Here is a 46501-nt window from a genome sequence, read left to right as displayed (position 1 = left end):
GATCAGATTATCGATATATATATAAAAAACGCTGGGCTATTGAAGAAGTGCATCGCCAAATGAAGCAGAGCATGAGATGGGAAAGCATGCGTTTAGGCAGCTATCAAGGCATGAAAAATCTCAATGCCTTTATGGCTCTGGCCTTGTACTTCATATACAAATGCAAAGACTATGTCCACATCCTGGCTATCGGCTTCCCTAAACTATTGAAATATGTAAAGAAAGACTGGACTAAGCCCAAAGAGTTCATCTATTATCGCATAACCGATGTCTTGAATATCTGCATCAATCAAATCATCCAATATAAACGAAGACCCAGTATTGAAGAACGACGAGACCAATGGCAAATCAAAATTAGGCTCAATTAAAAAAATGGGGGAATGCCAGATCAAGGCTTATATATCGATTATCTTTGTCTTCAGTTCTTCCTGAATGCTTCGAATATTGGCTGCAAGATTTGGTATAATGGGGATTCCCTTTTCCCTTACTTCCAGCTCTTTCTCATACTCTTTTTCACCTGCAACCCAGATGCGATCATGTCCTGGGAGTTTGCGTGATTCTTGTAGCTGTACGCAGATATCGCTGCAGATCTGTTTGAAATCTTCCACTTCAGTGAAGAAATCGATATTGATGGCCATAAAGAAATGTCCCAACCGATAGGGAACTGCCTTTCCTTCTGCGTCTCTGCCCCATAATCCATTTAAGTAGCTTCCGTTTTGCAGTGCAGCACATAATATTTCCACCATCGTGCCCAGACCGTAGCCCTTGTGACTTCCGGTTACTTCTTCAGTTCCGCCTAAGGGAAGCATGCATGCAGTCTGTTCCACCAGGTCTAGTAAGAGCTTTTTAGTATCAGTTTGGGGCTCTCCTTGAAGGTTAATCGCCCAATAGGGTGGAGTATCTCTTTCTTCGCGGGCATATTGTTCGATTTTCCCCCGCTGTGAAATCGATGTAGCGGCGTCGTAGATGAAGGGATAAGGCAGATTTGTAGGGGCTCCGAAACAGATCGGATTTGTTCCCAACAGTGGTTGAACCCCGTGAGTGGGGCAAATGGAAGGCCGGGCATTTGTAAAGGTAAGGCCGATCATGTCTTGCTTTGTGGCCATATCAGCATAGTATCCGCAGATTCCGTAATGGGTACTGTTGCGTACTGCTACGCTTCCAATCCCATAGAGTTGTGCTTTTTCAATGGCTTTCTGCATAGCTCTATGTGCTATTACATGCCCCATTCCATGATTACCATCCCATACTGCTGTGGCGTATTTATCCCGGATCACCTCGATTTGAGTAACAGGGTTTTGGATGCCTTGCTTAATGCGGTCATAATACATCTTAAACCGTCCGATTCCGTGAGATTCAATACCCCGCAGGTCGCTAGCGATCAACACATCGGCACATATACGGGCGTCTGTGGTAGGTACTCCGATCTTGGTGAAAACTTGAACTATAAAGTCGTGCATAGTTTCTACAGATAAATACATCATTATAATTCTCCTGTTTTAATTGCTACAGCGTTTAGAGGTGGAAAGCCGTTGAAACAGATAGCAGAATAACTTCTTGTGTATGCTCCGGTAGTAAAGATATACACTCTGTCTCCGGCTTGAGTAGTATCCGGCATGTGATATTTGTAGTTCTCATACAAAATATCCATGCTATCGCAAGTAGGTCCGGCCAGAATGATCTCATCCGCCATACCCTCACGTTCAAAATAGATGGGGAATTTGATGGATTCATCGATGGTTTCAATCAAGCCACCAAACTTTCCGATATCCAGATACACCCATTGATACATGTTGTTTTTGGACTTTCGGGTGATGTTGATCACTTCAGAGGTGATGATGCCCGCATCGGCTACCAGGGAACGTCCAGGTTCCAAAATGATCCTGGGCATATTCTCACCAAAATCTTCTGTGAGGAAACGCATGATTTCCTCTGTGTAATCTGCAAGAGTAAAAGCAGGATCCACATAACTGGCTGGAAATCCACCGCCCAAATTGATCATTTCCAATTCCACCCCATGTTCCGCTACGGCGTCAAACAAATATTTACAGCGAGCTATGGCGTCGTCCCACTGACCAATATCGCGCTGTTGAGAACCTACATGAAAAGAGAGGCCATAGGGCTTCAATCCCAGTTCATCAGCCTGCAGGATAAGGTTATACAAGATGTCGGCATGTGCACCGAATTTACGGGAGAGCGGCCAGTCCGCTCCGGTGCCCTCGGTCAAAATCCTGAAAAACACTCTGGCATCAGGTGCTACTTCTGCAATATTGATCAAATCAGATTCGCTATCTGTGGCAAAGAGCCGCACACCTTTTTCGTAGAAATACGCCAAATCGGTTTTTTTCTTGATGGTATTGCCGTAGCTTAGTTTGTCCGGAGACACTCCCATATTCAGCATCATATCCAATTCATAGCGAGAGGCAATGTCAAAGCATGAATGCCGATCTTTCAGGAGTTGTAATATCTCTATCATGGGATTAGCTTTCACCGCAAAGTAGATGTCTGCGATGGGGAAATTCTTGTGAAGTTCATCGTATCTTTGGGCAACGATGTCCAAATCTACGATCAGAGTAGGAGTGGGCAGCTTTTGGGAAAAATTCCGGATTTTCGCAAATCTCCCAGGGTCAATGAATCGTTCTACATCGAACTGATAAGGCTCTTTATACATGGCATAGTCCTCAGCACACAATAATTAGATCAATTTATTTCGCTGGCATAATCATGTCAATTGAATATCTGCTCAAAAATGGAGATAAAAAACGCCGCCCTGAGATTGGGACGGCGAGTAATTCGTATATAGTGTTATTCACCAATATAATATACTGTGATGATACCTATGCTGCTGGTTCCACCCGAAGCGGGGAAGTTCAGGGATAGGACATCCGACACATAATTAGCTTCATTTTCCCATATGCTTGCTTTCATCCGGGTTAAGGTCGTGTTTGGCGGGCCTACAATGCTGAAGTATCCATCGGCGTCGGTTTCTGCGCTGAAGTGTCCGCCTTCGCCTCCAGTTTCATCTACAGTATTGAAATACACCCATTTATCCCCCAGATATTCGCCATCGTCGCTCTGTATCCGTCCAGTCAGTATTCCTCCAGGAACCATGGTTATCTCACCAAAATCCCACACATTACCGGGTTGGGGAACTACAAAGGGAATTGCTGCCGAATACAAATATCCTCTCATACTCAAACTGAATATTATGTCGAAGCTGGTAGTATTATCATAATGCGAAGCATTTACACTAAAACTTCCATCTTCTTCAATAGTCAGCCAAGCGCTGAATCCCATGTCTCCATGGGGGATATTCAATTGAAATACTTGTCCCCAGCCAGAAACAGGCTCGCCTTCGGAATCCACCATTTTACCCATTATCATAAAGCTGCGGTCTTGAATCACAAGGTCATCCACAGCAGCGCTTTGGCCTCCATCAGGAGTTGCTATTTCTCCCGTCATGGAGCTGGCAGATGTTCCAGAAAAAGCTTGAAGCTTCACAGTGGAATTTGCCTTTACTACTATGCTGAAATCACCGTTTTCGTCAGTGTAAGTATTTGTGTATCCTGCATAAACTACACCTGTCGCAACTACCTGGGCTCCAGCTATAGGGTCATCTCTGTCTGCCGCAGTTACCTTACCCGTGAGTGTCGCTTGATCGTCGACAACCACGGGATGGTCGAAATTCCAATAGGAGAAGTGGCTCACGTTACCCACGTAGTAACTACCCACTTTGGAGGCTAAACCTTCTTCCATCCAGTTCCCGGTCTCTTCATCATAATACCAAAGAGGCATTGTGTCAGGAGCATTTTCCAGTAGAGAATATGGAATTGGTGCGATCAACTCTGCTTCTTTACCTTCTGCCAATTGCAATTCCTGGCTAGGGTCACTGGCATTTCTGAAGGACGCAGAGACAAAGCCGTAGGATTCGAACATCGTGGTGCTACCATCGGTCTGAATCCCCGAAAAATTGCCCGGAAACGTGTCCAAGCATTCTGGATCGGTGGGATCAAAGTAGCGGACATCTGCCCTTACTGTTCCCGTATAGGCCTGGCCATCTGTTGTCATAAATGCAGCTGCCGGGATGTTTAGGGCAATTGTAGCATCGATATTGATCTCATCGGTACCGGAATATGTGCCTTCGTAAACCTGAAACAGTGTGGCAGACACATAGCTGGTCCTTCCTTCACTTATGTCCACCACTTTCTGAGTGGAAGCTCTGCCCTCCATCGCGAAATTGACCAACACCTTATCTGATGCATCGATACCACTGAGAGTGAATCTACCATTACTATCGGTAGTGTCGGAAATATCTCCCACAGAAACCGTCGCACCCTCCAGCACAGCTCTACCGGGGGAGTAAACGGTACCTGCCACAACACCGAAATCCATGCTTGGGATTGTGGGTTTTTTCTTGTTGTCTTTGTCGCAGGCAGAGACAAAGAGCATAAATACAATAATTAATGAAAACAGGAGTCGAAGCAACGTCATTCTTCTGCTCATCACTTGTTTTTCCTTTTTTTTGGGTTTTTGATACATCTGATATCAATATCTCTGCATATTATACAACATAAGATACAATGTACTACACAGATGTCAAATAGAATATGCGTAAAAAAAAAGGAATTCAGTAGGTTAACCGATATAAATGATATTTTGAAGAGCTGCGTGTACAGTAACTATCTTCTCTCTGTGCTCCATCCGGTTTTGAAGTACATATAATCGAGTGATCATCGAGTGACGACAGCTTTATAACGCCTTTATATCTACTTCGGCACTCAATGAGATTCAGGGTATGGTTCGCAAGAGCAGTCCGAAGTGAATGCAGTATTGCCTTGTTGGCAGTTGTCAGAATTGTGCCACGTAACAATCCGGGAATCCCTTTATACTTGACTTTTTTCGTGGTCAACGCTCATTTGTTCTCGTGAAAAAGATCATTCACATCGATATGGATGCCTATTTTGCCGCCATAGAGATACGTGAAAATCCATCTCTGAAAGGTAAATGCGTGATTGTGGGCGGTTCGCCTCACAGCAGGGGAGTTGTGTCCACTTGTTCCTACGAAGCGCGGAAATATGATGTTCATAGCGGGATGTCTTCGTTTCAGGCCTGGAAACTGTGTCCTCAGGCAGTGTTTGTGCATAGCCATTTCAAGCTTTATGGCGAGATTTCAAAACAGATTCGCGAGGTATTCCATTCCTGGACGGACATGGTGGAGCCGATGAGCCTAGATGAAGCTTATCTGGATGTTACTCAGAATAAAATGGGCGAAGCTGATCCGGTAAAGATTGCGCGCATGATCAAGGATGAAGTGAAGAAGCAAACCCGTCTCAGTTGCAGTGCTGGAGTTTCTTTCAACAAGTTTTTAGCCAAGATCGGCTCGGATCTGAACAAGCCCGATGGATTGGCGATCATCACCCCAGAAAATGCCCAGGATATCCTATTTGCGTTACCCATCGGCAAATTCCATGGGATCGGGAAAGTGACGGCTGCCCGTATGCGGAAAATGGGGATCAATACTGGAAAAGACCTGTATGATCGCAGTCTTAGGGATCTTGTCAAACACTTTGGTAAGGCCGGTCATTTCTACTACAATGTGGTGAGGGGCATCGATGACCGCGATGTAGTAACCTATTGGGAACCAAAGTCCATCAGTTGTGAGAACACCTATTATGAAGATATCGGCAATTTGGATGAACTGCTCATCAAAATCCGGGCTCTGGCAGATAAACTCTCCAGCAGAATGTGCTATAAGAATATCCAGGGCACTAGTCTTACCTTAAAGATTAAGTATGCAAATTTCGAACTGATAACCCGGAGCAGCACTTTGCCGGAACCGAGCAACGATAAGGAGATAATCTATAGCTTTGCAGAACAGTTACTGATAGCAAATTGGGACGCTTCCCGAAAAGTACGGCTATTAGGCTTGGGAGTGGGCAAGCTGGATTGTGAAAATGATTACGATCAATTGGAACTGGATTTATCTGGTTCCAAGGCAGGACAAAATGGCGATTAACTAAATCCGCAGCCACCTGCTTAAATGCTCTTTTAGCTCTAAAACGCTTTGAGCATGGTTGATTCTTTCTCTTATCTCCTTGCTTCCGGGTGCGGCTTTGATATAGTGACACAATTGCGAGCGCATTTCGCGAACCACCAGGTGTTCTTCCTTGTAAGCAAGGGCATTGTCAATATGGCGCAGGGCAGTATCCAGTAGCTTGTCCTTTGTGATGGGACTATACTCGCCGTAGCGCAGGTATTCCTTGATCTGAGCAAAGAGCCATGGGCGTCCCAAAGCACCGCGGCCGATCATGATGGCATCGCAATGGGTATCCTCTATCATCTGTTTGGCACTCTCAGGGCTGTCTATGTCGCCATTCCCGATTAGCGGAATGCTAAGGGCTTGTTTTAAATTTTTGATATGTTCCCAGTTACTCAGACCGGAAAACATCTGTTTGCTTGTACGCGGGTGAAGGCAGAGGATATCGGCTCCGCTTTCCTGCATTAAAAGACCAAAATCCATGTAATTGATGTTGCTGGAATCCCATCCGCTACGAAACTTGACGCTAAGGGGGAGCTGTCCCTGAGTGACGGACTTAACAGCTTTCACAATCTCTGATGCCTGAGTGGGGGCTTGCATCAGAGCCGAACCCGCTCCTCTCTTTACTACTTTCTTTACCGGGCAGCCCATATTTATATCGATGAAATCCGGCTTATAGGGCAGTAAGGCTTCGGCTGCTCGTGCCATCACCAAAGGATTCGAGCCAAATATCTGTACACCGTAAGGGCGTTCTTTATCTGAAAACAGCACAAAAGCAAGGGTTCTCTTCTGGTCGCGAATCAAACCGTCTGCACTCACCATCTCGCTAAGCAGATAGTCAGCCTGCCAGTCTTTACAGAGCTCGCGAAAGGCACGGTCTGTGTAGCCTGCTAGGGGAGCCAGATATAGGGGAGTGTCAGCCAAGATGGTATTTGCTCTTGATGGCTGCAATGTTTACGTCATCTATCTGGGAAGAGTGCATCCTGTCCTTGGCAAATTCCAGATATAGCCCGCTATCCAAAAAGAAATCCACCAGGTCAGCATCCAAATGGCCGTCCTTCACCATGAAGGCCATGATGGTGAGGGATTCGGAAAGGGTTTTGGCTTTTTTGTAGGGTCTGTCTGCAGAAGTGAGCGCTTCAAAGATATCTGCAATGGCAATCATACGAGATTGTAGGGGCAGTTTCAAAGCCTCCAGGCCTTGGGGATAGCCTTTTCCGTTCAAAGCTTCATGGTGAGTAGCCGCATAGTATGCAACATTGCTATACTTCTTTGGGAAGCTTAGTTGGGACAACATATCCCAGGTAACTGATACATGTGCACGCATGATCTGGATTTCTTCGGAATTCAGAGTACCGCGGCGGATGCTGAGGTTTTTCTTATCGGTTTCATCCAGGAGATAATAATGTTCACCTTCGTATTCAAAGTTGATTTCAGCAAGGGCTTCCATGCGTGCTATTACAGGATCGGGCACAAACTCGCCCCCGATATTCAGCTTGCGGATAAACTCGATTGCCTCATCGATGTAACTAATGGGATCTTGCTCCACGCAGCCCAGTTTATCTTGCACAAAGCAGGCAAAGTCTTGCTTGCTAAGCTTCAGTTCGAGGTATTTGATAAGAGTTCTGAGATGGAAGGCACGAGCTTGAACCAAGGCAAAGCCATCCATAATCCGTTCCAGCTTGCAACTCTTATCCATCACAAATTCTGGGGTGATGATCTTGCCGATGTCGTGCATCCAGCCTGCCATCGAGATCTCTTTCAGTTGGTCTTCGCTGAAATGGATTTGGGCAAAAGGACCGCTGTCTGCGATATTTATCTTTTCGGCAATCATGTCTGTGAGTAAGGCAACGCGAGTGATGTGATCGGAGCTGTACTTACTCTTCTTCTCAATAGCTCCTGCGATAGAGCGCATAAATTGCATCAAGAGGTCTTCCAAACTGGCGATTAGTTTGCGATTGGAAAGCGCAATAGCTGCCTGGGACGATAGGGAGGAGAGCATGGTCTTGTGTTCTGGGCTGAAGCTGATGATCTCATTCTCGTCATCCAGGGGGTTAATGAATTGAATTACTCCGAGCACGGTGTCTTCATGGTCTTTCAACGGAATGGTAAGCATAGCTTTGCAGCGGTAATTGTTCCTTTTATCGCTCATCAAGGTTCCGCTGATGTCGTATTCCGTTGCCTGATACACATCATCGAAACAAAGGCTATGTTTATTGTGATATACTGCTGAAACTATGTGAGAAATCACTTTGTTGCCATCGGCGTCATAAAGGGGAACCGGATTCCAGCGAATGGGATCGTTTGAGCCTCCTTGACGCATATTCAGCGTTGCATTATACACCAGCTCAAACTCCAAAAAGCGCGCGTCTTCGCTTACCTTGTAGATGGTGGCAGCGTCCGCTCTGGTAAAGGCAATACCTTCATCCAGAATCATCTCAAAGATCTTGTCCAGATCGGTCTCGCTGGAAAGAGACTGGCCAATTCGCGTGAGCTGCTGAATGTGCCTGATCTGGTCTTCAGCCATGTCTGTGATTATTTGTACTACCAGATTCAGAGTCTTGTTTACTTGTTTATTTGAACTGAATGTGTAATCCATATCTACCTCAAATGCGTTCGAAAAGCATAAAATAGGGGTGGTACCCATGCTTACGCTGTTCTTCTTCAAACCAGGTAACAATATGCTCGTCCAGATTGGGATGCAATTGGATGGGATCGTCCTGCAAAGAGGTGTAGTGAGGATTTTGCAAGAACTCCTCCACAATCCAGGATGCATATTCACTGTGGTCAGTTGATATCTGTACCTGCGCTCCGGGGATCAATATATGAGCCATGGCGTTCAGTAGGTCTTGCTGGATCAGGCGTCGCCGGTGATGTCTGCGTTTGGGCCAGGGATCAGGATGCTGGATAAAGATGCCGCTAATGCTGGAGGCTTTAAAAAGCTGAGTAAGGCTGGCATCTACAAACTTGCGTACCAGGCGAACATTAGGATTTGCCTGCACGGAGAGCTTTTTCAAACAATTGCGGATGCGTTTTTCGCTCATCTCCATACCGATGAAGTTCCATTCAGGGTGGCTGATGGGGTAGCGGGAAATAAACTCCCCTTTTCCGGATCCTATCTCTATGTATAGGGGATGATCGTCTTCAAACAGAGAGTTTAGCAAGTCCCCTTCGGCAGGCTCTGTTACGAAGAAATCCCGGTCACTGAGCATCGTCGCTTTCTTCCTCTTTACGCAATTGTCGAACTTCAGATTGCAAGATGATCAGATCTGCAACCGACATCCCGAAAGCTGAAAACACATAGACAATAAGTCCATAAACAAAGGCAGTTTGCCAAAATCCTTCTATGAGTTCGATACTCAAAATGAGATACATCGAAGCAAGATACAAACTGAGCATGATACCGCCGCACACACCCATAAACAGTGTGCGCAAGCGGATGATGGACTTGTTGAAGAACACGTATCTTACGATCACGATGCTAACAAGCGCAAAAAGTAGATTGGGCAAGATCAGAGCTAGAATGCTCAGTGGAGCATCCACCATCGCCAGCGTGCCTGCTGCGTAAAGTATGGACAAAAGAATAGCTGCTCCCCATTGCAAGATGCTTTTTAAATAGTATTGGAAAAAAGCTATTACTCCGGTCAAAAAAGCAGCAGCAACAGCGATATGTACCAAACTAAGACCCTTTGTGCTGATCTGTTCTTTGTAAAGTAAACTGCCCAGCAAGGCTCCCAATACTGGGAACAAGATGACTAGCAAGTATTGCATTCTAAATCTGTTCATGTATTCCTCATTGTTAATCAAATTCTGTGTGGCTGTGTGCTATGAATACAGCATAAACAATTTTCATTGACGTCCCAGCCAGTATTGCAAACTTATCTCACATGATCATTATGTCAATGATAATCACGCAGAAAATGGAGAAATCTGATGCTCAGTAAACTAAAAAGCCTAAGGGACAAACTCACAAAATCCAAATCCGGCTTTATCGATAAAATCGCGGAGACCGTGCGTGTTCGCGGTGTTATAGACGACGAACTATATGACGAACTGGAAGAGATACTAATCAAAAACGATACAGGCACTATGATGGCGGAAAAGATCATTTCGAGTCTGCGGAAAGAAGTGAAGGAAGACAAGATAACTGATCCTGAAGTAGTACAAATCTACCTGGTGGATATCATGCAGAATATCTTGTTCAAAGACATTGAGGAGGAGAGAGACTTCTTTAATACTCCTGCCCTACAACCCTATGTGATAGCATTTGTGGGAGTTAACGGGACAGGGAAGACCACCACTATAGGCAAGGTAGCGAATCTTTTTGCAAAAGCCGGAAAGAAGGTTTTGATAATTGCCGGAGATACCTTCCGCGCAGCAGCTATAGAGCAGGTGGCCATCTGGGCAGAGCGCGCTGGTGTAGAAATTATGCGCTCGGAACCGGAACGGGATCCCGCTTCTGTGATATACGACGGTGTAGCATCAGCAGTGGCAAAGAAGTTTGACATCGTGCTGATCGATACTGCAGGCCGGCAACACACCAAAGACCGCCTGATGAAAGAGCTGCAAAAGATTGATCGGGTCATCAAGAAAGCTTGTCCGGATGCCCCTCATGAGACCATTCTGGTGGTAGATAGCACTACCGGGCAAAACGCAATCTCGCAAGCAAAACACTTCAACGAGTCCATCAAGCTTACCGGTATTGCCCTCACAAAGTTCGATGGTACCGCAAAAGGTGGGATCATCTTCAACATCAAAGAAAACCTGGAGATTCCTGTGCGTTTACTGGGAGTAGGTGAACAGATCGACGACATCGAGAATTTCCATGCCGTGCGTTTTGTAAAAGCCTTTTTTTCAAAGGAAGCCGAGCCCGAAGCTGAATGATAGACAAAGAAAAAGCCCTGGAACTGGCTGAAAGACTGCATAATATCCTCAGTCCTGAGGGCGGTGAAGGTGCCTTACTGGTGTTTCAGCGCAAACTACTGGAACACATATATAAAGAACTGCTTATGAACGTACCTTTGGTATTCAACGGGCTCTTTGCCCGCATGCAATACTTTCACGATAACAACGACGTCCCAGCGGAGTTGGTAAGACGGCTGAACACACTTCGGATATTGGCCAATAGAGCAGCTCATGAAGAAATTGCCGAGATACCTGCTGGTGCAGTAATTGCAGGCGCCAAAAGCATCTATGAGCTATTGAAGTTTGTGTGTCCAGAGCTTAGCTATCCTCTCCTTGAAGATGTGGTAAAAGACGCTCCGGAACTTCCCAGACATAGCCATAGTAAGAAACACAGTTTCCACTGCATATTGAAAAGCCATCAATTCTATATGTCCGGGGCTAGTATTGCCGGGCTGGAAATACAAGCCATCAACGAAGATAACGAAGAGGTAAGCATCCTTCTGCGGGATGACAGCAAGCATCCGGAGAAAGCCAAATTCAGTTCCTTGATGCCCAGCTTATGGCCTTATGCAAACTTGCATTGTCTGGAACTGAGTGAAGTAGCGGGAAAAGCCAATTTCTATGTAGATAATCCTCGCAGCATCGTGGTATTGGAACCGGACTTCTTGATCGATGCCTCTTCCATTGCTGAATGTATGGATAAAGACAAATCTGCGCCAGAGCTTTATGTATTGAATCGCCTGTTTGGAGAAGCAAGCTCCGAAAGCATGCTTCTAGGCCGGATGGTAAACAGTATCTTCGACGAACTGATCCATCAACCTGATCTGGATTATCTTGACCTCTTTAAGTGTGGATTGTCTCAGATGCCAATACCAATGGTGGCTTTGGGACAAAACTGCGCTATGGAAATCTATCGTGAGATCGAAATCGGCCATCTGCAAACGGTAAGAGCTTTCTGTGCCGATGTTCCCGAAGATGACCTGCTATTGGAACCGTCTTTCTTATGTCCCGCATACGGACTACAGGGAAGATTGGATCTGCTCTACAAAAACAAAGGAAAATACAATATTGTAGAGCTAAAGAGCGGCAAAGCTCATCCCAATGATGTTTGGCCTAATCAGTTATATCAGGTTGTGGCCTACAATATGATTATCCGTTGCGCTTATGGCGCAGGCAACTTGGGATCCAGCTCAATCTTCTATTCTGCCAGCATGGACAAACCTTTGCGGAATGTAGCCAATATACCTCTTTTGGAACAGAATTTGATGCATTGTCGCAATAGAATAGTGGGAATAATGCATCTTCTCAGTGAAAATCCTCGCATCTTCTTTGACTGGCTGGCAAAGCAGGATGAAAAGACCTACAGTGTCTTCAGCGCAGAAGCTCTGCAACGTTTCAAACGGCTGAAGAATAGTATCAGAGATTTTGAGTATGAATGGTTTTGCGAACAAGTGAAGCGCGTGATACGGGAGATTTGGTATGTGAAGACTGGCGCTGCGAATAGCGAAGCTCAATACGGGCACAATGCCCTGTGGAGATTGTCTCCGGTGGAAAAGCAAGGCAAGATAATCAAGGGTCTGCATATTGAGGATTCCAATCAGCGCGAAATCAAATTGAGCTACAGCGAAGACCCCGGGATATCGGATTTTCGCCAGGGCGACATAGTGGTGTTTTACGAAGAACACAAAAGAGTGGATAAACAGGAAATCATTCGCGGTGTGATCACCCGTATGGATAAGGACAATCTGTGTTTAAGAATTCGCGGAGGTATCAAACGACGCTTCAATCCCCAGAGCTCATGGTCTCTGGAACACGATATGCTGGAGTCCTATCTCTATGGTCCGCTCTCAGCACTAACCACTTTCCTGGAGAGCGAGATCAGCACCAGGGACCTGTTTTTAGGCATTCGTGAGCCTGCAGCCATCGATGTGGACTGCCCCAAAGATGAAAGAGAATCCATATTAGCTCGAATGCAGGCTGCTCGTGAACTCTTTATCGTTCAAGGTCCTCCCGGAACGGGTAAAACCTCGGGTTTGATCGGCAATTATACTGAGCGATTCTTCAAGAATACGAAGAAGACGCTGATGGTGCTCAGCTTTACCAATCGTGCCGTGGACGAGATATGCATGTGCCTCAAGGCCCGGAATGTACCTTTCATACGCACCGGAAACTCCCAGAATATCGAAGATGAACTCCTCGAAAACCTGATTCACGACAAACGGTATCAGGAGATTGACCATCTTTTGAGACAAAATCGGATTTTTGTAGCTACAGTGCAAAGTGCCAATGCCTGGATTCGGGATCTCACGCGCTTGACCGGGCTTGATGAGATCATTGTGGATGAAGCATCTCAGATATTGGAAAGCTCGATCCTGGGATTAGTAACAATGGCTCCGAAGACCATCCTGATCGGAGACCAAAACCAGCTTCCGGCCATCTCCATGCAGGAATCTCTCAGTTTTCATTTTGAGTCTGAAGTTATACAGGAGTTGGAGTATAATAATATCAATCAATCTTTGATGGAACGTCTCTTCAGGCTCTACCATAAAAAGGCTTGGCAAAAGCATCTGGAAATGCTGACCGGACACTACCGTATGCATAATGAGATCGCTGCTTTGGTATCTCACTACTACGAAAACCGCTTGCGGGCGTCCCTAAAAGAGCAAAGCGCGGTATTGGAGACCGGTTTGCTACCCGAGGAGATCGATACCAGATTGTTGTGGTTGGAATGCCCACCCTCTCCTCATGACTATTATGATCCTCTGCAAACCAAAGCTATAGTGAAGTTGGTGGATCTGTACCGCAAAGCCGGCCTGGTAAATGATCTCCAGAAAGATCTGGGCATTGTAGCACCCTACAGATTGATGATCCACGCTTTGCGGCAGGAAATCAAAGATATCAGCATAGACACGGTTGAGCGATATCAGGGCTCGGAGCGAGACAGCATCATCCTGTGTTTTCCCATTCGAAACACCATGGGACTGCGGAGCCTTCAATCTCTGAGCTCTGACGGCAGAGTGGATCGCAAGCTAAATGTTGCCCTGTCCCGTGCCAGGAACCGCCTGATAGTGATCGCAAACAGTTCACTGTGTAAGGCGTCGGTTCATTTTACAAAATTGTATGATAACATCCGCCAAAATGGCAGGATACTGAGTATTCACGACTTTCTAGACAAGGAGTAAGACATGTCAAATCCAAATCCCCCTCAAAAACAACTTAACATCAAGCTGGACGAAAAAGTAGGTGAAGGTACCTATGCAAATTTCTTTATGATCACAAACTCCCCCTCAGAATTCATTATGGACTGCGGAAGAATCCTGCCGGGATTGCCGGATGCCCGCATCTATTCCAGAGTGGTAATGACCCCAATGCATGCCAAGCAACTGCTACAGCTTTTGGAAAAGAACATCAACAGCTTTGAGAATCAATTTGGCGAGATCAAGGTGCAAGGCCAGGGAGAGAATAAAGCCGTAGGCTTCAAAACCACTTGATCCATAATGCTTTGTGTGAAGCTAATCCCGATCTAAATCTAAAACGATAATTGAGGCAAGTTCCACTCGGCCATCCAGTCTATGTTATCCTTGTGATATCGGTATTCCTGAGCAGTATGCCAATGTCTACAATATGCTCATGGGAAAGGATGTTGATACTAGAGTCAAGCTTGGTGTGGTAACCTACGAAATGCCATAGCGACCGAAGGGAGCTTTTGAGTCATTTTTATCTTCCCCTTTGTTCGATCCAGTGTTGAAGCTGATATCAAGGTGTTATCATCCTGTGTTCACTCGATGATAACCCGATGATATCAGGTTCAAGTATAGATAATCCAGAGGAGGAATAAAGCTCTTGAACCGTTTGGTAGATTATCAGGCAAATTGGAGTTTGGCAGCCCAGCAGCAAAACGATAATCGTACCTTGACGAGTTATTAGATTTATGTTATGAGTTTAGCATATCCTGTAAATCGTCAAGCTATGACGATTTCATAGAGTTGCCGAGAAAAAAGCACTTGACGGATAGAGACCAATCAGACTTTTGGATCAAATAACGTTTTTAAAGATAGAAAATAACTAAATAAGGGAGCAAAAGCCAATGAAGAAGTTTTCCTGGCGCGGTCTTTCAATAATCATATTCATATGCATAACAGCATTTTATCTGGCTCCTATGGCGATTCCGAATCTGCCGGAGTGGTGGGCAAAGCACAAGCTGAAACTCGGGCTGGATCTCAGAGGTGGCATGCAGATCCTGCTGGAAGTGGATACTTCCGCTCTTTCCGCTGCTGATGCACGTGGTGCGGTAGATCAAAACATCAAGATCATCCGTGAACGTATTGATCAATTTGGAGTTGCTGAGCCGTCTATTCAAAAGCTTGGTGATAACCGGATTATGGTCCAACTTCCCGGAGTAAGCGACTTTGAAGCAGCAGAGAACCTAATTCAACAAACTGCAATGTTGGAATTCAAAGTTGTAGCTCAATCGGATGAAGCCAAACGCGTTTTGGATATTATAGACAGCAACATCAGCGCAAACTTGGATAAATTCCCTGCTCTGGCAGAACTTGATAAGCTTGATAAAGATATAATGGCAGACAGCGATACTTTAGGTATTTCATCACCTTCAAGCGGTGTTTTCAGCAGCCTGATACGCCTAGGTGAGATGGATTACGAAGTGCAGTACGACAGTATTCGCCTGATGCAAGATCTAGTGGCGGATTCACTCTTTCAACAAATGGTTCCCGCCGGCTGGCAGATATCTCTTGAACGCGCTGATTCAGCGAATCCCAGAGCGGATAGAGTACTGCATGTGCTTTCCAGTGCGGTAGAGCTTTCTGGAAATGATCTGTCCAGAGCGAAGGTTGAATATGGCTCTTCCACATCCACAGATCCGCGGGTTGCGAACAAGCCCTATGTCTCCATTGAGTTGAAGCGTGAAGGTGCCAGAAAGTTTGAACGCGTAACAGCGGACAACATCGGGAAACGCCTTGCTATCGTTTTGGACAACGTAGTTTATTCTGCTCCCAACATCCAGGAACGAATTGCCGGCGGCAGAGCTCAGATCACAGGAAGATTCTCTTCTGCTGAAGCAACCGAACTGGCTATTGTGCTCAATACCGGAAACCTGATAGCTCCCATTTCTCCCGTATCCACCTCTATTATTGGTGCAACATTGGGTTCAGACAGCATAAAAAGCGGATCCATGGCAGGCCTCATTGGTTTAGGCATAGTTATGCTGTTTATGCTGGTATATTACAAGGTTGGCGGTCTAATGACAGACTTTACCCTTGTGTTCAACATGGGCTTCATCTTGGCTATGCTAATCGCATTTGGTGGCACCCTTACTCTTCCCGGAATTGCCGGAATGATCCTCACCATCGGTATGGCAGTGGACGCAAACGTACTTATATTTGAACGTGTTCGTGAAGAATTAGATACAGGTAAAACCCCTCGTTCTGCGGTTGACGCTGGCTACAACCGGGCAGCCATTACTGTGTGGGATTCGAATCTCACCACATTGATTGCAGCTGCGGTGCTTTTCCAATTTGGTACAGGTCCTGTTCGCGGCTTTGCGGTAACCCTTGCCATAGGTATCGTCGGTTCCATGTTCTGTGCGTTGGTCTTTTTACGGTCATTGTTTGATACCTTCGTGTTGACCGGTTCCACAAAGAAACTGAGCATCTAAGGAGAGAACGATGAGATTTCTTACAAAAACCAACATCCCCTTCATCAGAATGAGGAAGATCGCTTATACGATTTCCATCATTGTCATCCTTGCTTCGCTCATTGGTTTATTTGTGCGTGGCTTGAATTGGAGCATCGAATTTTCCAGCGGTGTGGCAGCAAAAGTAAATCTGAAGGCTGCCAGCGCTTCTGTGGAACCCGTACAAATCGACGATTTACGTAATGTTTTGAAAATCAATGGATATCCCGAAGCTGAGATTCAGCATGTTGGCTCAGTGGAAGATGCCACATTCATGATCAAGATCAAGAGTCGCCAAAGCGAGGATGGTGCAGCTACAGATACCAAGACCGAGATTATCGATCTGATCAACGAAAATTTCCCTGAACATGTGGTAGGCAGAGATCTCAATCGTGACGTTATCGCTGAGATCTACGAAGTGGGCCCCAAGGTTGGCGGTGAATTACGTACCAATGCTTTGATGGCGATCGGAATATCATTGATTTTTATGATCATCTTCATTTGGTTCCGTTTTGAACTGATCTTTGGAATAATGGCGATCGTTGCCTTGGCGCATGATGTGTTGATCGTAATCGGTGTGTTTGCCCTCACTGGCAAAGAGATATCTGTCCAGATCATAGCCGCACTGCTTACTATCGTGGGTTATAGCATCAACGATACAATCGTGATCTTTGACCGAGTCCGGGAGGATCTCAAGATACGTCGCAAAGATCCCTTGGAAGTCATTATCAACGATGCTATTAATGAGACTTTATCCCGTACCATCATCACCGCATTAACGACCTTCATTGCTACCTTGTCGCTGTACCTCTTTGGTGGACAGGTCTTGCATGATTTCGCTCTTGCGATGTGCATTGGCGTGGTAGTCGGTACTTATTCCACAATCTTTGTTGCAAGCAGTTTGATCGTGGATTTCACAAAACTAGCTCACAAAGAAAAGAAAGCTGCTCAGAAGCTAAGCAAAAGAAAATAACAATAATATACGCGAGATATACGTAAGAACCCGGGCATGTCCCGGGTTTTTTGATTGACAGAATATGCATGCCAGGCTTTGTGATATGTTATTCAGGATCAGGGAGGAACAAGATGATGCAATCTTACAACACACTCAAAGAGTTGGATTTTGAGCGACTAGCAGGCAGTGCAGGAGAAATGAGGGCTATTGAAGTAATATCTGGTTACTTGGCAGCCCTGAATCTTCACCCGAACGTAGAAGAATTTGCTTTAAAGAGCTTTGATGCAGGCAGGGCTGAGATCGTAACCGGAAACAAGCGATGGGATGCTATCCCCTTTGGGCTATGTAGTGATGTAGTGCTCAAGAGTGCATTGGTATACTTGGAGAACTTGGATATCCTGCCACACAGTCTTGGGGCTTATGAGGGCAAGATTGTAATGTACTATCACAATAGCAAATTGATCTCTGAACTATTGGAAGGCTCCGGAGTGAAGGCACTTATCGGCATATCTGCTCCTCACAAGAGTGCTTCCGTGCGTGCTCATCGGCAAAATGCCACGGATAATGTGCCGCATGTTATGATAAGCTATTCTCAAGCTGAAGAACTGAAGGCTTATGATGGCCAGGAAATTGAGTTTCGTATCAACCAGAATCAAGAAGAACGCAGTGCCCACAATATTGTGCTGGATATTCCGGGAAGCGGACAAGATCAGAATCTTACGCTTTTGGTGGGGCACTACGACAGCGTAGCCAGAAGTCATGGATCGTGTGATAACGCAGCGGGTTCTGTCTGTCTGCTGCAGGCTGCGGAGTACTTTTCCGTACATAAACCGAAACGCGATCTACGCATCATTTGGTTCTCCGGAGAGGAGATGGGGCTCTTGGGCAGCACAGCATATATGGAAGCGCATAAGGATGAACTGCAGAAGCGCTTGCGGTTGGTTATCAATATCGATCTGGCTGGAGATCCTATCGGTAGAAATGTGCTGATGGTATTGGGCACAAAAGAGATAATGGGTTATGCGAGTGGTACTCTCAGGGAAGAGGGCATCTATTTTCAGGAAATACTGAATATTTACAGTAGCGATTGCATGCCCTTTGCCGTGTATGAGATACCCTCGATCAACATTGCCAGATTGGGCGGGAAGGCACTATTCTACATCCATAGCGAAGACGACCAGGCAAAACACTGCACTCAGGAAGGTATAGATGTGGTGGCGAATGCGGGGATTACTCTGCTCTCCCGCATATTGAACGCAAAGATCTATCCTGTGAACAAGGAGATTGACGATAGCTTGCGGGATAAGATTGAAAAGTATATGTACAACAGCAGATTGCAAAAACCGGAATTGCATTGGCGAGAGTCGTACCGGAAATAAACCCGTGAGTTGAGTGGAGACCATGCACAAATACTTGGAATTTCTTGACATGAATGGTGGAGTAATTTCTTAAGTTACGATAGATGATATTATCAAAAGTCCTTACACTGTGCCTGTTACTGGGATTTGTCCCGCTTGCCGCTCAAAACGGCAGAGAGGAGGTCGTGTCCGAAGCTACTGCTGCTTCAGACATCCGGGGAACACTCTTTTCTCCAGATAGTCTGGATGTATCTCTGGAACCCGCAAGCGAGATCGATTCTCTGTTTTATGCTGCAGACAGCATTCGGGCTTATTATGAGCAAGAACAGATTTGGTTGTATGGCAATACATCCATAGATTATGGAACTTCCCACATCATGGCTGATTCCCTTTTCCTGGACCTGAAGAAGGAAAGGGCAATATCTCTGGGCAGAACCCGGATGCAGGATGGCGACCAGCTTCTGATCGGAGAGAATGTGCACTATGATGTTGGAGGTCAGACCGGTATGCTAAGCTACGGTCGCAGCTACATTGAAAATGGCTATTACTGGGGGGATGAGATTCGTAAGATCGGTTCAAATATATACGACATCGACGGAGGCAGTTTCACCACCTGTGATCTGGAAGAGCCCAGCTATTGGTTCTGGGCCCATAAAATGCGGATCTATCAAAAGGATAAAGTAGTAGGGAAGCATGTACTGGCTTATGTAAACCATCTTCCTATCTTCTACTTCCCTTTTGTAACAATGAGTATCCGTCGGGGCCGTCATCCGGGCTTCCTGATTCCCGAACCTGGCTACAATAACGTGGATGGAAAATACATTCGCGATCTTGCTTACTACTACCCTTACAAAGATTATGCGGATTTCATTGTGGGCTTGGACTTGATGGAGAAGACCGGCTGGAAAAGCTATTTTTCCACTATTTACCAGAAACGATACGAGTACAACGGATCCCTGCGCGCGGACTTTCAGAGAAACACATACGGAACTGTGATCCAAAACGATTGGGCGGTACGAGCCGGACATCATCACGATCTTCCTGAAAAATCCTCTCTGGATGTATCCTTGGACTTTATAAGCAACAAAAGGATATGGGAGAGCAGCAACTCCGTGGATGAATCCCTTGCGCAAAGGCTTTCTTCCAGCATTGCTTATCGTAAGCCGATTGGATCCACTTATTTCAATGCCGGTGCCCTCTACAGTCAAGACCTCATAAACGACACCGCCAGCCTTAGCCTGCCTTCGGTTACCTGGAGCGTATCCAGCCGTCCTCTGTATGAATTGTTGCATTTGGACAGCAATGCATGGTACTCCAATCTTTCATACTACTACAATTTCCGGATGGATCACACCGGACAGATTTTGGATCCCGATCCCGATCTGCAGGATTACATCTGGGCAAACACTATCGATCCGGAGAATGCGGACAGGTATTTGGTGGAGCATCACATGGGCATGAAACACGCTCTGGGGCTTTCCAACAGCTACAATTACCGGGGTTGGCTAAATCTACGGCAGAGTGTGGATTATGCCGAAGCCTGGTTTGACAGGGATAAAAACGACAAGAAACCAGCGCGCGGAAATGACTACTCAGCCTCTTTGAATGGCAATTTCAATATCTACGGCCTGCGCACCTTTCAGAATCTGCCCGTGTCTGCCATCAGGCACGTGATGACTCCATCGGTCGGACTCAGCTTCATCCCGGATCACTCCAGAAACGACATCTATTATGGCTTTGGCGGTATTTCGCTAAGACGGAGCAAGAAACAAGCAAGTCTTAGCTTCTCGCTGGGGCAAAAATGGCAGTTCAAATTTGGCAGCGGAAAACTGGAGAAAAAGGTAAATGACCTGTTTACATGGGATTCCAGAATTGCTGCCAATCTATATAAAGACGACAATAAGTTTGGTGACATCAGCCATAGCTTTGCGTTCAAACCCGGTTCCTTCAATCTGGGATCCATCACCAGTGACCGCTTTAGTCTGGGCGATATTCGGATAGGTTACAACAGTCGCTTGAGTATGACGCAGAAAACTTATGAGATCGGTAAAAGCGGGCTTGCTCTACGAAATCAGTACTTTTCCCAAGGCATCTCATTGAGCGGAACTGCAATGTATGCAGACTACTTTCCTGCGCTCAAAAACCGCAGCTTCGAATCTTTCGGTGAAACACAGGAAGACCCCACTGCCACAGTGAAGTCTGAAAGCTGGAGTCTGGACATTAGCCACGACCTTAGTGCGGACAAGAGCTTGTTTGACAGCAGAAACCAGAATCTGCGGATGAATGCCGGCCTTTATCTTACCAAAAACTACAATCTGAATTACTCGAACTACTTTAATGTTAAAGAGAACAAGCTTATCTCGCAAAGCATCCGTCTTACCAGGGATTTACACTGCTGGAAGCTGGATTTGTCCTTTACAAAACGCAACGAATATTGGGATTACCGGATCGTGTTCTTCAACACGCAATTCCCGGATGCCTTGAAGTTTCAAACCCGTGATAGCAAGAGATATTAAACGCGCCGTTTTCTTGGATAGAGATGGCACCATCAGCCCAGATAAGTTCGGTTACATCAAAGACCCCGCGGCTTATCACCTTTACCCTGATACTACAAAGGCGTTGAAGATACTGCAAGATATGGGTTTTCTCATCTTTATAGTAACAAATCAAAGTGGGATTGCCCGGGGATACCTGAATCTGAACCAACTGGCGGCTGTGCATCAGAAGATGCTGGATCTTCTGGCAGAAGGCGGAGTGAAGCCCGATGGGATATACTTTTCTCCCTACTACAAAGAAGGTATTGTAGAACCCTATAACGTTCATCATGAAGACCGCAAACCGGGAATCGGGATGTTTCGCCAGGCACGAAGTGAACATCCATTTGATCCTTCCCAGTCATTCATGATCGGCGACCGCTCCTCAGACATCGGTTTCGCCAAAAACGCAGTTATGAAAAGCATCCTCCTGCTTACCGGGAATGGGCAGGATGAGTTTGAAAGTATGTTGGATAGCTGTAGCAAGCTTTGTCCAGATTTCATCTGTGAAAACATACTCTGTGCCTCAGAGATGATCCAGCGTTTCTACTCGTGAAGTACATCGCCAGTTTTAGCAAAGAGAAGTTCCAAAATTTCAGCTTCGACGCTCAGATAAAGACTCTGACAAAGCTACTGAAAGAATTAGAGATACATCTACCAGATGCTGAAAGCCGCAATCATCTGCTTGCTCAGATAAGGTATCTGGCTCCATTAGTGCGTGAGGAACTGCCCTCAAGGATGCAAGAGCTTATCGCACACCTTCCCGAGGATCCACATCGCCTGTTAAGAGTACTTGCTCTATATCATGACGATGCCTTGGTGAAGGATGATCAGATCATCATCCGCACATCTGACGGCTCCACTTGGGTAGATCCTGGTAAAGCAGCTTTTGCGGCACAGGTAAAGGTAGTAGCAGATAATCTTCGCAGTGTCTACAATGTGGGATCCCTGTTCCGTGTATGTGACTGTTTGGGTGTGGGAGAATTGATTCTATGCGGCATCAGTCCCGATCCGGGGCATCCCAACATGGCAAAGACGGCATTGGGGACAACTTCCAAGGTAAAATGGTCAAAGCGGGATAATACTGCTGAAGCTATTAGGGAGCTAAAGTCAAAAGGATATAGCATTTATGGGCTGGAAACGGCTGAACCATCGGACTCTGTATTTGAAGCAGATTTCTGTATTCCTCTGGCCTTGGTGGTGGGCAATGAAGCTTTGGGCATAGATCCTGCAGTATTACGCATCTGTGACAGGATTGTATATCTACCAGTGTTAGGATGGAAAAACTCCCTCAATGTTGGTGTAGCTACATCAATAACCCTGTATCAAATCATCTTTGGAGGCAAGAGTGGAGATTAATTATTACCAAAGATTGCTGGAACTTAGAGAAACCAATGACCCCTTGTGGCAGGCAACGATAATCCACACCACTGGTTCCAGTCCTGCCAAACCCGGGATGAAGATGCTTGTTACTCCCGATAGCATTCATGGCAATCTGGGCGGGGGAGAGATGGAACGCTCCATAATAGCTTACATTCGCAGTGCTCAACCCGCCAAAGCTTTGCAAATCAATTTTGATCTGGGTAGTGGCGAAGCGAACGAATCTGTCCCTACAGACATGATCTGCAGAGGTAGTGCCACAGTGTTCATTGAATCCCTTTTTATCCCTTATCGCTTGTTCATAATTGGTGCAGGACATTGCGGCAAAGCTTTGGGGCATCTGGCCAAGCTTGCCGGATTTTGGGTGAAACTGATCGACGATCGCGAAGATGTTCTTCAAGCCTGCCCAAAAGAATGCAGACATGTTTCGCAGCTTAACGATTATGTAAGCATCGCTGAAGCGGTGGAGTTTGGCCCAAACGCCCTGATAGTGATCATGACACATGGCCACAGCCACGACACAGATGTCTTACGGCAATGCTTGGGGCATGAGTATCGTTATCTGGGGATGATCGGTAGTAAAAGCAAGGTTATGCAATGCTTCGATTCACTTTTGAAGCAGGGATACACTCAGGAAGATTTGACACATATCCATGCTCCCATCGGCTTGAGTATCGGCAGTCAAAACCCTTACGAGATTGCTGTTAGCATCACAGCGGAGCTCATCAGGGAATTGCGCTTAGGAACCTAATACCTTATGGAGCTGTCCTGCAGAGCTGAAAGCCAATGCTGTTGCAAGGAGCATTCGGATTGCTGATGTCGTAAGGATGGTAACCGTCTCGGGAAGTAATCTGGCAGAGGCCGTTATAATAAAACCTGCTACCGCCCCGATTCTCACGAATCGATCCGTTCGCAGGACCCCTGGGATTGTTTGTGCTCATTCGATGATTAATCTGCTTCGGCACGTGATGGAGTACAGGGGAAGCATCTTGTCGTTCCGTCTTGACGCTTTTACCCATCCATAAATCAATATCATTGAAAGCAATACTAGGGAAAAGAAAAACCCCAGACCACTTGATCCGGGGTATATTGTATGCTGAATTACAGTTTATTTCATTAACAACATCTTGCGGCTCTGAGTCCCGCTGGCGTTTTGAGCGGAGTAGAAATAAACACCGCTGGATACGGAATTGCCATTGCTATCCTTGCCGTCCCAAGTGAAACTGTGCTCGCCTTTCTCCAGGGCTCCGTCAAACAGGGTCTTCACCATCTGTCCTTTGGCATTGTATATCTTCAGTTGTATCTTACCGCTTGTAGGCATAGTAAGAGCAATTGAAGTATGAGGATTAAATGGATTGGGATAGTTTTGCCTCAAAGTGGGTCTCGTCACTGAAGGAGCAACTGGGTCATTTAAGGATACAGTTTCGTTGCTTACCCTCATGGCATACAAGCCAAGAATCTCCGTTTTACCGCTGCTGCGTCCATCTGCCCAGACCACTACTGCGGTATCATTCAGCTCTACTCCCCTCGGGCCATATTGGGATTTTGCCGCTCCGGAGAGAGTTACACCATTGCTGTTTGGCACCAAATCACCATTGGCATTCATATAGTTGTAATAGATGTCGCTATCTTCGGTGAAATACTCCACCCAAGCCACCATCATGCCGGCGCCATCAAAGCCTACAATGGTAGGTTTGGTTTGAGAGGAGTCTTTTTGAACCACGAAGTAGCCCATTTCGTTCCAGAGATCGCTTCCGTCGAAGAAGAGTTTCTTTGCTTTGATGTCATGCATCCCATTGATGTTTTCGCACCAAGTAGTTACAATGCCATTGTGTACAACAGCGATTTCGGCAAATTCCTGTTCGTTGCCACTATCTGAAAGAACGATTCCATCCTCTCCCCAAAGCCGTTCCCCATTGGGAGAGATCATTTGAGCGAAATACTTCATGGGGCCATTTCGATTGTCTCGCCAAGTGATATAAGTGCCTTGATTTGTGCGAGCAGCCATGGGGGTCAACTGTACTATGCCATCACCCAGAGTGGTAGTTTGCACACCTGCTTCTGGCCAACCCGGATAAGCATTGCCATCATCCCCCAAACGCTTTGCCCAAATGGTCTGAGTGTCTGTGGCAGTAATGATTTTATGCCACACATACATGTCTTCTATGATGTCTGTGATCGTGGTCTCGTGAACCCTGGAGCTTCCTGTAAGTACAGATACCAGCTTTCCATTTGGTCCCCACATCTTGTTGCCATCAACGATTCGTTGTCCATAGACATGGTAGCTGAAGCTCATACCGATGGCTTCCATCTCAGACCATCCGATGTAGAAGGAGTTGTTGAAATAACTGATTCTGGGGTCTTTATGGCTCAAGGGGTCAGCCTCAGTCATCTTCATGCCGTTGTCTCCCCAGAGTCTCTCTCCGGTAGGTGAGATCAGTTGAGCGTATATAGTAGAGGTTCCGGAGCGTTCATCTCTCCACACTATCGCGATGTGACCATCTTCGGTAACTGTGGAATGAGCGTCTTTTTGGTGTCCTAAACCTTGCAGAGTAATGGGTCTGCCATTGGTTTCCAACAGAGTCTGACCATCTTCATTCAGGATTTGGTAGAACAAGCGGTAACCTTCGGAAGCATAACGAGTGTCTTGCCATATTATCACAGTGTCGTTACTGCGAGGCAAGATCTGATACTGATTGATGGGAGTATCGCCACTGAGGCCCCAAAACACTTCCACTCCGTTTTCTGCGAGTTGTGACACTCCGGAGGCGTTCAATACTTGATAATAGATGCCGATGCTGCCGTTTCTGGCGTCCATCCAATTGATGAATATGTTGTCACCGGAGACCTTCACCAAGCTCCCGTTTTGCATGTAAGCAGCGTTGCAGATTACTTTTCCTCCAGCAGTCCAGAGAGCTTCTCCAGAAGCTGAAAGATGCTGGGCATAAATGTCATCATTAGGGGTGTTTCCGTTGCGAAGATCATCCCATACAATGTACACTCCGCCACTGTTGTCTGCGGCCATACGTTGACCTGTCTGAGCAAAATCGGCATTAGTAATAGCTATAGCCGCTTCTCCCCACAATTTGGTTCCGGCAGCGTTAAGTTTCTGAGCAAACAGTTCGCAGTTCTGCGAATCCAGTCGATAATCTTCCCATACTATCACTGCTCCGCCGTCTGAAGTGCTTTGGATACGGGGATTGGTTTGAGCAGCAGGAGACGATGAAGTTTGATCGGAAAACACGATGAAGGGTTCAGACCACAATTTCTGTCCCGAGATGTTCACTTTTTGTCCGTAGATGTCTGTATCCGCATTGCGTTGATCAGACCATGTGAAGACAAATTCCCCATTCCCAATTCCCGCCATACGCACACCGGTTTGATTGCCAGGAACCACCGCCAGGGCAAGTTCCTGTGACCAAGTCATAGTGCCATTGGCATCGAAACGTTTGGCATAGATATCGGAATCGCTGGCGTAAGTGTGAGTATAGCCCAACATCATGCCGCCCTGTCCGTCAGGGAGCATCGTGTTTTGGATTTCATCACCCATTCCGTTTGCCACAGAGATTCCATTTAATGTCCAAAGGGGATCGCCACTGGAAGACAGTCTTTGAGCATAAAGGTCTTTACTGGTATTTCGGCTGTCTCCCCACACAATGAATGCTCCACCATTATTGTCTGCTTCCATATTCAAACCCAATTGTTCATTGGGAGTTACGCAAACAGGTTTACCGCCGGCTGCCCACAACAATTGCCCTTGATTGTTGATCTTCTGAGCATACACATTGCCGTCTAAATCGTCAGAAAAATCGATCCAGGCGATTATGTAGTTCCCGTCACTTGTGGCAGTAATTACAGGGTCTTCCTGACGATCCGGTTTACCGTCTATCAATATCGGCTCATTCCAGGTCATATTTCCATTGGCATCCACTTTCTGAGCCCATAGATCGCGCTCTCCATTCTTGGTGTCGCTCCACACATATATGGCGCCACCGTCATTGGTGGCGGTACCTGTGCGGAACCACTCGATGTTCACACCCTGGCGGATGGCTACCGCATCTTCCCACAGTAAAGCTGCTGAAAGAATGGCAAATGAACACATTAGTAGCGTTATCAGTGTTATCTGTTTCACAACATCTCCTTATCTCATATATCACTTATTATATAACAATTCTGTTTTGCCCTATCACTAAAGCAAAACGCTGTAAACAACACTAATGCAAGAAGGATTCCAATTGCATTGTTATATTGATTGACATCAACATCTTGGCAAAACAGTCAGGATGTAGCATTGAACGATCCTTCATTGAGTAGACCAGAGGAAGCTAGATTCTCAAACTGGTGAGAGTTACAGAACCAAACAGGCTATGAACTACTCAGCATATCTTTACCCAAGACCAGCACTTCGGAGATCGCAAAGGAATCAGGAGAAAAGCACAATTGACCCAAGCTTTGCTCTGAGATATCGAAACCGGAAGGTACTCTATAAAACACCATGTCAGCGTCCTTACCCTGCTCCAGAGAGCCGATTGCATTGTCCATTCCCGCTATTTTTGCACTTCCCAGGGTGATGCGGTAGAGCATTTCCTCCGGGATAATGGGATCAGATGTTTGGCGGTAATTCATCATTTTGGCATGATAGAGCATATTCAGTGATGTCCCTGCGCCTACATCACTGCCCAAACCAAAGGGTATATGATGATTGTCGATGCGTCGTAAGGGATACTCGCCACTCTTCAGGTAAAAATTGGAATCCGGACAGTGGGCTATGGATGAACCGCTTTCTTTTAGTATATCCAGTTCTGCATCTGCCAGATGAATTGCATGCCCCAATATGGTCTTCTTGCCCAGAATGCCATGTTTGGCATATATTTCAGTGTAGGAATTTCTGCCGAATATCTTCTTTACCCAAGCAATCTCTTCCGGATTTTCGGACAAATGGGTTTGGATGAATGCATCGTTATCATGGGCAAACTTTCCTATTTCATGCATCAGCGTTGCGCTACAGGTGGGGGCAAATCTGGGAGTGAAGATATATTGCAAGCTCTGGTCATGCCACTTCTCGAAGAGTTCGATACTGTGTTTGATAGCGTAATCCGTACTTTGCAGCAGAGCTTCCGGGGCATTTATATTCATCATAGTCATACCTATCTTTGCCCGGATACCCATTTGTTGCGCAACCTCAAAAGCGATTTGTGCGCTTTCACGGTAAGGGGCAGTGTAGATGATAGAGTAAGTGGTGCCAGCATTGATTAGTGCATGAAAAAAATCCCTGCTCAAGGTTTCCGCATAAAACGGATTGCGGCTTCTCTCTTCTTCGGGAAACACGCTTTGCTCCAGCCAGGGCAGCAGAGCTGGGTGGTAGAGCCCCCTGATGCGATACTGTGAAAGATGTACATGTAGATCAATCAATCCCGGCAGACAGATGCGGTCTCTCTTGTCTTCCCAGGAACCACTGAATTTATTGAATGGAACTACAGCCGAGATAATGCTATCTTCAAAACTGATCACATGATCCGGTAGAAAGTCGGCAATATCTGCCGACACAGGGTTGAAGATGTTTGTGCGGATGTTTCTCATGGCTAAGGCCTCCAGATTTCGTATGCCTTCACTTTGTTTTGTCCGATACCGAAATGTAGCTCGGGGCTGTTCTGAGTGGTGGAGCCTTTTGCCGAGCTCAATTCGCGGATTAAACTATGTTCTTTACCCTTTTTATCCAGATATGTAAGCACAACGCGACAACCAAATGCCGGGCTGTTGGGATGGATGGGGGTGTCCTTATTCACCTCGATCAATTCGATTCCGCCGTCTTTATGAACCGGTTTCAGGTAGAGTGCTTTGTTGCTATTCAGTGTCACATTGCTCAATATCTTGGTGCCGTTTCCGCTCCCGATCACCAGATCCGTAAGGCCGTCACGGTTTATATCTGCGGTTGCACAAGACCAGCCGTTGTACACTCTGCTCCCGCTTAAATATGTGATGTCAGTGAAAGTGCCGTCTTGATTGTTGTGATACAAGTAGCTTCGGTCGTTTTCGTAAACGGAGGTGATATAGATATCCAGATAACCGTCGTTATCGGCATCGAAGAATAAGGGTTCGGCATGCAGTTCATCGTATTTGATACCGCTTTCGGCTGTGACATCGCTGAACTGCCAATAGTATAAAGTATCGGCTTCTATTGCTCGGGAACAGAGGCCGTCATTGCGATACAGCATCGTTTTATCTGAAATATTGATGAATCTGGGATGCGCCAGATTTGCCACGATGAGATCCAGATCACCATCGTTGTCAAAATCGCCCCAATCCGCACCGATGCTGTGTCCATAATAGCCGTTTTTGTATTTGCCAGAAACACCATACAACGCTGCTACATCTACGAACAATGTGTCTGCCTGTTCAAAAAGGAAATTGCGGTTCAATCGGTAGTTTGAGACATAGATTTCCTGGTGGCCATCGTTATCAAAATCTGCTGGTGCTACTCCTCTGCCGGCAAGTCCAGGATTGTCGGTATAAGCTGGAAGCAGGATACCGCTTTTGTTGCTGTGATCTTCAAAATAGCCATTATTATTCCTCCAGAAGGAGTCCGGATAACCGCTACGGCTTTGCCATACCTCATAATTCGCCACATATAGCGATGGATATCCGCTGCCATCAATGTCTACGAAAGCGGCTCCTTCGGAAGGCATCTTGTCATCTATATCGCCGGCTTTGGCATTTACCTTTATAAAGTCTTTATCGGGATTTTGTTTCATCAGGGCATCGCCGTCTCCTTCCAGGGAGTGGGATATGCTTACAAAGTCCAGCGCGCCGTCCAGGTTAAAATCCGCCCAGACACCTCCGCTGCTTTTCAGACTCTGATACACAAGGCTATCCGGGTGGGCTTCGAAGGCGAAATCACCCAGGTTTCTATAGATATACTTACCATTGAACAAAATATCGATCAAACCATCGTTATCATAATCGGCCAGAGCTGCTCTGGTATAGCGTTTTGCATCCATGGCGTGACTATCTTCAAAGACGATGCCTTTATAGCCGAACAGATCGCGCAGATAGCTGATGGGATCGTTATTTATCTTTTTGCGCGCCAATATATTGGCGATAGCGTCACTTGCCTCTACATCATATTGGTTCCTGGGAGAGCCCATTATCAGACATTTACCAAATTCCCGCATGGCTTTTTGCGGATACTTGCTACCAGAGAATAAACTGAGGTATCTGCCGCGCCAGAAGTGCAATTCTGCCAGTTCACCCCGGTCGTTGTGGGTAAAGCTGATGTGATCCAGAAAATCCAGCTCTCGGCGCTGCAATCTTGAGGGTTTCCGAAAGATGCCGCATAGCTCCTCTTCATCGCCGTAAAAGCCTTTTGAAGATATCTGTGTGTAGTAGTTTGCCTTAGCTATCTGCAGCTTTACCCTGTGTTCCCATTCTTTGGTATCGTATTCATCAAAGAGGATATTTGCTTTGTCGCTGTTGAGGGCATAATGCAGGCATTGCGTGGCATATTGCAAGAGTTCTTTGTTTTCTTTTTTATCCTTCATTTCTCTGCGAAAGGACGGCCCCAGGATGTAGAGGCTGCTGATGTAGGCATGAGCTGCAGAGCGGAACCGATTATCGTCCATGCACTTTAACATAGCATCCCAGTCCTTCAATTGAGCCAAATGATATAGTTCGTAATAATATGCGGCTTGGTGCCAGATGGAATGTGGATAGCTCTCTTTGAAGGATGCAATCAGTTCCAGGGCATCGTAACTGCTCACTTGGGTCGATAACTCATCCATCACACTCTTGGCGCTGGCTTCTATGATACCGTTGTATTCCGGTAAACTTTTGATCAACTCCAAAATGTCATCGTCTTGATTCTCCGTGGTATAATGGGCAAAGACCAGGGAATCCGCCCGGTTGGTGAAGCTGTTGCTCAATACTACTGTACGGATCAGGGTGCTGCTGCTGTCCGGTTCCACGCTTTGCAGTAGCAGCCATTGCAGAGCATCTTCCAGGGAAGCAAAATCCCGTGCCAAAAGGTAGTGCATTTCAGAGGCAAGAGACAGGTTCTTAATCCGTTGAGCATATTCCAGGAGGTTTTGCCTGTCTTCACGGTTTTGGGAATACTTTAGTTGTAAAAAGTCATCCTCATATTTGCGGATTAGTTGAAATTGTTCCTTATCCAAAAGGAAACGCAGGTCATCGCCATCCACACCCGCCCAGAGCGGGCTGAAAAGTAATGCTATGCAGAGTATGCAGATTAGTCCATTATGTTTCATCATGTTTATCCAAAGCTTTTATAAGGTTATCAATGTCTGTGGCGCTAAATTCATAAGTCTTGTTACAATAATGACAAACCGGAGCGATGCCGTCACGCAGGCTCATCAGTTCCTTTTGGCCCAAGAGCATTAAAGCGCGGGCAAATCTTTCACGGCTGCAATCGCAATGGTATCTCAGCATCATTTCTTTATTGATTTTCCAGGGCAAACCTTTCAGTATGAACCTATCCAAGATTTCTTCTATCGATAAGCCCATGTCCATCAAATCCGACAAATTTGGTGTTTGTAGCAGGTTTGAACTGATGAGTTCTGCCAGAGCTGGATCGGCATTGGGAAGTTGCTGGATCAGTACTCCTCCCGCAGAGCGAATAGCAGCACTGGGATCGATCAACACACCCAAGTTCACCGCTGTTGCGGTCTGTTCACTTTGCTGATAATAAGCGGCTACATCAGAGGCAATTTCACCATCCAGCAACCGTACCTGTCCGGTATAAGGCGCTTTGAGCCCACTCTGACGGATCACACTCAAAGTACCGGGTATCAAGTGTTTTCCCACTTGTAGGTTGGCCTCGGACTCCTGGAACCACAAATGCGGTTCAAAAGCATAGGCTTTGATGTCGCCTTCTTTGTTGATAAGTGCGATCGCTCCTTTCAAGGGGCCTTCTGCGTCTATCCGCAATGCGATCTCAGAGCTGGGAGCTTTCAAATCTCCGCTCATCAACGCTACTGCCGTGATCAGGCGCCCCATCATGATAGCGGACAGGGGATACAAATCGTGAAAATCCCGTGCCTTTTGAACGATGGATGTAGTATTGGTAGCAAACAAGCGAAACTGGTCGGCGGCAATGCTTCCGCATAGTAAGCGGCCTTCAGGTTCAGTCATCTTCCATCCGGATATTCTTGATTTCTGTGCCGGGATAGTAGCATTGTAAGATACTGGTGTAATCTTCTCCCTTGCGAGCTTTGCGCAGAGCGCCCACTTGACACATACCTACTCCATGTCCGGAACCTCTACCCATTATGGTAATGCTGTTTCCGGGGTAATAAGCTTTACTTCCTGCTGCTCCTTTGAACACAAACATCGAAGATGGCAACATACCAAAGGCTTGCCTGATCTTGTACTCTCCGTCCAGAACTATACTGCGATCTCCGGTAATGCGCAGCTTCAAGATTCTGCCGGAGTGCCCGCGATTGAGTATTTCGATACTCTTTATGCTGTCCAAGCCAGTGTTTGCGGCCACTTTTGCTTTGCTAATGCTGCGCTGCCAAACCATAGAGGATACTTCCCAGGAGCTCATCCCGGAGCTGTCTACTTTGCTACTTATCCATGCAGTTAGGTCACGCTCTTGGGATAGATCGAGCTCTTCGGCTGCGGGAATGCAGGTCGATCCACCTAAATGAGGGATGTAGGCGCCTTTCCAGATATCCTGGGAAGAATCCGTCTTCCCTCCGCAGCTACTGTGATAAGTGGCATCGGCTATATGTTGATCGGATACAATGATCTCTCCTGCGCTTTGTACTACAGCTTCCTCTATTATCTCGTTGCGGAGGTGCTTGCCTTTGTAAACCTGACAATGAGTAGTATTGCAAAGATCGTAACCATCAGCTGAATGGCGGTTATTGAGCAGCAAGCTTACAGCGTGAGTACGGGCTGCAACAGCCTGAGCCTTCAGGGCTTCCAGAGGACTATTGGAGCCTATCTCGTTTGGGATTACTCCAGCAATATATTCTTCTATGGGCAGGATCTGATTCAATACCAGCTTGCCGCTTCTGATTTTTAGTACAAACTCGCCTTCATAAGGGAGACCGTTAAGCCACATTTCTTTTGAAGACTGAATGTTCAGCGGGCTTTCAAAATAAGACTCTTTACCGTCTTGCCCTACGATCCTCAATGTGGAGTTTACAATCGGAATGGACTGGACCCGGCTGAGTGGATAGTTCATGCTGGCTGCGTAGGATTGGGCGGCTTCCAGGTCTTTGAAGCTATCGGGTAAGAAAAACCAGTATTCATGTTTTAACAACAATTGGTCATCTTCCCACACAAAATAGCTGTTTATAACGGCATCATTATCGTAGATATCGGCAGCAGTTCCTACATGCTCGATGATCCCATATTGGTTGTCCTGTTCAGGGGAAACCACATCTATCAGGATTTTCCCGCTAAAGTCTTGCGTAAAAAGTTGATCTTTATCGCTTAGCACCAAATGGCCAGCATCCAGTTGCAAGTGCTGTGCGCTGGCGAGATTGATTTCCAGATACAACATGCCATTCCGGATTTCAGCCCCGAAGAGCAGAGAAATACCAAATAGCAGGAAGACCGGAAACTTGCGCATTATTGTACCGGGGAACCGGGGTATCCTCCATCCGGCAAGACTACGTGCAAGCCCGATTCATCGTGAGCAGCAAGAATCATGCCGTTGGATACTATGCCCCTGATCTTGCGGGCTTGCAGATTCACCAGCATTACCACGGTTTTGCCAAGGATATCCTCTGCTTTGTAAGATTCTGCGATACCTGCAACCAACTCTCTGGTTTCAAACCCAAGATCCACTTTTAGTCTCAATAGTTTATCGGTCTTGGGTACGGGGGATGCTTCCAATACTATGGCTAAACGCAGGTCCATGGCACTGAACTGATCGTAGGTGATCTCTGGTTTCACAGGAAGATACTCTGTTTTTGGGGATACTATGGTACTCTTGTGTAATTTGGCTAATGCTGCTTCAATGGCGGCATCTTCGATCTTGATAAATAGGGGAGAGACGTCTCGTAAAGTAATCTGCGAGCATACAAATGCATCTTCCCAGTTTTGGATGGGTGGTAAAGACATCATTTCCCGAAGCTTCAGCATATGCTTGGGTAAAATGGGGGAAAGGGCGATGCTGATTTTGTGCAACAATTCAGCGCATACCCACAGCGTTTGTTGCACGTGTTTGTGGTCTTCTTTGATTGCCACCCAGGGTTTGCGTTCGTCAAAGAAACGATTGCCCATACGCGCTATATCCATGATTGCCCTGGTATTGCGTTTTACCTGATAATCCCGATAGGAAGCGCTGATATCTGCCAAGTTTCTATCGGCTTCGCTGATGATCGCGCTACACTCTTCATCGCCTTCGATGGGAGAGATGATACCCTCAAAATGTTTTTGTGCAAAGGCAAACACGCGATTGGCGAGATTTCCCAATACATTGTTCAATTCGCCGTTTATCTTCATTTGGAAATCTTTGAAACTAAAATCTGTATCTTGCCGCTCGGGAGCGTTTGTAGCCAGATAGTAACGCAGATATTCGCCATTAAAATCGTGCACGAATTCATCCACCCAGATCGCCCAGTTGCGAGATGTAGAGATCTTATCCCCCTCCAGATTCATAAATTCATTGGCGGGAATGTCGTGAGGGAGACAATACTGAAGATCCTGACCCATCAGCATGGCAGGCCAGATCAAGGCATGGAAGATGATATTGTCTTTGCCGATGAAGTGGATCAACTGCGTATCTTTGTCCAACCAATAGTCTTTCCAGCGCTCCGGCTGGCCGATTCGTTTTGCCCATTCCACAGTGGAGGAAATGTAGCCAATTGGCGCATCGAACCATACATACAGCACTTTGCCTTCTGCTTCGGGCAGTGGCACAGGTACTCCCCAGCTGAGGTCCCGTGTTATCGAACGCTCGATCAAGCCTTGCTCCAAGAGGTTCAGCATGAAGTTGCGTACGTTCTCTTTCCAGTAGCTTTTGTGGGATATCCACTCTTTCAGTTGATCTGTAAAGTGTGCCAGATGAAAGAACCAATGCTTGGTTTCCCGGATTATCGGCTTATTTCCGCATATCTTGCAGTGTGGACTCTTCAGCGAAGTAGTTTCATAGGTCTGTCCACATTTGTCACATTGGTCACCCCGTGCGGCTTCAGCGCCACAGACCGGGCAGATTCCCTCTACATAGCGATCGGGCAGATAGCGTTTATCGTGTTCGCAGTAAAACTGCAAAGTTGTTTTTGGCTGTATGTGTCCCTTTTTATACAGATCGCTAAAGAACTCCTGTGATAACTGATAATGCTCCTCACGGGCTGTTCCGGAGAAGTTGTCAAACTCAATGCCGATGCCGTCGAAAGCTTCTTTGATGCTTTCATGATAGCGTTTGACTACGTCAATGGCCGGTACACCTTCTTTATCTGCCGAGATCGAGATCGGAGTACCGTGTTCATCTGTACCGCAGATGTAGATCACGTCTTCCTTTTGCAGGCGTAGATAACGCACAAATATATCAGCCGGGAGATATGCTCCGGCTACATGCCCCACATGAAGCTTGCCATTAGCATAAGGTAGAGCGCTGGTTACAATGTATTTCATACCTTATCCCCAAAGAATTCCTGATGTAAACTGGCTACTGTCTTTGCCACCTGAGGAGCAGGCAGCATCAATTCCACACTCCGTTCACTGTGTGAGATGCGGGTCAGATGAGAATTGGCACACAGCTTCAGCACTCTGGCTATAAACGCAGGATCAGCTGCCAAACCCAACCCCACCAGGATCACAAAGCCGATGTCCCGACTCTTGTCTGTTATCGAAATCTTCGACTCCTGCAAGATATAGTCCACTTCAGATTCGTATTTCTCTTCGATATACAATTCCAGAGCCTGCTCTACCATATTGATCTTATAGATTTCGTTGTGCCATTTCTCCAGCAGTTGCAAGACTCCGGAATCTGTTGCTATCCGGTAGCGCAAGATGTTGTCTTTATGTGCTATAGCGGTTACTATGCGTTCTTCCATTTGTGAATCCTTTGGGTTTTCTTCTTGTTTGATCAGGGTTCCTGCCTCGAAAGTGAAGGAACTCTTTATTTCCACACGGACTTTGTAGCGGCAGGCAAATTCTACCGCGCGAGGATGCAAGACCTTGGAGCCGTTGTAACTGAGGGCCAGCATATCCAGATAGCCGATTTCAGGAATAAAGCGGGCTTGGGGTACGATCCTGGGATCCGCACTATAGACTCCTGCCACATCGGTATATATCTCACATTTATCCGCTCCCAAATAACAGGCTAAAGCAACCGCTGAGGTATCGGAACCGCCTCTTCCCAGAGTAGTTATCTCTTTGGTGGTGCTCACACCCTGAAAACCAGCTACAATCACCACTTTATCCTTAGCAAGTTCTTCATGGATGCGAAATGCATTTACTTTCAATATCTTGGCATTACCATGATGATCGTCTGTAATAATCCCGCTCTGTGAACCAGTAAAAGAGATCGAGGGGATGCCTTCTTCATACAACGAGAGTGAAAGCAGGGACATGCTAATGCGCTCACCGGCAGTAAGAAGCATATCCATTTCCCGTCGGCTGGGATGTGTACTGATCTCATAAGCCAGGCTGAACAGATTGTCGGTTGTTTTGGCCATGGCAGATACCACCACCACCAGTTGATCGCCGCGATGATAAGATTTGGCCAGCTTTTTGGCAATAGAGCGGATCAGTTCCACACTTCCCACCGAGGTGCCGCCAAATTTCTTAACAATGATCGCCATTTATCCCTTTATTGAGGCTTTTACCAGTTCTACGAAGAGAGGATGCGGGCGATTTGGGCGGCTTTTAAATTCCGGATGAAACTGTACGCCGAGATAGAAATCATTGCCGGGATACTCCAAAATTTCTACCAAAAGATCCTCTTCGGATACTCCGCTCAACTTCAATCCGGCACTGCTCAATATCTCCCGATAATCATTATTAAACTCATAGCGATGACGGTGGCGTTCACTGATCAGTAAACTGCCATAAGCCCTATGAGCAAGGCTGTCCGGGCTGATCTTGCATTTATAAGCGCCCAAGCGCATGGAGCCGCCCACGAGATCGATGTAGCGCTGATCTTCCATCAAATGGATGACCGGATGGGGATTCATTTCATCAAATTCAGTACTATTGGCATCGCTGAGTTTGCACACATTGCGGGCATACTCAATTGCCATCACTTGCATGCCCAGGCAGATGCCCAATAGTGGGATGTTTCGGGTGCGGGCAAAATTGGCGATGTTAATCTTTCCTTCGATACCCCGTATGCCAAAGCCACCGGGAATCAGGATCCCGTCAATATCCTTCAGTTCATTATCCAAATCCGTAGGCTTGAAGTTCCGCTCGGAATCCACCCATTTGATGTTCAGTTTCTTTCTCTGATTTGCCGCGGCATGCATCAGAGCTTCCACAACGCTTTTGTAAGCATCGTGGTGTTTCACATACTTTCCGCAAACTGCTATGTTTACTTCACCTTCGCTATTCTGCTGGTTGGTAAGGAAATGCTGCCAGTCCTCTAAGTCCACTTCAGGGCTCTCCATATTGAAATGCCGGCAGATTATCGCCGGCAAGTTCGCTTTCTGATAGATCAGCGGTATCTCGTAAACGCATTTCACGTCGATAGCATTGATCACACTTTCTTTGGGAACGTTTGTAAAGAGTGCGATCTTGGAGTAGATTTCATCGTCAAAGGTCTTTTCACTACGGCAAAGCAGGATATCCGGCTGGATACCGATCTCACGCAGTTTGTAAGCACTATGTTGTGAAGGCTTGGTTTTCAGTTCTCCTGCAGTCTTGATGTAGGGCACATAAGTAAGCAGGATGTTCAGGGTATTATGAACCCCGAGATCAAGGCGCAGTTGACGCACAGCCTCCAAAAAAGGCAGGCTTTCGATGTCGCCCACTGTGCCTCCGATCTCGGTGATCACGATGTCTTTATCTTCGGATAAACGTGTTATCCGGCGTTTGATTTCGTTAGTTACATGAGGGATAACCTGTACGGTTTTTCCCAGATAAGTGCCCTTGCGCTCGTTCATTATCACGCTTTCATATATCTGTCCGGCACTGCAACTGCTTGCAGAGCTAAGTGCCTCATCCACAAAGCGTTCATAATGTCCCAGATCAAGGTCTGTTTCGGCACCGTCGTCGGTCACAAATACTTCTCCATGCTGGAAGGGGCTCATAGTACCCGGGTCAACATTCAAGTAGGGGTCAAATTTTTGTAACACCACTTTATAGCCCATAGATTTTAGCAGCAATCCGATGGATGCAGTGGCTATACCTTTGCCCAAGGATGATAGCACTCCTCCCATTACGAAGATGTATTTTGCCACAAAGACCTCCCCTAGATCATTCTCTTCAGTTCGTGCAGAGATTCTTTGATGGAGGCAACCGTGTAGGCCAGATCTTCTTCCGTATGACGGTAGCAGATGTAACCGTGATGATATGGTTGCAGGAACACTTTTCGCCGTATCAACTGAGTATAGAATTCAGTTCTCAGCTTTTTGTAAAGGCCGTTTTCGTCTTTCGGGAAAGTGATGAAGGGCATCCACGGAGCTCCGGAGAATTCCACCGGCATACTGGATTCATCGATCACTTTTTGTACTTCGGCAGCGAATTTTTCGCCTTTTGCTTTGATCACGTCCAAGACTTTGTCACGTTCCAAAATTTCGATGGTCTTCAGTGCAGCTACGATGCTGTCGCTATTTGGGAAGAAAGTGGAGGACAGAAACACTTTGTCTGCCAACACCATCATGGGGTCGCGTTTCCCCACCAGGGCTGCTATGGCATAACCGTTTGCCATGGCTTTTCCAAAGGTGGAGAGATCCGGAGTTACGCCAAAATACTCCTGCGCTCCGCCCAGGGATACTCTGAAGCCGCTGCGGATTTCGTCGAAGATCAAGAGCGCATTATATTTATCCGCCAAAGCGCGAACACCTTCCAGATAACCGGGTTTGGGCATCTGAACCGGAGCTGCCATCGGGTGCCCCACGGGGGTTACGATGATGGCGGCCATGTCGTCTTTATTGGCTTTTAAGATAGCTTCCAGACCATCAAGATCATTATAATGGAATTCCAAAACGTCTTCATATAGCTTTTCCGGGATACCGCCCTTTACCTCCACGCACCAATCGTGCCAACCGTGATAACCACAACGGGCGATCTTGGTTTTGCCGGTGTAGGCTCTGGCTACGCGAATGGCGATGGTGGTGGCGTCACTACCGGTCTTCACCAATGCTGCCATCTCACAAGATGGAATAACCTTTTGCAGCTTGCGTACCAATTCGCTCTGTTGAGGTTGGGTCAGCGAAAAGCAAAATCCTTTGTCGTTCACTTGTTTTTGTACGGCATGATCAATTTCCGCTTCACGGTAGCCGATGATGATGGGGCCATAGGCACATAGATAGTCAATGTACTCATTTCCGTCTACGTCCGTTACTCTGCCGCCGTTTCCGCTGTCAAAGTAGATTGGATACTCGCCCTGAACAAAGTTGTAGGGTCTGCGAATGCCGGCAACAGCACCCGGAACCAGCGTCTGTGCTTCCTCATACATTGCCATGCTTTTACTTAAGTTCAATTTATCTGCCATGTTATTTCATCTCCCACAGGCTTGCAATGCCCATCCCGCCGCCTATGCAAAGCGATGCGAGACCTTTCTTGTTCTGTCTTTTCTTCATTTCGTGCAGTAAGGTTACAATGATGCGGGCACCGCTGCAGCCAATTGGATGACCGATGGCTATGGCACCGCCATTCACGTTTACAATATCGGTATTGACCTTGCCCACACCTTCTTTTTCCAGGCCTTTGATCACGGAAAGGGATTGTGCGGCAAAAGCTTCGTTCAATTCTACCAGTTCGATGTCTCCCAAAGACCAGCCGGTTTTCTGCAGCACTTTCTTGATGGCGGGAACAGGTCCATATCCCATTATTGCGGGATCCACTCCGGCAGAAGCGCTATCCACGAAATAAGCCATGGGGGTAAAGCCCAGTTCCTTGGCTTTATCTTCACTCATGATCAAGACCAAAGCTGCGCCGTCGTTGATGCCGCTGCTGCTGGCTGCGGTAACGGTACCATCTTTCTTGAAGGCGGGGCGCAGTTTTGCCAGGCTTTCTTTGGTTACTCCGGCACGGGGCATTTCGTCTTTGTCGATGATGATGGGATCGCCTTTACGTTGAGGGATAGCGATGGGCACAATCTCATCGTTGAATCTGCCGTTCTTCTGAGCGGCTTCAGTTCTGTTCTGGGAAATAGTCGAAAACTCGTCCTGCTCTTCCCGGGTCAAACCCCATTTTTCTGCCAAATTCTCGGCAGTCATGCCCATGTGATAATCGTTGAAAATATCGGAAAGACCGTCACGGATCATCATGTCCACCATGCTCTTATCACCCATGCGGGCACCCCAACGGGCATCCTTGAGGATGTATGGAATCTGGCTCATGTTTTCCGCGCCACCGGCAATTACAATCTCCGCTTCACCAGCGCTGATCATCAATGCTGCCAGGCTGATTGCCTTCATTCCGCTGCCACATACTTTGTTTACAGTATAAGCGGGTACATAATCCGGGATTCCTGCATGGATGCTGATCTGTCTGGCAACGTTTTGACCAAGACCCGCACCACAGACGTTTCCTACGATCACTTCATCGATCATCTCGGGTTGTAGCTTGGTTTCTGCTAAAATCGCTTTCAGAGTGTGAACTCCCAACTCTACTGCGGAGACATCCTTGAACACTCCACCGAAATTTCCGACAGCGCTGCGTTTTGCGCTAACTACCACGGCTTTTTTCATCTTTCCTCCAGATGTTTTATTTTTTCCATTGTAAGCCATTTATACAAAGGGGGGATTTTAGTCAATGCCAAAGTTATTCCTTGTAAGCTGGATATTCATGCTTATGCAATTTAGCGTTTTTGAGGTTTTGGCGTTGTGGAGTTTTAGCGTTGTGGCGAATCCAACAGCAGCACTGCAGCTTTCGTTTGGTTTCACGCAGATCACGCAGATTTACGCAGAAAAAGTGCAGATTCGACAGAGATTAATAGCGTAGCTCGCTTTAGCGCCGCCAATTGCAGATCCGCAGCACTGCAGCACTAACTAACTAAGAACTAATGAACTACAAACTCCTCCGCGAGCGCGGCGAGCCTTCAACAGACCGAAGGTCATGCAACAGGGAGCAAAGCGAGCATTCAACAGGTACGAAGCACCGTTCATCTCTTCCTCAACACCATCACATCATTCACATTGCATCCGCTATAAAAGGCAGGGATTATGCCTCCCACACTCTGCAGGCAAGAAAAGGAATCAAAATCTTTAAGAGCAGTATCCATTCCACCAGGAAAACATATTCTATCCCGCATCTCATTAGTTACCAAAGCTCCGGCCGAGTCTGCCAGATTATCATTGCCATCTGTTGCAAAAGCGCAGAGCCAGGCATTTCTACAGTCAGGCATATCCCGCAGGAAGCTTAGCGCCAAATGGCTCAATCTACCTCCCTTACCCAGTCCTTTCACCTTCAAAGTGCATTCTCCCCCAAAAATGTAGATTCCCGGTGCGGCGTGCTCACAATAGCGTGCCAATCCTCGGGCAAATACCTCAACTTCATCCTTAATAAATACCGGAGATACTCTGACGGGAAGATTCGGCCTTTCGCGGCGAAAATGCTTTGCCAATTGCTTTAGAAAAGCCTGATTGTCGCCAATGATATGGTGATTGGATATCTCCGGCCGGTAGAAAGGTCCGCTGCCGATGATACTGGGGTCGTTCTCTGGTACATCGCTCAAAAGATACACTTCCAAGCTTTTACCGCTGAAGAACTTCGCTGCTTTGCCTCCCTTGACGGCGGAACACTCTTTTCGCCCGGCATTGATCTGCGCTATGTCCAGTCCGCTTTTGAGCAACAGGGAATGCCGGGCACGAATTGCAGCCAGATCATAGCCCGAAGCGGGTATTTCAAACAGTGCGGAACTGCCCCCAGAGAGTAATACGCACAGCTCTTCATCGCTGGGGATGCTTTTGATCCATTCCATTATTCTACGGCTGTGAAGGATCGAATTTTCATCCGGAACAGGATGTGCAGCTTCCAATATCTGAGGTTGATAATTTCTATCACTTTCAGTAGGATAAAAGCCATATTTGCACAAAACTACGCAGCTGAGTGGAACTTTGGGTTTCAGAGCGGAACATGCTACTTTCCCCATTTGCCAGGCGGCTTTACCGATAGCCAGAATATGCGGAGGCTTATTGGGATAACGCTCACGTATGGCAGCAGCAAGCCGGGGATAACGGCAAAAGCTTGAAAGTGCTCTCTTGAAATTAGTCAGAATCTCCTCGCTCATTTCATCCCTCTCCGCCTCAAGCTGCTTGTTCATAGATAGCCAAAGGCTTCCCTCACCACTCGATAGCGGAAAAGCTGCGCTTTATCCAGTCCCAACACTGCTGAAAGGAGATCGTACAAAGACGGGCTTTGCAGGCTTTTATGGATTCTCAAGCCTTCCGGGCACAACTCCAGGGAGTGTAAAATCTTTTTTAGATCGTAGGTTTTGCTGTGCGTTTCACTACTTTTAGTAAAAATCATGCTGCTTGCCTTGGCAAAGCTCTGCAATTGCGGATTCAATTCCTTCAGTAAAGTCTCATCCAGTTCGATGCGGACATATTCGGTGCTTGGCAGAGCGGCCTTACCGCTTATGACTTCACAGCCGGTAACTATGAACTCCGGAATACGGCTGCGACAGAATTCCCTTAGGATATCTTCCGGGCTGAAAGGGCAGTAAAAGGAGATGTCAAAGTACTCTGCCACGCTTTCCACGCCCACGGGCAGAGGTGGCGACAGGCTTACCTTCGGGTGTGGCGAAAAGCCCATGGTAAATACTGTGGGAAGCTCCAATACGGCGATGCGGCGAAAGAGCATCCGCATCCAATCCAAGTGAGAGATAAAGCGTAAGAGTCCGGTTTTGCGATAGAAGACCCGATAGCGGTATTGGATTTGGGGATTGTACTGAGGGCGTGGGGGAGTGGCTGATGGAAGCTCCAAGCTCTCTGATACACTGGCTTTCTGAGTGCATACTTCGTCGTTGCATACCCCGCACATAGCGCAGAATTCCCTGCAATCCGGGCTTAATTCTGCCTTTAGCGCTTTCTCGTATTCGTTGTATAGAAACTTCTTGCATACTCCGATGTCCACAAAGTCCCATGGTAAGGGGGCATTCGGATCCCTTGCCGCAGTAAAATCTTCGGATCGCAAGTCGTGCTGGGCAAAGGCATTCTGCCACCTCTGCCAATCCCAGGATTCGTTCCAACCGTCAAAGAGTGCGCCATTCTCCCAAGCGCTATATAATACCTTTGCCATGCGCAGATCGCCGCGGGTAAGGCAGGCTTCCAACACGGAATTTTCGATGGTGTGATACTTCAATTTGATATTGCGGTTTTTACTGAATGCGGTTTTCAGATATTGAGCGCGCTTCAGCAGTGTCTCACCGGGGGTCATTGCTGTCCACTGGAACGGTGTGAAAGGCTTTGGTGTAAAGGGGGACAGAGTCACGCTGATGTTCATGCGCTTGTTTGCGCGTAAGTTAATTGTGTGGATAAGCTCTTCAATTGCCAGGATGTCTTCATCGGTCTCGGTGGGCAAACCAATCATAAAATACAGCTTTATCTTTTGCCAGCCCAAGCTTTTGGCGATCTCCAGCCCCTGCAGGATTTCTGCTTCGCTGAGGTTTTTATTGATCACATCGCGCAAGCGTTGCGAACCGGCTTCCGGGGCGATGGTAAGTCCTTCGCGTCCCAAGGATTGCATCAGGCTAACCAAACGAGTATCCAAACTATCTACGCGCAAAGATGGCAACGCTATATGCGTCTTATCTGTATTTACGGCGTTCAGCAGGGCAAACAGCAATTCCCGGATGCAAGTGTAATCGCTGCTGGAAAGCGAGATCAATCCCGCTTCATCCCAACCGTCAGTATGAACTTCTTTGAGCAATTCATCCAGAATTTGCCGGGGATCACGCTCACGTACGGGACGGTAGAAGAATCCGGCATGACAAAAGCGGCAACCGCGGGAACAGCCGCGCATGATCTCAGATACATAACGGTTGTGTGTGGCCAATTGCCAGCTGAGTAATTGCGGGCTGTGCAGATCCTTACCCTTCGAGAAATCAGCATACTTCCGGCTGGGGATGGCTTCCGTGGGGATTCTGATGTCCCAGGGTGAATCACTGTTGTATTGGGGAACCCAGCAGCTTTTCAAAGTGGCCAAGTGCTGTAAACGCTCCGCGCGGGAAGCATTGTCCCGTAGGATTTCCGCTATCTCCACGATGCCTTCCTCAGCTTCACCAAAAAAAAACACGTCGATGAAGGGTGCGAGGGGCAAGGGATTGGTAGCGCAAGGCCCGCCCGCCATCACAATCGGATGCTCCTGGCTGCGATCCAGATTAAAAATGGGGATTTGTGAAGAAGCGATCAGTTCCAGCACGTTACTAAAGGTTAGCTCACTTTGCAGTGTGATACCCAGCAGGTCAAATTCATGAGCGGCTCTGCGGCTTTCCAGACCGAACAGGGGGAGCTGCTCTTGCTTCAGAAGCGCCAAGAGATCGCGTTGAGGCAGATAGAGCCGATCTGCCATTGCATAAGGTAAGCGGTTAACAATGCTGTATAAAATTTTTAGTCCCAGATGCGATACACCCAGTTCATAGAGTTCCGGAAATGCAAAAAGCATGCGCACAGAGTGGTCTGCAAAGCTTTTGCGGCAAGAATTGATCTCGTGATCGATATAACGGGAAGGCTTTTCTACCAGAGCTAATAAGTGTTCGATGTTGATCATGCTGTTTCCTGAGTTATTCATAGATTCAAGGTTAGAATAAGAGATGGATTTGGTCAAGTCTTTTCTCTGTGGGGCTTTTTCTGCAGATCATTTTCCTTGATCCTTAGAATTATTGATCGTGGAATGTACCGGGCAATCGAATCAGGTAGATTGGTTGCGATTTTTCATTACAGGTGGTGGGCGTCTTTTACTACATCCTGATTGTCGCAGATAGGTCTGGGCTTAGTTTTGCACATTGCCTCCTCTTCTTCAGAGAGTTGTCCCGTGCTAAAGCAGATATAATCCCGTTATCATCGAGTGAACACCCGATAATTAACCGATGATATCTACTTCGGCACGACTTGGAGGAGAAGGAGTTCTTAGTTCTTTGTTCTTAGTTCATTAGTTCTTAGTTCTTTGTTGATTAGTTCTAAAGTGCTGCGGTTCTGCAGTTTGAGGGCGCAAAGCGAGCACCGCTACAAATCTCTGTCGAATCTGTACTTTTTTCTGTTTAAATCTGCGTGATCTGCGTGAGACCAAACGAAAGCTGCAGTGCTGCTGTTGGATTTGTCACAACGACAAAACGTGAAAACGTCAAAACTAGCCATCAAAACGAACTTTGTGCTTGACAAAAAAAGACCCCCTAGTTGTGATGCTCACTACTGTGTGGCGAGATAGCTCAGCCGGTAGAGCAGAGGCCTGAAAAGCCTTGTGTCCCCAGTTCAATTCTGGGTCTCGCCACCATTTGTGTATCCGCATAGATGTGATTTACTTATGGTATGTACTCCATACTCCGAAGGATTTCATGGATGTTATTGAATTCATCAATTCAGCGATATCATGTGACACAAGTAATCTGATTAAAATGTCCCCTATGGGAGACAGAAGGCAATTAATGAGTGTATCGTAAAAGAAACAATCCTCACAATGAAAGCTATGCAAAATCCTCCCCTTCGAGTCTCCAGCGCATGCCGTAAGTGATAATAATACAATGAAATACACAACAGGAGAGTAAGTATTGAAGCCAAATCAGAGAATTGGCACGACTCTTGCATTGTACATAGCTGTGCCTTAGGCACAAAACATATAAGAGTAAACCCCCAAAAAAAGGAGAATACACATGGGAACTCAACAAATTCTTTTAATCGTACTTAGTGTAATCATCGTTGGTGCCGCCATCGCGGTTGGTATCCAGATGTTCAACAGCCAGGCCTACAGTGCCAACAAATCAGCTATTGCAGCAGATGCTCAAAGCTTTGCTTCACAAATTGTGCAATTTTACAAAACCCCAAAATCACAAGGTGGTGCTGGTGGCGATCTGACCGGTCTTGATGCAGCGGATGTGGCTGGTTTCATTGGATTTATGGCGGGATCTGCAGGAGCAGACTGGGATGCAGATGAATATGGTATCAAAAATGACAATGGAATCTACACTATTACATCCGTAACTCCTAGTGCAACAGCAGGTGCAGATGAGACTGTAGGAATAACTGGCATAGGCACAGAAGAAAGAGATGGCAAAAGTCCTAAGATAGTTACTACTATAACATTCCCAGCTTGTGAAATCACAGCCGAGGCTTCAGATGAGGCCGTGGCTTCAGATGAGTAGGTAGAATAATTATCTAACTCAACATTATCAAGAGAATAGTATCCGTATGGATAAAAAGCAAGAGCCGTAAGGCTCTTGCTTTTTAGTTTGCCCAGAATGCTTTCTGCGCCGATGGACTGAAAGAAGTCCTGACACCTCACCAGCGGGAAGTCAACATGAGATCAAGGGCGCTCTTGGCAACGGCAAGGTCTGAAGCAAGAAGCAGT

General features: G+C 46.7%; 33 protein-coding genes and 1 tRNA gene. 15 read left to right on the top strand and 19 right to left on the bottom strand.

The window, feature by feature from the left end:
• The coding region (locus tag PHF32_04270) for a transposase (protein MDD4559943.1) at nucleotides 1-368 on the top strand (368 nt) is incomplete at its 5' end.
• A gap of 27 nt (nucleotides 369-395) precedes the next feature.
• Here the strand turns inward: PHF32_04270 and PHF32_04265 are convergent.
• From PHF32_04265 to PHF32_04255, 3 genes are all read right to left on the bottom strand, one after another.
• On the bottom strand, nucleotides 396-1484 hold the full coding sequence (locus tag PHF32_04265; GenBank protein MDD4559942.1) for an Ldh family oxidoreductase: 1089 nt from the start codon (nucleotides 1482-1484) through the stop codon (nucleotides 396-398).
• Nucleotides 1484-2671 carry a type III PLP-dependent enzyme gene (locus PHF32_04260; GenBank protein MDD4559941.1) on the bottom strand — a complete coding sequence of 396 codons (1188 nt, stop codon included), beginning with the start codon at nucleotides 2669-2671 and terminating at the stop codon, nucleotides 1484-1486. The genes PHF32_04265 and PHF32_04260 overlap by 1 nt, the downstream gene beginning before the upstream one ends.
• Before the next feature lie 134 nt (nucleotides 2672-2805).
• Nucleotides 2806-4503 carry a carboxypeptidase-like regulatory domain-containing protein gene (locus tag PHF32_04255; GenBank protein ID MDD4559940.1) on the bottom strand — a complete coding sequence of 566 codons (1698 nt, stop codon included), beginning with the start codon at nucleotides 4501-4503 and terminating at the stop codon, nucleotides 2806-2808.
• A gap of 421 nt (nucleotides 4504-4924) precedes the next feature.
• On the opposite strand from PHF32_04255, the gene dinB reads away from it, so the two are divergent.
• A complete protein-coding gene (dinB, locus tag PHF32_04250) occupies nucleotides 4925-6016 on the top strand; it encodes a DNA polymerase IV (protein ID MDD4559939.1) in 1092 nt (363 codons plus the stop codon).
• Here dinB and dusB read toward each other — a convergent pair whose 3' ends face one another.
• From dusB to PHF32_04230, 4 genes are read right to left on the bottom strand one after another with little or no spacing between them, the layout of a single operon-like run.
• Nucleotides 6017-6961: a tRNA dihydrouridine synthase DusB gene (gene dusB, locus PHF32_04245; protein ID MDD4559938.1), complete on the bottom strand. Its 945-nt coding sequence runs from the start codon at nucleotides 6959-6961 to the stop codon at nucleotides 6017-6019.
• Nucleotides 6954-8636, bottom strand: coding sequence for a GAF domain-containing protein (locus tag PHF32_04240; GenBank protein ID MDD4559937.1), 1683 nt, complete (start codon nucleotides 8634-8636; stop codon nucleotides 6954-6956). The genes dusB and PHF32_04240 overlap by 8 nt, the downstream gene beginning before the upstream one ends.
• Before the next feature lie 7 nt (nucleotides 8637-8643).
• Nucleotides 8644-9249, bottom strand: a complete 606-nt coding sequence (gene trmB, locus PHF32_04235) for a tRNA (guanosine(46)-N7)-methyltransferase TrmB (protein ID MDD4559936.1) — start codon at nucleotides 9247-9249, stop codon at nucleotides 8644-8646.
• Nucleotides 9239-9823, bottom strand: coding sequence for a hypothetical protein (locus PHF32_04230; GenBank protein ID MDD4559935.1), 585 nt, complete (start codon nucleotides 9821-9823; stop codon nucleotides 9239-9241). Before PHF32_04230 ends, trmB begins: the two co-directional genes overlap by 11 nt.
• Nucleotides 9824-9970: 147 nt before the next feature.
• Between PHF32_04230 and ftsY the strand changes: the two genes are divergently transcribed.
• The 10 genes from ftsY to PHF32_04180 all read left to right on the top strand — a co-directional run bounded on the left by ftsY (nucleotide 9971) and on the right by PHF32_04180 (nucleotide 23612).
• Nucleotides 9971-10921, top strand: coding sequence for a signal recognition particle-docking protein FtsY (gene ftsY / locus PHF32_04225; protein MDD4559934.1), 951 nt, complete (start codon nucleotides 9971-9973; stop codon nucleotides 10919-10921).
• Entirely contained in the window at nucleotides 10918-14124 is a 3207-nt protein-coding gene (locus tag PHF32_04220; protein ID MDD4559933.1) for an AAA domain-containing protein, read from the top strand. The genes ftsY and PHF32_04220 overlap by 4 nt, the downstream gene beginning before the upstream one ends.
• A 3-nt stretch (nucleotides 14125-14127) precedes the next feature.
• A complete protein-coding gene (locus PHF32_04215) occupies nucleotides 14128-14433 on the top strand; it encodes a DUF3467 domain-containing protein (protein ID MDD4559932.1) in 306 nt (101 codons plus the stop codon).
• A 596-nt stretch (nucleotides 14434-15029) separates the two neighbouring features.
• Nucleotides 15030-16616, top strand: coding sequence for a protein translocase subunit SecD (gene secD, locus PHF32_04210; protein ID MDD4559931.1), 1587 nt, complete (start codon nucleotides 15030-15032; stop codon nucleotides 16614-16616).
• Between the two features lie 10 nt (nucleotides 16617-16626).
• Nucleotides 16627-17607, top strand: a complete 981-nt coding sequence (gene secF, locus PHF32_04205) for a protein translocase subunit SecF (GenBank protein MDD4559930.1) — start codon at nucleotides 16627-16629, stop codon at nucleotides 17605-17607.
• Between the two features lie 113 nt (nucleotides 17608-17720).
• Nucleotides 17721-18968 carry a M28 family metallopeptidase gene (locus PHF32_04200; GenBank protein MDD4559929.1) on the top strand — a complete coding sequence of 416 codons (1248 nt, stop codon included), beginning with the start codon at nucleotides 17721-17723 and terminating at the stop codon, nucleotides 18966-18968.
• An 83-nt stretch (nucleotides 18969-19051) separates the two neighbouring features.
• Nucleotides 19052-21463, top strand: coding sequence for a putative LPS assembly protein LptD (locus PHF32_04195; protein ID MDD4559928.1), 2412 nt, complete (start codon nucleotides 19052-19054; stop codon nucleotides 21461-21463).
• Nucleotides 21444-22037 carry an HAD family hydrolase gene (locus tag PHF32_04190; protein ID MDD4559927.1) on the top strand — a complete coding sequence of 198 codons (594 nt, stop codon included), beginning with the start codon at nucleotides 21444-21446 and terminating at the stop codon, nucleotides 22035-22037. Before PHF32_04195 ends, PHF32_04190 begins: the two co-directional genes overlap by 20 nt.
• Nucleotides 22034-22840, top strand: coding sequence for an RNA methyltransferase (locus tag PHF32_04185; GenBank protein MDD4559926.1), 807 nt, complete (start codon nucleotides 22034-22036; stop codon nucleotides 22838-22840). Before PHF32_04190 ends, PHF32_04185 begins: the two co-directional genes overlap by 4 nt.
• Nucleotides 22830-23612 (top strand): XdhC/CoxI family protein, encoded by a 783-nt coding sequence (locus tag PHF32_04180; GenBank protein ID MDD4559925.1) that lies wholly within the window; start codon nucleotides 22830-22832, stop codon nucleotides 23610-23612. Before PHF32_04185 ends, PHF32_04180 begins: the two co-directional genes overlap by 11 nt.
• A 357-nt stretch (nucleotides 23613-23969) precedes the next feature.
• Here PHF32_04180 and PHF32_04175 read toward each other — a convergent pair whose 3' ends face one another.
• The 10 genes from PHF32_04175 to PHF32_04130 all read right to left on the bottom strand — a co-directional run bounded on the left by PHF32_04175 (nucleotide 23970) and on the right by PHF32_04130 (nucleotide 40686).
• A complete protein-coding gene (locus PHF32_04175) occupies nucleotides 23970-26993 on the bottom strand; it encodes a FlgD immunoglobulin-like domain containing protein (protein MDD4559924.1) in 3024 nt (1007 codons plus the stop codon).
• Nucleotides 26994-27226: 233 nt separating this feature from the next.
• Nucleotides 27227-28441 carry an amidohydrolase family protein gene (locus tag PHF32_04170; GenBank protein MDD4559923.1) on the bottom strand — a complete coding sequence of 405 codons (1215 nt, stop codon included), beginning with the start codon at nucleotides 28439-28441 and terminating at the stop codon, nucleotides 27227-27229.
• 2 nt (nucleotides 28442-28443) lie between these two features.
• Nucleotides 28444-31122: a CRTAC1 family protein gene (locus tag PHF32_04165; protein MDD4559922.1), complete on the bottom strand. Its 2679-nt coding sequence runs from the start codon at nucleotides 31120-31122 to the stop codon at nucleotides 28444-28446.
• A complete protein-coding gene (locus tag PHF32_04160) occupies nucleotides 31112-32005 on the bottom strand; it encodes an Hsp33 family molecular chaperone HslO (protein ID MDD4559921.1) in 894 nt (297 codons plus the stop codon). Before PHF32_04160 ends, PHF32_04165 begins: the two co-directional genes overlap by 11 nt.
• On the bottom strand, nucleotides 31998-33455 hold the full coding sequence (locus tag PHF32_04155; protein MDD4559920.1) for a SpoIID/LytB domain-containing protein: 1458 nt from the start codon (nucleotides 33453-33455) through the stop codon (nucleotides 31998-32000). Before PHF32_04155 ends, PHF32_04160 begins: the two co-directional genes overlap by 8 nt.
• Complete coding sequence (gene metG / locus PHF32_04150; GenBank protein ID MDD4559919.1) at nucleotides 33455-35464, bottom strand: methionine--tRNA ligase; 2010 nt, start codon at nucleotides 35462-35464, stop codon at nucleotides 33455-33457. Before metG ends, PHF32_04155 begins: the two co-directional genes overlap by 1 nt.
• On the bottom strand, nucleotides 35461-36636 hold the full coding sequence (locus tag PHF32_04145; protein MDD4559918.1) for an aspartate kinase: 1176 nt from the start codon (nucleotides 36634-36636) through the stop codon (nucleotides 35461-35463). The genes metG and PHF32_04145 overlap by 4 nt, the downstream gene beginning before the upstream one ends.
• Complete coding sequence (locus PHF32_04140) at nucleotides 36637-38229, bottom strand: CTP synthase (GenBank protein ID MDD4559917.1); 1593 nt, start codon at nucleotides 38227-38229, stop codon at nucleotides 36637-36639.
• Nucleotides 38230-38240: 11 nt separating this feature from the next.
• Nucleotides 38241-39485 carry an aminotransferase class III-fold pyridoxal phosphate-dependent enzyme gene (locus PHF32_04135; protein ID MDD4559916.1) on the bottom strand — a complete coding sequence of 415 codons (1245 nt, stop codon included), beginning with the start codon at nucleotides 39483-39485 and terminating at the stop codon, nucleotides 38241-38243.
• 1 nt (nucleotide 39486) lies between these two features.
• On the bottom strand, nucleotides 39487-40686 hold the full coding sequence (locus PHF32_04130; protein ID MDD4559915.1) for an acetyl-CoA C-acetyltransferase: 1200 nt from the start codon (nucleotides 40684-40686) through the stop codon (nucleotides 39487-39489).
• 64 nt (nucleotides 40687-40750) lie between these two features.
• Between PHF32_04130 and PHF32_04125 the strand changes: the two genes are divergently transcribed.
• Nucleotides 40751-40939: a hypothetical protein gene (locus PHF32_04125; GenBank protein ID MDD4559914.1), complete on the top strand. Its 189-nt coding sequence runs from the start codon at nucleotides 40751-40753 to the stop codon at nucleotides 40937-40939.
• A 160-nt stretch (nucleotides 40940-41099) separates the two neighbouring features.
• Here the strand turns inward: PHF32_04125 and PHF32_04120 are convergent, their stop codons facing one another.
• Both PHF32_04120 and PHF32_04115 read right to left on the bottom strand, forming a co-directional pair.
• Nucleotides 41100-42260, bottom strand: coding sequence for a DUF4147 domain-containing protein (locus tag PHF32_04120; GenBank protein ID MDD4559913.1), 1161 nt, complete (start codon nucleotides 42258-42260; stop codon nucleotides 41100-41102).
• Nucleotides 42257-44707: a TIGR03960 family B12-binding radical SAM protein gene (locus tag PHF32_04115; protein ID MDD4559912.1), complete on the bottom strand. Its 2451-nt coding sequence runs from the start codon at nucleotides 44705-44707 to the stop codon at nucleotides 42257-42259. The genes PHF32_04120 and PHF32_04115 overlap by 4 nt, the downstream gene beginning before the upstream one ends.
• 647 nt (nucleotides 44708-45354) lie before the next feature.
• Here PHF32_04115 and PHF32_04110 point away from each other — a divergent pair.
• Nucleotides 45355-45430: transfer RNA gene (locus PHF32_04110), tRNA-Phe, on the top strand.
• A 376-nt stretch (nucleotides 45431-45806) separates the two neighbouring features.
• The gene (locus PHF32_04105; protein MDD4559911.1) at nucleotides 45807-46295 is read left to right on the top strand and encodes a hypothetical protein; all 489 of its coding nucleotides are present in this window, start codon (nucleotides 45807-45809) and stop codon (nucleotides 46293-46295) included.
• Nucleotides 46296-46501 lie beyond the last annotated feature (206 nt).

It is taken from the genome of Candidatus Cloacimonadota bacterium, from assembly GCA_028706475.1.
GTDB lineage: Bacteria > Cloacimonadota > Cloacimonadia > Cloacimonadales > Cloacimonadaceae > UBA5456.
This window is presented reverse-complemented; position numbering and strand designations above follow the sequence as displayed.

Excerpts from the sequence above, each read along its gene's own strand:
- PHF32_04260 (MDD4559941.1), bottom strand. The coding sequence starts at position 2,671 with ATGTATAAAGAGCCTTATCAGTTCGATGTAGAACGATTCATTGACCCT.
- PHF32_04130 (MDD4559915.1), bottom strand. The coding sequence starts at position 40,686 with ATGAAAAAAGCCGTGGTAGTTAGCGCAAAACGCAGCGCTGTCGGAAAT.
- metG (MDD4559919.1), bottom strand. The coding sequence starts at position 35,464 with ATGAAATACATTGTAACCAGCGCTCTACCTTATGCTAATGGCAAGCTT.
- ftsY (MDD4559934.1), top strand. The coding sequence starts at position 9,971 with ATGCTCAGTAAACTAAAAAGCCTAAGGGACAAACTCACAAAATCCAAA.
- PHF32_04240 (MDD4559937.1), bottom strand. The coding sequence starts at position 8,636 with ATGGATTACACATTCAGTTCAAATAAACAAGTAAACAAGACTCTGAAT.
- PHF32_04200 (MDD4559929.1), top strand. The coding sequence starts at position 17,721 with ATGATGCAATCTTACAACACACTCAAAGAGTTGGATTTTGAGCGACTA.
- PHF32_04170 (MDD4559923.1), bottom strand. The coding sequence starts at position 28,441 with ATGAGAAACATCCGCACAAACATCTTCAACCCTGTGTCGGCAGATATT.
- PHF32_04155 (MDD4559920.1), bottom strand. The coding sequence starts at position 33,455 with ATGCGCAAGTTTCCGGTCTTCCTGCTATTTGGTATTTCTCTGCTCTTC.
- PHF32_04120 (MDD4559913.1), bottom strand. The coding sequence starts at position 42,260 with ATGAACAAGCAGCTTGAGGCGGAGAGGGATGAAATGAGCGAGGAGATT.
- PHF32_04125 (MDD4559914.1), top strand. The coding sequence starts at position 40,751 with ATGCCAAAGTTATTCCTTGTAAGCTGGATATTCATGCTTATGCAATTT.
- PHF32_04265 (MDD4559942.1), bottom strand. The coding sequence starts at position 1,484 with ATGATGTATTTATCTGTAGAAACTATGCACGACTTTATAGTTCAAGTT.
- PHF32_04165 (MDD4559922.1), bottom strand. The coding sequence starts at position 31,122 with ATGAAACATAATGGACTAATCTGCATACTCTGCATAGCATTACTTTTC.
- PHF32_04220 (MDD4559933.1), top strand. The coding sequence starts at position 10,918 with ATGATAGACAAAGAAAAAGCCCTGGAACTGGCTGAAAGACTGCATAAT.
- PHF32_04160 (MDD4559921.1), bottom strand. The coding sequence starts at position 32,005 with ATGACTGAACCTGAAGGCCGCTTACTATGCGGAAGCATTGCCGCCGAC.
- secF (MDD4559930.1), top strand. The coding sequence starts at position 16,627 with ATGAGATTTCTTACAAAAACCAACATCCCCTTCATCAGAATGAGGAAG.
- PHF32_04115 (MDD4559912.1), bottom strand. The coding sequence starts at position 44,707 with ATGATCAACATCGAACACTTATTAGCTCTGGTAGAAAAGCCTTCCCGT.
- secD (MDD4559931.1), top strand. The coding sequence starts at position 15,030 with ATGAAGAAGTTTTCCTGGCGCGGTCTTTCAATAATCATATTCATATGC.
- PHF32_04215 (MDD4559932.1), top strand. The coding sequence starts at position 14,128 with ATGTCAAATCCAAATCCCCCTCAAAAACAACTTAACATCAAGCTGGAC.
- PHF32_04230 (MDD4559935.1), bottom strand. The coding sequence starts at position 9,823 with ATGAACAGATTTAGAATGCAATACTTGCTAGTCATCTTGTTCCCAGTA.
- PHF32_04195 (MDD4559928.1), top strand. The coding sequence starts at position 19,052 with ATGATATTATCAAAAGTCCTTACACTGTGCCTGTTACTGGGATTTGTC.
- PHF32_04135 (MDD4559916.1), bottom strand. The coding sequence starts at position 39,485 with ATGGCAGATAAATTGAACTTAAGTAAAAGCATGGCAATGTATGAGGAA.
- PHF32_04105 (MDD4559911.1), top strand. The coding sequence starts at position 45,807 with ATGGGAACTCAACAAATTCTTTTAATCGTACTTAGTGTAATCATCGTT.
- PHF32_04145 (MDD4559918.1), bottom strand. The coding sequence starts at position 36,636 with ATGGCGATCATTGTTAAGAAATTTGGCGGCACCTCGGTGGGAAGTGTG.
- PHF32_04255 (MDD4559940.1), bottom strand. The coding sequence starts at position 4,503 with ATGAGCAGAAGAATGACGTTGCTTCGACTCCTGTTTTCATTAATTATT.
- trmB (MDD4559936.1), bottom strand. The coding sequence starts at position 9,249 with ATGCTCAGTGACCGGGATTTCTTCGTAACAGAGCCTGCCGAAGGGGAC.